The sequence below is a fragment of the Ruegeria conchae genome, assembly GCF_000192475.1.
GTDB lineage: Bacteria > Pseudomonadota > Alphaproteobacteria > Rhodobacterales > Rhodobacteraceae > Ruegeria > Ruegeria conchae.
In genome coordinates this window covers 57,672-115,342 of record NZ_AEYW01000003.1, presented here as the reverse complement: position 1 = coordinate 115,342, position 57,671 = coordinate 57,672, and the positions used below count along the sequence as shown (strand labels likewise).

Here is a 57,671-nt window from a genome sequence, read left to right as displayed (position 1 = left end):
GGAATTTCCAGCGAGGCGGAAACAAAGCCAACGATGCAGTACGATTCCCTTGATCACCTTCTGAAATCCGGCGGTGAGGCCCTGAACAATGGCCCCATAGCGCTGATCTTCGCCGAAGATGAAGTCGAATTGGAAAGCACGCTTCATCACCACCTTAAACTGGGGTTCAAATCGGTGATCGCGTTCCTGCCAAGGGAATTTGCGATCGACGATGATCTGAGCGAGAGGGTCTACAGGGTTGTGATGACATGCGCGCCCAGAACAGTCGTTTTTGACGCCGTCAACCGGATCATCCAAGCCACGCAAGGCGTCTGGATATACTACTGCTACAACGCCGAATACCTGTTCTATCCGTTCTGCGAGACCCGCTCGGTTGGCGAATTGCTCGCCTTCCATTCAGAAGAGCGGCGTCAGGCGATGTTGACCCACGTGATCGATCTGTATGCGAACGATCTAACGGCCTTTCCCAACGGCGTGGCCCCCGATCAAGCAATGCTGGACAAGACCGGATACTACGCCCACACGCGGCATGATGCATCTGGCAAGCCGCTAGAGCGGCAGCTGGATATGTCTGGCGGCCTGCGCTGGCGGTTCGAAGATCATATCCCCTATGAACGGCGCCGCATCGATCGGATTTCGCTGTTTAAAGCAAAACCCGATCTGAAACTTCTGCCGGATCACACGTTCAACGAGGCGGAATACAACACCTACGCCTGCCCTTGGCACAACAACCTGACCGCCGCGATCTGCTCCTTCCGTGCGGCCAAAGCACTAAAAACGAACGCCGGATCGACGTTCGATATCTCTGATTTCCGCTGGAACCATTCAACTCCGTTCGAGTGGGATTCGCGCCAGTTGCTGGATCTGGGCCTGATTGAATCGGGCCAGTGGTTCTAGATCCTAACGCTGCAACAGAACCGGGAACCAGTCCTCGCGTAGCCTTTGCCCCGGCACCATGTCATGCCCCGGAAATGGCGGCGATGTCCGCCCCGGACGTTCAACATAGCGCGCATCATCACCAACCAACCGCAGCGAGAAGGCCCTGCGCCGACTGTCGGAAGTATTGCCACGGGCCCCGTGGAGCGTGCGATAGTTAAAGGCCACGGCGTCGCCTGGCTCCATCTCGAATTCGACAACCTTCATCCCTTCTGCATCCGGGTCGGGGATCGGCATGTACTGCCCCTCATCAGGGAAGAACCCTTCTTCCGAGACCCAGCGAGTAGGCAGCACTTCTTTTTCCCAGCGGTGCGATCCGGCGACGCAACGCAAGGTCGCTTGTTTCACCGGGTCCAACGGTGACCAGAAGCTTATATTTTGTTGGCCATCGACAAAATAGTAGGGCCCATCCTGATGCCACGGAGTCGCCATTGAGGTCCCGGGCTCCTTCACCAGTACATGGTCGTGGAACATCTGCACGGATTGCGATTGCATAAGGTCGGCTGCAACTTCGGCAGCAGGGGATGTTTCGATCACTTCACGAAACTGCGGGATACGAGACCAGTTGCAATAGTCGTCGAAAAAACGGCCGGTCTCACCGTCTTTCTTGTTCTCTGACGCATAGGGACCCGGTTCATCCATATTTGCCGCAACCCCAGCCCGCAGGGTTTCAATGTGATCGGCGAACAGGCCTTTGACCAACACAACACCGTCCGTCTGGAAGTCGTCAATCATGGCTTGGGAAACAAGAGGGTGAGTCATCGCGGTCTCCTTGGATTTGTCGCCCGATCTGCGCATGAATGAGCCCTCTATTCAAATCATATCTTTCGATTTAGGTATTAACCTAATGTTATACCTTACACTCCGCCAATACGAATATGTCTGCGCCATTGGTCGACATGGCAGCCTGTCTGCGGCAGCACAGCGCCTGAACGTCTCGCAACCCGCCTTGTCCAATGCGCTGACCCGGGTCGAATCACATTTGGGATATCCACTCTTTGCCCGAAGGCGGGGTGCCGCGATGGCATTAACCCCGCAAGGCCGCAAGTTTATCGAAGAAGCCGAAGCCGTGTTGAACCGAGCAGCCCTATTAGAACAGTCAAAACAGCCGCTAACCGGCGAGAACCGATTGCGCCTGGGATGCTTCGTCGATCTGGCTCCCTTTCTTCTGGCCCAATCTCTGCACCGTCTGCGAGAGGCCTTGCCCGATGTCGTCCTGACACACGGGGTTGAAACGTTCGAAGGTCTGATTTCCGGCCTGATCGATGGCAGATATGATTTTGCGCTTACGTATGATCTGGGCATGGACGCCGGTTTTTTGTGCAAGAAGCTGTTCGACAGCACGCCACATGCACTGCTTTCACCCGATCATACACTGGCGAGGGCCGAGCAGGTGACCCTAACCGAGCTCGCGGCACATCCATTGATTCTGTCCAAAGAGGGTCTGTCCGCGCAGCATGTGCTCGCGCTCTTCAGACGCAAAGGTCTGAATCCCACAATCTCGCACCGGGCGGAATCACTCGAGCTTTCGCGTAGTCTGGCTGCTCATGGGGAAGGTATCGGGATAAGTTATACGAGCCCTAAAAGCGGCTTCAGCTATGATCAGGTCCGCCTGGTAAGCCTGCCGATCACCGATCCGGACGCAACCGAATCCGTCGTTTTGGCGCGGCATGGCACGGGGCCTACAGATCCACTGATCACGCAGGCCGAACATGCATTGGTCACTCTGTTACGAAAGGATTAGCTGTTATTTCTTCCGCAAGCGGATCACCACATCGACCGATGCGATTTCGACGCCTTCAGGAGCTTCCGGCAATTGCTGAATCACCAATTGCTCTGACGGCGCATCGCTTAGGCGGCTTTCGTTTTCCCAATAGAAATGTGGATGGTCGTGCGTATTGGTGTCGAAATAGCTTTTGGATCCGTCCACAGTGATTTCCTGCAGAACCCCGGCATCGCAGAACGCGCGTAATGTGTTGTATACGGTCGCCAGCGAAACCGCGTCACCTTTGGCTTTTGCGGATTCAAACAGGCTTTCTGCGGTCACATGACGATGCAACCCGTCACCCACAAGCAATTCGGCCAAAGCAACCCTTTGGCGCGTGGGGCGCAAACCTGCGTCAACCAACCAATTTGCAGCGATGTCACGGCTCTGAGGTGTCATGAATCCGATACCTGTGTTTTGCTGCCCTTAATATAAGTGCGCCCGACCTGCAATTTCAAATGAAATTCATTCGCAAGAAGTATACGTGTCACGACATGATATGGCGTGCTGGTCTTGCAGGACCTTGCAAACGGGTGCTAGACGAGACCAGATATAACGAACAGACCCAGGCAGGAGAGGCGGCAGAATGGCCCAATTCCCAAGCAGTTTTGACAAGGACGATCTGCTGAAATGCGCCCGCGGCGAGCTTTTTGGCCCTGGCAACGCGCAGTTGCCCGCCCCGCCGATGCTGATGATGGACCGGATCACCGATATCTCGGGCGATGGTGGTGCGCATGGCAAAGGCCATGTACTGGCCGAATTTGATATTACACCCGACCTTTGGTTCTTTGACTGCCATTTCCCCGGCAACCCGATCATGCCCGGCTGTCTGGGCTTGGACGGTCTGTGGCAACTGACCGGCTTCAACCTAGGTTGGCGCGGCTGGCAAGGCCGTGGCATGGCCGTTGGCGTCGGCGAGGTCAAGCTTACCGGGATGGTGCGCCCGGACCGGAAGATGCTGACCTATAAAATTGATTTCAAAAAAGCGATACAAACGCGCCGTCTGACAATGGGTGTGGCAGATGGCATCGTCGAAGCCGATGGCGAATTGATATACGACGTCAAGGACATGAAGGTCGTTCTGTCAGACGCCTGAGCCTGACCGGCCGAAACAAGGAGTACGCACATGCGTCGAGTAGTCGTCACCGGTTTGGGGGTTGTGTCCTCGATCGGGAACAACGCTGAAGAGGTGCTTGCCTCGCTGAAAGCAGGCAAATCCGGCATTGAGGCCAACGAACAGATGGTCGAACACGGCTTTCGTAGCCAGATCGCCGGTTCGCTGAAAATCGATGTAGCCGATCACGTGGACAAGCGCACGCTGCGGTTCATGGGACCGGGCGCAGCTTATGCCCATATCGCGATGAGCCAGGCCATCGCTGATGCCGGGCTGACCGAAGATCAGGTCGTCAATCCGCGCACCGGTCTGGTCGCGGGTTCGGGCGGACCTTCGACCAGCGCGATGCTGACCTCACACCAAACCGTGCTGAAAACCGGCGCGACCAAACGGATCGGCCCGTTTGCAGTGCCTAAATGCATGTGCTCGACGATTTCAGCGAACCTTGCGACCGCGTTCAAGATCAAGGGCATCAATTACTCGATCACTTCGGCCTGTTCGACGTCGCTGCATTGCATCGGCAACGCTGCGGAACAAATCATGCTGGGCAAGCAGGACGTGATGTTCGCAGGTGGCGGCGAAGAACTGGACTGGACCCTGTCCTGCCTGTTCGACGCGATGGGTGCGATGTCGTCCAAATATAACGACACGCCCGACAAAGCCTCGCGCGCATTCGATCAGAACCGCGACGGGTTCGTAATTTCCGGTGGTGGCGGCATCGTAGTTCTTGAGGAGCTCGAACATGCGCTGGCCCGTGGCGCCAAGATTTATGCCGAAGTCACGGGTTATGCCGCGACATCTGATGGGCACGACATGGTGGCACCCTCTGGCGAAGGCGGCGAACGCGCGATGCGTCTGGCGCTGTCGACCGTGCCCGAAGGCCGCAAGGTCGGCTATATCAACGCCCACGGCACCTCGACCCCGGTTGGCGATGTAGGCGAAGTCGAAGCCGTACGCCGTATCTTTGGGGAAGGCAGCGTACCTCCGATTTCATCAACCAAATCGATGACCGGCCACGCGCAGGGCGCGGCTGGCGCGCTTGAGGCAATCTTCTGCCTGCTGATGCTGGAACATGATTTCATTACTCCGTCGATCAATGTCGACACACTTGCCGAAGGCATCCTGCCCGGTGAAATTGCAACTCAAGTAGTTGAAAACGCAGGCCTGGACAGCGTGATGACCAACAGCTTCGGCTTTGGCGGCACCAACGGATCCATGGTTCTGTCGAAGTATAACGGGTGAACAAGATGTCGGATATTCTCAAGGGTAAACGCGGCCTGATCATGGGCGTGGCAAATGACCGCTCGATTGCATGGGGCATCGCCAAAGCCATGCACGAGGCGGGTGCTGAACTGGCTTTCACCTATCAGGGCGAGGCGTTCGGCAAGCGGCTGGAACCTCTGGCCCAGAGCCTTGGCAGCGACTTCATGGTCGATGCGGATGTCACCGATGACGCTTCACTAGACCGCGCGTTTGGTGAGTTGGGAAAGCGCTGGCCGACCATCGATTTTGTCGTCCACGCTATCGCCTATTCGGACAAGAACGAACTGACGGGCCGTTTCCTGAACACCACACGCGCGAACTTCAAGCATTCAATGGATGTGTCGGCCTATTCGTTTATCGAGGTCGCACGCCGCGCTTATCCGCTGATGAAGGACAATGGCGGCACGCTTCTGACTCTAACCTATCAGGGCTCGAACAAGGTAGTGCCGAATTACAACGTCATGGGCGTCGCCAAAGCGGCGCTGGAATCTGCGACCCGTTATCTGGCAAACGATCTGGGCCCCGACGGCATCCGCGTCAACGCCATCTCACCCGGCCCTATGAAAACACTGGCCGGTGCCGCCATCGGCGGAGCGCGCAAGACCTACAAGTTCTGCGACCAGAACGCCCCCATGCGTTCGAACGCGACGCTTGAAGCGGTTGGCGGCACTGCCGTTTATCTGGCTTCTGATGCGGGAAGCTACACCTCGGGTGAGATCATCCGTGTCGATGGTGGGTATCATATTCTGGGTATGCCTCAGCCCGAGGCCATGTGACCATATCTTTCCCTGCGGGTGCCAAGATTTGACCATCTTTGCCCCGCAGGGATTACGATATGAGCAAACTTGAACAAATCCTTGCGAGTAACGCGCGCTCGCCAGCGTTGAAACGCAAGTCAGGAAGCGGACGTGCACGTCTGTTGCTGCTGATCCTCACATCGCTGCTGATTGCCTTTGTGTTTCTGACCCAACCGCCTGTACGCAATGCGGTTGAGCCTATGTTGTCACATATCCCCGGCCTTTGATCTGAACGGGATCAGTTGATCGAAACGATCTCGATGTCAAAGACCAGATCTTGCCCCGCCAATGGATGATTTGCATCCAGAGTCACTGTCGCCTCATCTACTTCGACAACAGTCACTGGCAGTGCCTGACCGTCAGGGGTTTGCATCTGCAATTGCGTGCCGGATTCCAGCGGAATGTCATCCGGGATGCCTTCACGCGGTATCTGTTGCCGCATACCCGGATTGATCGGACCATAGGCTTCAACGCAATCAATCTCGACACGCTTTTTCTCGCCAATCTCCATCCCCGGCAGGGCAGCATCCAGACCGGGGATGATCTGCCCGGAACCAACCGCAAACTCAAGCGGATCGCGCCCCTCGGAGCTGTCGAAGACTTTGCCGTCCAACAGAGTTCCGGTGTAGTGGATGCGAACGGTGTCGCCATCTTTTATTGCGGTCATGGTGGCCTCGGCCTGAAAGGAATGAACGGCGCAGCCTAAAGGCTGACACGGCATTGTAAACCCTGCCCTCTTTAACCCCGGAACCGGTTGTGGTTACCTGCGCCCGATCAGGGGAGGATCGGATGGCTATCACCACTTGTGTATTCGACGCGTATGGCACTCTGTTTGACGTGGCTGCTGCTGCCCGGCAGGCCGCTGCAGAACCGGGGTTCGAGGCGCTGGCGGATAAATGGCCCGAATTGGCCAATCATTGGCGTCTGAAGCAACTGCAGTACACTTGGCTGCGTGCTGTCGCTGATACGCATTGTGACTTTTGGGACGTCACGCAAGATGGGCTGGATTGGGCGTTGGAAGCGGTTAGCCTGCAAGGGGATAACACCCTTCGGCAGCGCCTGCTGGATTTGTATTGGGAGTTGCAGGCCTTTCCCGAAGTCCCCGAGATGCTGAAGGCGCTAAAAGAGGGCGGGATGCAGACGGCCATCCTGTCCAACGGTTCACCTCCTATGTTGGATGGTGCGGTTCAATCTGCTGGGATCGGAGATGTGCTTGATGACGTGTTGTCGGTTGAAAGCGTCGGGGTCTTCAAACCCCATACCAGCGTCTATGACCTCGTGCAAAACCGGTTTGGCTGCGCGCGTAACGAAGTGCTATTCGTCAGTTCAAACGGCTGGGACGCCGCTGGGGCAAGCGGTTATGGATTTGTTACCGCTTGGGTGAATCGCGCAGGGGAACCGATGGACCGCCTGCCCTGGAAACCTGCCCATGTGCTGTCTGACCTGACAACGATCCCGCAATTGGCGGGGCTTTGATGGCGTATTTCACCACGTCGGACGGCAAACGCCTGTACTATGAAGATACAGGTACGGGCCAACCTCTGCTCTGCCTGGCCGGCTTGACACGGAACTGCCGCGACTTTTCGTTTCTAGCGCCACATCTGAGCGATCTTCGTATGATTGCGATGGATTATCGCGGGCGCGGCAAGTCTGATTTTGATGCGAACTACATGAATTACAACATCCTGCGCGAGGCGCAGGATGCAGTTGAACTGCTGGATCACCTGGGCTTGGGTAAGGTGGCACTATTGGGCACCTCGCGCGGGGGGCTGATCGCCATGGCGCTGGCCACCAGCCATCCTGACCGTCTGGCAGGTGTGATCCTAAACGACGTTGGTCCGGTGATCGAACTCGATGGTATTGCCAAGATCATGGGCTATGTCGGCAACCGCCCAACCTCAAAAACCTACGACGATGCGGCTCACGCCCTTGGGGTCATGATGGAACCGCAATTCCCAGGTGTCTCTTTGGACATCTGGAGGCAGCAGGTTGAGAACCAATACACCCAGACTGATTCCGGACTGGACCTGCGCTATGACCCTACCCTGAGAAACGCTCTGATCGAACAGGCGGCAAACACGCCCGCTCCTGACCTCTGGCCTATGTTCGACGCGTTGCACGATATCCCGACTGGCGTTATCCGGGGTGCGAATTCCGACCTGCTAAGAACTGCCACAGTACAAGAAATGCGCGCGCGCCACCCTAAACTGATCTCAACCGAAGTACCGGACCGTGGTCATGTTCCGTTCCTGAACGAACTGCAATCCCTCGACCTAATCCACCAAATATTGGATGCCACATGAGCAACATTGACATGATCGAAGCCGCAGCCGACAGGCTGAAAGGGCACGTGCGCGAGACCCCGCTTCTGTCATCACCTTTTCTGGATGAAATCGCGGGTCGCCGCGTATTGGTAAAACCCGAATGCCTGCAACACACCGGTAGTTTCAAGTTTCGCGGCGCGTGGTCCGCAATCTCTGCGCTGGATGATGCGGCGCGCAACCGCGGCGTGATCGCCTATTCTTCGGGCAATCACGCGCAGGGCGTTGCCTATGCAGCAGCTCAACACGGGATATCTTCAGTCATCGTCATGCCGTCGGATGCGCCGAAGCTGAAGATTGAAAACACCCGCGCGCTGGGGGGTGAAGTGATCCTCTACGACCGTGCAACCGAAAGCCGCGAAGACATCGGTGAAGCGTTGGCTACTGAGCGCGGTTTGACGCTGATCCGACCCTATGATGAGCCGCAAGTGATTGCAGGGCAAGGTACGACGGGATTGGAGTTGGCGCGTCAGGCGCTCGAGCTTGACGTGACCGAAGGCGATGTCCTCGTATGTTGCGGCGGAGGTGGGTTGACCTCTGGCATTGCACTGGCTCTGGAACATCATGCACCCGGCCTACGCGCGCGCCCATGTGAGCCCGAGGGGTTTGACGATGTTAAACGCTCTCTGCAGGTCGGCGCGATCCAGAGCAACAATGCCTCATCCGGCAACATCTGCGACGCAATCCTGACACCGCAACCGGGGTTAATTACCTTTCCGATTCTTCAACGGCTTTGCGGCCCCGGACTTGCAGTATCTGAACAAGAGGCACTGCACGCCGTGGCCCTCGCCTTTTTGCGCCTCAAGATAGTGTTGGAGCCAGGTGGAGCGGTGTCTTTGGCGTCAGCGCTGTTTCGGAAAGATCAAATTGAGGGGGATACCGTGATCGTCGTGGCCTCGGGCGGGAATGTAGATCCACAGATATTTGAACAAGCGTTGGAATTCCTTACCTGACAATCGGAAGCGATCGGTGCAAAATCTGATCGAGTTTGTTTTATTAGGCACCCTGAGCAGACGGGGACCGATTACATGCGTATCGCTAACCTGAAAGACGTAAGTCTACACTATCGAATTGACGGAGATGTCGACGGAGCCCCCATTGTATTTGCCAATTCACTGGGTACCGACATGCGCCTTTGGGACCCGATTATACCTTTTCTACCCAAAGGGTTACGGATCATCAGATTCGATAAACGCGGACACGGATTATCGTCCCAACCGGCCGCCCCATACTCAATGGGGAGCTTGATACGAGATGCTGAACAACTGCTGGATCATCTCGAGGTAAAAGACTGCGTGTTTGTCGGCCTGTCCATTGGCGGGATGATAGCGCAGGGATTGGCGGTAAAACGCATGGATCAGGTCCGCGCACTGGTGCTGTCCAATACCGCTGCCAAGATTGGGACGCCGAAAATCTGGCATGACCGTATGGCAGCCGTCCGGGCCGGTGGAATCGAAGCCCTTGCCGACGCCACAATGGAGCGTTGGTTCTCGAAACACTTCCAGTCCGGCCCCGAGATGCCCCTGTGGCGAAACATGATGGTTCGGCAACCAGTTGAGGGCTATCTGGGGTGTTGTGCCGCAATTTCGGGCACAGATTTCTATACGCCCACCAGCGGACTGCAGCTGCCCACATTGGGAATTGCCGGCAGCGAGGACGGTTCGACTCCGCCCGATCTGGTACGTGAAACGGTTGATCTGATACCTGGCTCGCGCTTTGCACTGATCCGACGGGCGGGTCATCTGCCATGTGTCGAACGCCCAAGGGAATATGCCGAATTGCTTGGCGATTTCCTGATCGAGATCGACCATATCTGAAGGAGAAACAGTTGGCGGACTTCTTACTAGTCCACGGGTCATGCCACGGCGCCTGGTGCTGGCGTGACCTGATTCCGGAACTGACCACATTCGGGCATTCTGCCCGCGCTATCGATATGCCAAGCCATGGTTCGGACCCAACTCCAATTCAGGATGTGACCCTCGAGTCCTGCCGGGATTCAATTTTGAAAGCCTCAACACCACAATCGATCATCGTGGCACACTCCTGGGGCGGTTATCCCGTCAGCGCGGCTGCCGAGGCTGATCCGGACGCCATGCGGGGTGTAATTTATCTCAGCGCATATGTCCCGCAATCCGGGCTTTCCATGATTGAAATGCGTAAACGCGCGCCTCGCCAGTTGATAGGTGATGCCGTCGAAAAGTCTTCTGATGGTCTATCGTATACGGTTGTGCCGGATCGGGTTCATGATCTGTTTTATCATGACTGCCCGCATGAGGTTGTGGCCTACGCGTTTGGTCGCTTATGCCCCCAAGCTATCGCGCCGCAAGCGACACCATTAGATACAGGCAAAAACTTCGCCAGCGTCCCAAAAGGATACATCCGAACGACTGATGACCGTACAGTGCCGACCGAGTATCAAGCCGAAATGGCTGGATGCGCAGACGCCGGTATGCGCCTGACCATCGACAGTTCTCATTCACCGTTCTTCTCGCACCCTGAGCATCTGGCCGGATTGATGCACCAGATCTCGGAACGAATGTGACCGGGGCCCGATGACAAGCGATCGCAATCACCGCGAAGGCGGGGTGCAAAACTGGCCCAGCTATTCGTTCGGCTCTTGTGGAATGCGAGGCGGAAAGATTGATAACAGCCTGCTGCATTTATGAACGCGCGCGCCGCATTGGCATAACAACGACATATACGTGACGGAAACCACCTTGCAGGTTGGGCCAGGACGCGCCACCGTGAGCTCAAACGGGAACGGGGAAAAACATGCAATCCATCAAAGCAGCCGTGTGCCGGGCGTTCGGCGAACCGCTGATCATCGAAGACATTCTGATCGCGCCACCTGGAATGGGTGAGGTAGAAGTTACGCTTGAGGCCGTGGCAATCTGCCATTCGGATATCTCATTCGCCAGCGGGGCATGGGGCGGTCACCTACCTGCCGTCTACGGGCATGAGGCCGCTGGGATAATCTCGGCAGTCGGAGACGGTGCGGGCGATTTTAGGGTTGGTGATCCGGTGGTCGTGACACTGATCCGTGCGTGCGGGTCATGCCCCTCGTGCGCTGGGGGAAAACCCACCATTTGCGAAACGCCCTATGACACGATCAAAGGACCGCTACGAACCGCAGACGGGGGCGCATTGGAACAAGCGATGGCATGCGGTGCATTCGCCGAGAAGGTCGTGGTCAGCCATCGTCAGATCGTCAGAATTCCCGAAACTTTACCAAAGGATCTCGCCAGCCTGCTCTCGTGCGGCGTGATCACCGGGGTCGGTGCAGCCGTAAACGCCGCTGAATTGCGCCCCGGGCAGGATGTTGTAGTGATTGGTGCCGGTGGGGTTGGCCTAAATGCGATTCAAGGCGCACGTATCGCCGGCGCGCGCCGTATCGTTGCCGTCGACATGACCGAAGAAAAGCTTGAGATCGCTAAAGAGTTCGGAGCGACGCATGGCGTTCTGGGCAGCCTCAAGGAACCTTGGAAAGCCGCGTATAAAGCGCTTGGCGGGCGTGGAGCAGACGCGGTTCTGATCACCGTTGGTGCAATCCCGGCCTATGACCAGGCCCCGCGCTATCTGGGCCGCGGTGGCAAAGCGATCATGATCGGGATGCCGCATTCCGGTGACATGTCCAGCTATGAACCCGTCGTTTTGGCAGCGCTTGGGCAAGGCATGGTTGGATCAAAAATGGGGGACGTTGTGATCCAGCGCGATATTCCGTGGATGATTGATCTCTATGAACAGGGGCGGCTGAAACTGGACGAGTTGATCTCGGGTCGCTGGTCCCTTTCACAGATCAACGAAGCCATCGAGGATACCAAGACCGGTGCTGCCAAGCGCAATGTGATCATGTTCGACCACGACTGAATCCCTGAAAGGAGCGCCTAATGAAACTGCAGGATCTCGATGTCATCGTTACCGCCCCTCCGGCCCCAGGCTGGGGTGGGCGCTATTGGATTCTGGTCAAAGTCTCGACCGATACGGGTGTGGTGGGATGGGGAGAATGCTATGCATCCTCGGTCGGACCGGATGCTATGACTCATGTCATCCGCGATGTGTTCGAACGGCACATGCAAGGGGAGAATCCCGAGAATATCGAATTGATGTTCCGCCGTGCCTACTCCAGCGGATTTACGCAGCGCCCGGATCTGACTGTCATGGGCGCGTTTTCGGGCTTGGAGATCGCATGCTGGGACATTCTTGGCAAAGATCGGGATCGACCGGTCTATGCACTTCTGGGCGGCAGGATGAACGACCGTATCCGGGCCTATACCTATCTCTACCCGCTTCCTCAGCACGATCTGGCTGGCTTCTGGACCTCGCCGGAACAGGCCGGTGAAAGTGCGGCGGAAATGGTTCGACGCGGCTACACAGCTATCAAATTCGATCCGGCGGGGCCCTATACGATCCGCGGCGGGCATATGCCTGCTATGTCGGATATCTCAATGTCAGTTGCATTCTGTAAGGCCATCCGCGAGGCCGTCGGAGACAAGGCCGACTTGCTATTCGGCACCCACGGTCAGTTCAACACCGCCGGAGCAATTCGCCTGGGGCAAGCGCTGGAACCCTATTCTCCGTTGTGGTTTGAGGAGCCCACTCCTCCGGACATGATCGAAGATATGGCTCGCGTGGCGCGCAATGTCCGCATACCTGTCGCGACGGGTGAGCGGATGACGACCAAGGCCGAATTCGGCGCGGTATTGCGCGCAGGCGCCGCCGAAATACTGCAACCCGCACTTGGCCGTGCAGGCGGCATCTGGGAGATGAAGAAGGTCGCCGCCATGGCCGAGGTTTTTAACGCGCAGATGGCGCCGCATCTATATGCGGGCCCGATTGAGTGGGCTGCCAACATTCATCTGGCGGCATCGATTCCAAACCTGTTGCTTCTGGAAAGTATCGAAACGCCGTTTCACGACCAACTGATCAAAGGAAGCTTTCGAGTCAACGAGGGCTTTGTCACTCCTCCCACAAAGCCCGGGCTTGGTATTGACGTTGACGAGGATCTTGCGCGCGCGCACCCCTACATAGGTGATGGTCTGCACTTAGAGATGCAGGAAGCGCCCTGCGACTATGTAAATGGAAATGCATTTCAGGGCGGCGCTCCTTTGGTCGAGGGGTGACAATCGGACGGCAAGTAAGGCATATTGATCCGACCCAGAAGTAGATCTTAGGTTGTTGCGTGAGACCTCAGGATAACGACACTCAAATTTTGTCGGGGGAAACCCCCGCAGATATGAAAGAAAGTGCGGCACGAGCAGCGGTATTCCTCAAGGCCCTGGCACATGAAGGTCGCCTGATGATCCTGTGCCATCTGGGAGACGGCGAGCGTTCTGTAGGAGAGTTGGAGGATTTGCTGGTGCTTCGGCAGGCAGCGGTCAGCCAGATGCTTGCACGCTTACGCGACGAAGGACTGGTGAAAACCCGACGCGATGGCAAAACGATCTATTACGCACTGAATGATGGCAAAGCTGCGCAGATGATCGAACTTCTCTATAGCCTGTTTTGTGAGCCAGATGCCTAGGCCGATCAGTTCGAGACATATCCTGCGATCACCTGCAGCAGCTTGAAGGCTGTGGCAGCATCATTTTCGACCACGGCCAGGAATTCTTCTTCACCAATTCGCAGACAGGACAGGTCCGTTTCTGCCACCATGCTCAAGGCCCGTGGCTCTTTACGGATCAATCCGAGCTCACCAACCAAAGCACCCGCGCCAACGGTTATGATAAGTTGGTCGTCCTCGCCCGAACGCGGCAGATAAAGACCCGCTTCGCCCTCGAGGACGACATAGGCCCCATCGGTTGGCTGGTCGTCCTTTAGGAACACCACCTGGCCGGCCTTGGCCTCGAACCAGCGCGCACCAAAGGCCAGCAGGCGGAGCTGACGGCGGTCAAGACCCGAGAACAACGGTGTTTGTTCAAGCGCTCGCAATTTGCGACTCAGGTCGGCAGATGCAGCGCTGTCACCCTCGACGTCGGTTGGGCCTTCGCCAGTCACGACCCGACCCTGACGAATTTCGACATGCATGTCGAAAACATCTGGATTTTCGAACGTATCATTCAAGTAGATTACCGTAGTTTCGGGCAAAAGTTCACGCAGATTTTTGTAAACCGCGACCTGCGTTTCCATGTCATAGCTGGCCAACGCAGTTTCCAGGATCAAAATATCGGGCTTTTTGATTGTTGCGCGCGTAAAGGCCAAGGGTTCAGCAAACACCGCCGGCAAGTTCTGACCACCAAGTGAAACCGGCACATCATAGATCAGTTCAACCACCAACGGACGCGCGCCATTTTCAGCCAACGCATCGACGATCAGTTTGCGTGCCTCATCGGTTCGCGCACCACCGATCTGGCTGACCTTACCGAATAACGCATTTTCCATGACAGTCAGGCCAGGCGCAAAGGCGTTCTCATTCAAAGGCACAAAAACATCGTGCAGAGGTTCCAGCAATTTTTCCGAGTGGCTGTGGCGAAGCTCGAGGATGCGATTTTTTAGCTCGTCCGAAAACGCAGGACCGATCTGTTCCGCCGAGATCACAAACGGCACCGACAACAAGCTGGCCAATTGCTCGTCGTCCAAGCCCTGTGTGCCTTCATTGCGGGTTTGCTCAACCAATTCGACCGCAGCCTCGTAGGTTTGAGCCTCAAGCCCGAGTTTGCGGAACAATGGGTGGTCGGTTCCATCCAATCCGAAGATCTGGCGCAGCATTTCAATCACGTCACGGGTCAGACTGACCAGAGTTTCATCCAGCCCCAGTTCACGCAATTGACCCAGAAACACGGTTTGGCGCGCCAAAAGTTGTTGATTGACTGGCACGCAGGGCGTCGCGAACAAGAGGTTTTCAGCAACCGGTAATGCGGGGTTATAAGTGGACCGGTCAAAAACCAAAGCTTGCTCGGCCAGACCAGCCTCGCGCACTGCCTGTTGCACCAATGGCCGCAGCTCGATCAGTTTGGCCGCCAACTGCGGATGTTCATTGGGATCAAATGCCTGTTCTGCCCCGCGCTGAAACAGAGCGGCACCTGAACCCATGCCGTCTATCAACTGCAGCCACCATTCACGCAACTGATCGGTATCGTCAAAACCGGCCAATCCCGGATCAAACCATTTGGTATCTATTGGATCTGCGCTGTTACCCGCGCGCAGCGTTTCCGCAAAATTCGGATCATCAGATGAGGTGGACAATGGGCGGGGGCGCATCGGCATAATCACGTTCTCGCCCAACGTACCCTGAAACATCACCGGCCGAGAGGTAGCCAGACCGATCCGCGCTGCCACAACACTTTGATGCAGGCCTGCCATATTGATGCCGCCGATTTCGATCCGTCCAGAGGTCGGTGCAATCTCTCGGATCAGCAATTCGGTCAGTGCATCACGATCTTCTTCGCTGGTTGCCGAGATACCAATGGTCTTGCCGGCCGGAAAAGTCAGGTTCAGATCGTCAAGCACCTGATTGCCATCAATATCGCGAACCGAGACCCGGTCCAGCACGATATCACCATTCAAATGGGGGCGTTCAGAAGGCTCGCCTTCGAACAGCGCCTCGTCAATCATGCCTTCCGGTGCGAATCGCTCGATCACAACATCCCAACGCAGCGACATGTCCTGCGTTTGGTTGTAGTAAGTCAGCAGTTCCTTCCAGGGAGAGCTCAGGTCTTTGTAGGCGGCCAGCGCGGCCACCAATGCGCCCAAAGAAACCGATCCCTGCAATACCAGCAGGCCTCCGACGAGATAAAACATGAAGGGAGTCAGCTGCGAGATGAAGTTGTTGATGAACTTCATAAAAAACTTTTTCTGATAGATCTCAAAGCGGATGGCGAACAACCGCCCCAACTGGTCCGAGATCATCGCACGACGATACCGCCAGCCCCCATTGGCACGCAAAGTCGATGCACCGGCGGCATTCTCACCGATCTGGGCGGCCAGTACGCGGACCTCCTGGATGCGCTTCTTGTTCAGCAAATTGATTTGACGCTGCAGTTTGGGGATCAACCAGGCCTGTAAAGGAATCAAGGCGACGGCAGCCAGACCGAACCAGACGCTTTGCAGAAACAAAAAGGACAGAATCGTGATCATCTGACCCGCCTGCAGCACAGGCTGACTGATCGCATCCCCCATCAAGCCCCCCATGGGTTCGCTTTCAGCGGTGACCATCGACACCATTTCGCCCTGGCTCACACGCTCAAAATAGGGCTGCGGAAATCTAAGCGCGCGATTGATCAACTGATACCGAAATCGACGCAGCATCCGTTCGCTCAAAACACCCTTCATGGTGTTGATGCGCATTTTCATTAGGCCATGCGCCAGCACCGCAGCCAGAAAGGCAAAGCAGAGAATCGTCAGGAATGCAGTTTGTGTCAGGCTATATCCCCAAACGTCGACGATCTGACTGGTCGCGCCGATTGCATCATTGATGATGCGTTTGGGGAGCTCCAAGGTGAGATAGAGTAATGGAAATAGCGTCGCCGTCACGGCCAGTAGAATCAGCTGATCGCGTTTGGAGTATTTCCAGATGAACCGAAAGATCGTTCGCTCGATTGAACCCGCCCCTACTAATGACCCACCGCTCAAATCACTGATTTTGGTGTGAATACAACGGCACGAATTTACCGCAATCGTATCCTCAGACGCAAATGAAAATCCGATTTGCGCTTATTTCGCGTTGTGTGAACAAGTTCATTTGCGCGGCAGGCCATTACCCCCTAATCTTCTGATTCAGGACGATATCGGGAGGATTCATTTGCCTGCCAACTTTGGCGCTGTGTTTCTGTTGCTCTGCCTGCTTCAGATCAAGCACATGTTCGCCGATTATTATTTACAGACGCCCAAAATGCTTTCCGGGCGTGGCACGTATTTCCACATGGGACGCGCGCAACATGCAGCTGTGCATGTTGTGGGATCGGTTATTATCTTTGCGCTCTTTCGTGCGCCGATAGAATTTATTCTGATCATTGCTGCATTGGAATGGATCGTGCATTTCCACATAGATTTCGCAAAAGCCAATTACTCAGATCGCAAACAGCTACAACCCAATCAGGCAGCTTTCTGGCGCGCTGCTGGTCTGGATCAATTGCTTCATAACCTGACCTATATCGGGATGGCCTGGGCTTGGGTGGTCTTCGCAGCCTGAAGCTTAAGGCACGATCGGTTGATTTCTTTTGATTGTACGCAACACCACATTGGTCTGCGCACTGGCAACGGCTGGCAGTCGAAACAGGAAGTCCTCCAGAAACGTATTGTAAGCCGCCAGATCTCGGCAAAGGACACGCAAGTGGTAGTCCGCCTGCCCCGTAGTTGCATAGCATTCCTGGATTTCGGGGCTTAGTTCCACCGCTCGGATGAAGTCGACGATTTTGTCCGGATCGTGTCGCGTCAGATGCACATGTACGATTGCTTCGAACGTCAATCCCATCGCCGGCGGATTCACCAAGGCACCATAGCGTTCGATTATCCCTGCGTCTTCAAGAGCGCGCACTCTGCGCCAAAGCGCCGAGGCCGACATCCCCACTGTGTCGGCTAAATCTGCATTCGAAATTCGACTGTCATTCTGCAGCAGCGTCAGAATTCGGCGGTCTCGGTCATCTAGAGTAATCATATTGGATGTTCTAATCTGTATTTTGATCTATTGTGAGTTTTTTTCCAAAATATCGTATCTCGGCACACAAAATGGAACGGTTAACCATTCGAACTGGGTTAAAATTTCCTCAACCAAAGGCATAATCCCATGGACCCGATGCAATGAGCCACCTCGACCGAAATATTCGCACCTATCAACTCGACGATCGCTATTCCCTAACTCAAGGCCGGGTCTTTTTGACGGGCACTCAGGCCCTCGCGCGGATCATGATGGATCAGGCGCGGCGCGATCGGCAGGCAGGTTTGAATACATCAGGTTTTGTCTCTGGCTATCGCGGATCGCCACTGGGCGGGTTGGACCTAGAGCTGTGGCGCGCCAAAGAGCGATTAATAGCTGACAGAATCACCTTCATGCCCGCTGTGAACGAGGACCTGGGCGCAACAGCCGTACTGGGCGCTCAGCAGGCCACGTTGGACCCACATTGCGAAGTCGAGGGCATCTTTTCGATGTGGTACGGCAAAGGCCCTGGCGTCGACCGCTCAGGCGATGCGCTAAAACATGGCAATGCTTATGGTTCCGCCCCGAAAGGCGGCGTGCTTGTGGTGGCGGGCGACGACCACGGTTGCGTCAGTTCGTCGATGCCGCACCAATCGGACGTGGCCTTCATGGCGTGGTTTATGCCCACATTGAACCCGGCCTCGGTCGAGGAATATCTGGAATTCGGCGAATACGGATTCGCTCTTTCCCGCTTTTCGGGCACGTGGGTCGGGTTCAAGGCGATCTCGGAAACAGTCGAAAGCGCGCGTTCGGTCGATCTGCGCCCGGACCGCAGTTTCACCCTACCCCGGATCGATCTGCCAGAACGCGGCTTGCATGTGCGGACAGCCGACCTGCCCTCGCCTGAAATCGAGACCCGCATACAACACAAGCTGCGTGCCGTCCGGGCATTTGCCGAAGAAAACCCCATCGACCGGCGCATCTATGACATCGACAACGCCAAGTTCGGATTTGTGACCACCGGCAAAGGTCACCTTGATTTGATGGAGGCGCTGCGTCTACTCGGCCTTGATGAAGCCGCTTGCCGCCGCTTGGGGATCGACATCTACAAAGTCGGCATGGTCTGGCCGCTGGCCCGCCGCAACGCGTTGCGCTTTGTGAAAGGCAAGGCCGAGGTTCTGGTTGTCGAAGAAAAACGCGGCATCATCGAAAGTCAGTTTAAAGAGTACTTCTATGACTGGCCCGGCGATAAACCCCATAAGATGGTGGGGAAGTATGACAGTCACGGCGAGCCGCTGATCCCGTGGACCGGGGAACTTAGCCCATTGATGCTGGCCCCCATAGTGGCCGCCCGCCTTGACACGTTCTTTCCAGAAGAAAACCTGCCCGCCAAGGCACGGGCTTTAACCGAGACACCTCCGCCCGAAATCAATGTCTCGGGCGCGACGCGGACGCCTTACTTCTGCTCGGGATGTCCTCATAACACTTCGACCAAAGTTCCCGACGGGTCCACCGCTGCTAGCGGGATCGGCTGCCATGTCATGGCCTCGTGGATGGATCGCGAGACGGTCGGCTATGCCCAGATGGGAGGAGAAGGCGTGCCTCACGTGGTGGCCTCACAATTCAATGGCGGCAAGCATATCTTTCAGAATCTGGGCGAAGGGACGTGGTACCATTCAGGTTCTCTCGCGATCCGTCAGGCGGTCGCGGCCGGAACGAATATCACGTATAAAATCCTCTACAATGATGCGGTCGCAATGACCGGAGGGCAGCCGGTGGACGGGCCCGTCAGCGTTGCAGGCATCGCGCAAACCTGCCGCGCCGAGGGGGTCGAGCGGATCGCACTGGTCTCGGATGACATCACCAAGTTCGGCCGTGCTGAATTCCCTGCGGGAACTACATTTCATGACCGGGCAGAAATGGACAGCCTGCAACGCGAGCTGCGCGACATACCCGGTGTCACCGTTCTGATCTACGAACAGACTTGCGCGACCGAAAAGCGACGCCGCCGCAAGCGCGGCATGATGGAAGACCCACAGAAATTTGTTTGGATCAATGATCTCGTCTGCGAAGGCTGTGGCGATTGTTCGGTGGCATCGAACTGCCTTAGTGTCGAACCGCGTGAAACGCCGCTGGGCCGCAAGCGCAAGATTAATCTGAGCTCCTGCAACAAGGATTTCTCGTGCCTGAACGGGTTCTGCCCCAGTTTCGTGACCATTGAGGGCGCAACTCGGCGCAAGCAGAGCGTCGATCTGGATCTTGATGCGCTTGAGGCGGGACTGCCCCTGCCCTCAGCCGCATCTCTGGGGTCCCCCTTTGATCTGTTGGTGACAGGCGTCGGAGGCACCGGGGTGGTTACGGTCGGAGCCTTGATCACCATGGCGGCGCATCTAGAAGGTAAGGGGGCTTCGGTTCTGGATTTCACCGGATTTGCGCAGAAATTCGGAACCGTACTGAGCTACATCCGCCTCGGTAAAGAACCTGATACGCTCAACCAGGTGCGCATTGATCAGGGCGCTGCAGATGCTGTGATCGGATGCGATGTGGTTGTAAGCTCGGCCCCCAAAGCATCGGCTCACTATGCGCCGGGGACGCGCGTCGTTCTGAACCGGGCCGAGATGCCTACCGGAGATCTTGTGCTGCATCGTGATGCCCAACTACGGGTTGACGCGCGGGAGCAGGCGATTGCAGACGTAGTGGGTGCGGAAAATTTAACCAGCCTTGACGCAAACGCGATGGCCGAGGCGCTGTTAGGCGGTACGGTCTTCGCCAATGTCATTATGTTGGGCTATGCTTGGCAAAAGGCGCTGGTACCTGTGTCACACACCGCGCTGTCGCAGGCAATTCTTCTAAACGGTGTCGCGGTCAAAAAGAACCGGCTGGCTTTTGCCCTTGGACGGTGTTTGGCAGTTGATCCGGAACGCGTTCAGGGATTGGCTCAACCGACCGAGACAGAGGACACACTGGACCAGTTGATCGAGCGGCGGGTTGCCTTTCTTACTGACTATCAGGACGCCGAATATGCCAACCGCTACGCACAGCGGATCAAGGCGCTCCGATCGTCAAAGTCTGATATCTCGGACCGCCTTGTTGAGACGATTGCTCGAAATCTGTTCCGTTTCATGGCCTATAAGGACGAATTTGAGGTCGCCCGACTGCAGACATCCCCGGACTTTTCCGCGGAACTCTCACAGCAGTTCGAAGGAGATTACAAAACCAAATACCATTTTGCCCCGCCGCTGCTGAGTTGGCGCAAGGATGAGCGCAGGCGACCGGTCAAGATTGCGTTGGGCGCATGGATGCACCCGGTTCTGCGTGGTCTTTCACGGTTGCGCGGATTGCGCGGATCACCTCTGAACCCGTTCGGATATCACGCCGAAGCGCGGCTGCACCGTAATATCCTAAATTGGTTTGAAGAGCTTCTGAACATGTATCAGACCAATCCGACAGCACGATCAGAAGCGGAGTGGTTGCGCGCGTTCTCGGCGGCGGACCAGATACGAGGGTTCGGACCGGTACGCGAAGAGAGCTTCGAAACAGCGCGCGCGGAGGTGTCTTAACCGAGAACCGAAAAGCTGCTTTCGGTATTGATGGGCCGTTTGCGGGAATAAAATCCGGTGTCGATAGTCCGGCCTAAATAGGGCAAATCGAACTGCAACGGATTGGCATCATGATCTGCGCCGCCTTCGACATAGCCGATCAAAGCGGTCATCATCTTGCCCGCGATCGGAGCATTTTTGTATTGGTTCCCGCTGGTGCCGCAGGCCATGTAGAACCCCGGAAGGCTGGATTTATCATAGATCGGAATCCAATCTGTCGATGCATCGTACAAATCCACGACGCCCCGGGTGCGCGAGGGTATCCCCAGGCTGGGAACGCGTTGCGCGTAACGCATGGCTTGTGTTGTCCACTGGTCTGTAAAGTCTTGGTTATAATTCACGTCATCTTCGCACCACTGATGCGGATCGCACGCCGGGTCTTCCGAGCCGATCAGAATGTGGTTGCCATGCTCAGGGCGGCAATAAAGGGCGATGTCGCTATCTGAGACAATTGTTCCTTGTGTCTCAAAATCAAACCCTTCGGGTGCCGGTACATGCACGACTTCCTGCCGCAGCGGGCGGGTCTGGATGGTCATGTCACCCAGAACCCCAGCCATTTCGTTAACAATTGCCGACCCGGGCCCAGCGACGTTTACAACCACTTTGGCATGGATCTCTTCACCCGAGGTAAGTTTGACGCCCGCAACGCGGCCCTCGCTGGTCAGTATTTCACGCACCTCAGCGCCGGTGCGAACGTCAGCACCATGCAACTTCGCCGCATCCATCAGGTTTTGGGCCGACAACGCCGGATCTGTCACATATCCCGCGTTCGGCCAGAAAACCGCGCCTTGAACATGTGCCCCGTTCGATTGCCCAAACTCTGGATCATCCATGCGCCGCGCCGGAGCGAAGCTGTCTAACGCGTAAATCGGCAGATGTTCCGTGATCTTCTCCGGTGTCCATTCTTCAAAAGGACAATCCAGTTCGGTACTGTACTTCTTATGGTTTTCAAGAAATCCATTGGCCTCCGTCTTCATGACCATACAGCCGGTTTCACGGAACTGTGCCAGATTGGCATCATCTGACAATCCCAGATAATCTGCCCAATCACGCCAATAATGGTATCCCTCCCAGGCGAAGGCCGTACCATCAAAAGTCGAATAATGCATCCGAACGATGGCGCATGAACCGGCGGTCGATCCATGCCCAACTTGCGTATTGCGGTCCAGTGACAGAGTTTTCCAACCCGCCTTAGCCATCTCGAAGGCGATGGCAGCCCCAATTACGCCGGTTCCGATAATGATTGCATCAGGTTGGCTCATGTCCTGTCCTCTCCCAAAGGCGTTTCGCATAGTCGCTGAATTCGGATACTTCTTCGGGTCGCGGCTCAACCCCAGTGAAGACGTAAAGATAGTGTGGTACCATCGATAGCCTGGTCGCCATCGGCTCGTTCAACTGCGCCAGATCATATCCGATCTGCATATAGTACAGTACGCGTGCACGAGTCTCGGCTTCGGTCTCATCATAGTTGAAACGGATGAACATCGTGCGCAATGCTGCCAGACGTCTCGCGTCGGATTGATCCAACATGCGTCGCACCTTTCCCGATCGTCGTGCCCAATCTCGAACGGCAAAATCAAGCGCCGTATCAAAAAGCTCTGAGTTCACGACACAACGCTGAACATTGCAAACAGCCGCCGTTATCGTCTCTGCAGGCAGTTCGGATTGTGCGATCAATGCTGCCGTGTTGGTTGCCTGCCATCGCGCCAGCAACGCATCCAACAACTCCTGCCGAGACTTGAAGTACCAGTAGAACGAGGAGCGCGAGACCGCCATACGTTCCGCCAGGTTCATGACCTTCACCTGCTCGACCCCATCCGAGATCAAGACGTCCATGGCGACGTTCAACCAGTCATCACGTGTGACCTTGATATTGCCGGTCAAGGGTTCAGCTTCCGGATCGTCCCGGTGGAGGATTGGTTTTGTGCTCATTCAACTCTCCGGCGGTGCACCGCCTGCTTTCGTGCGACGTGCGATGAATTCATGCAACGCGCCAAGGCGGCTCACATCCTGGGCCGGGGCTTCGAAATTCGCTAGAATTTCTTTCCAAACGCCTGTCGCCCGGTGATTTGCGTCGACCGAACCACGCTCGGTCCAAGTCCCGAAATTGGCGTAGTCATGAATATGTGGCTCGTAAAATGCAGTGTTGTAGCGTTCCATCGTCTGGCTGGTCGCGAAGAAATGCCCGCTGGGTTCAACTTCGCTCAGCGCGGAATCGAAACCTATCTCTGAATTACCTGCCTGCGCTCCGGCGCAAAGTTCGGCCACCATGTTCAGGACTTCTGCATCACAGATCATCTTTTCGAAGGACACCGTCAGGCCACTTTCAAGCCAACCGGCTGAGTGAATGATCACTGTCGCTCCGGACATTAGGCAGCCCCAAAGACCGAACTGGTTCTCGTTGGCTGCCTGTACGTCATTGATGTTCGAAGCCGACCCTGCCGCCGATCGCCAAGGCAGGCCTAAGTATCGTGCGAGTTGCCCCGCGGCCAACGACGCCTGAAAATGCGAAGGCGTTCCAAACGCAGGCGCACCGGATTTCATATCAACGTTGCTGGTGAAGGTCCCATAGCACACTGGCGCGCCGGGGTTTGCTAGCTGCGTCAGGGTCAAAGCCGCGAGCGCCTCGGCATGCGACAGGGTGATGGCCCCCGCAACAGTGATTGGCGCCATCGCGCCCATCAGAGTAAATGGGGTGATGATCGACATCTGCCCGTGGCGCGCAAAATCGATCAGCCCCTGCGCCATCGGAATATCCAGCGTCCGCGGGCTATTGGTGTTGATAATCGTGTAACAATGCGGATTGCCCCGAAACTCATCATCGCTTAGCCCGCGCGCCATGGACAGCATCTCAAAACAGTCCATCACCTGAGGCGTTCCGCGCGAGAAGAAGAAGGGGAATTTGTCCGTCAATTCCATTTGCGCTTGGGTGGTGAAATAGTGCCTGACGTTGGTGGGCACGTCCTGCGGTTCGACCTGAGGCGAGATCATCTGGAAGACATCAAAATGATGCGTGAGCTTGAGGAACTCCAGATAGTCTTGCCCGTTCGCAGGCCTGCGCCCGCGCTCCAGGTCAGTCGCATTCGGAGCACCAGCCCCGGGTTGGAACACCAAAGAACCGAGCTCCAGCGTGAAATCCCTGCGCCGCGCCCCGGCGCGGCAGGCAATGGATTTCGGGGCCGACGCCATCGCAGCCTCGACCATGTCGCGCCCGATGAAGACCATCTCATTATCTTCATTCACACGCGCACCACCCTGCGCATAAATCCTGCGCGCCTCGGGCAGCAGGACCTTCACACCCAATCCTTCCAGCGTGCGCAAGGCCGTCTCGTGCATGTCAGCAATCTGATCCGCCGGAAATACCTCCATCTGCGGAAACGGATTGCGCAGCTGACGATAATTCACGTCACGACTGGGTTGCGGGGCTGCCTCGGCCCCACGCCCTCGGCGACGGCGTCTTCCGGCCTCTGCTTCCATGATCAACCTCGCATCGCTTTGCCCTGCGGGTCGTACGGCGACGGCTCAACCACGCGGGCTGGGCGTTCAACGCCGACCACATGCACCGACAGCTCTGTCCCTGGATTAGCCTTGTCGCGATCTACCAGAGCCATGGCCAGGGACTTGCCGGTGTAGTGCCCAAAGCCTCCCGACGTCACAAAACCCACACGTTCGCCGCCTGCCCAAATGGGTTCATACCCGCTGGCATCCGCGTCCAACGCGTCGACCTCAAGCGTCACCTGTACCTGCGCTGGTCCGTTGCCATCGCGCTCGGCCAGCGCCGCATCTTTGCCGACAAAATCCTTGTCCCAGTCGATCCAGCGATCCATCCCGGTCATGCCGGGTGTATAGAGCTGGGTGAATTCTGCAGACCAGATACCAAAGCTCTTCTCAAGCCGCGTCGACAGCATCGCGTTGAAACCGCATTCGCGGATTTCCTCATCGGCCCCGGCCTCCAACAGCATACGGCGTAGCTTGATATGGTCGCCATAGCGGCAGTTGATCTCGTACCCCTTCTCGCCCGTCACTGACATCCGGGCAACGCGGGCGCGGACCAGTCCAATATCGAAGTCGCCACAGCCCATGAATTTCAAGCCCGAGATTTCCTGTTCTGCCAGTTTCGCGACCACGGTCTCTGACCTCGGCCCAACCACGGCAAATCCACAGTATTCTTCACCCAGATCGCGGACCGTGACGCCATCCATCATGTGATCATCGAACCAACGCATATGCCAGGCACGCAGATAGTAGCTGCCCATGATCCACCAGGTGCCATCGCCCCAGTTGAGCACAGTCAGATCACCCTTGAGCCGTCCGTTCTCGCCCAGCATTGGAGCCAGTTTAGCCCGACCCGGCGCGGGGAGTTTTGAGGCCATGACTTTGTCGAGCCACGCCTCGGCATTCGGACCTGAGACCTCAAACCGCGAGAAACCCGAGATATCAAGCAGGCCCACACCTTCGCGGATGGCCTTGCACTCCTCAGCCACGATGTCATGCGCGTTGGACCGCTTGAGCGTCGGCGTCTCCTCGAACCCGTTCGGCGCGAAATAAAGCGGCACTTCAAGGTCCCAGCTAACACCCCATTTACAGCCTGCCTCGGTCATCGCGTCATGGGCCGGAGCCATTTTCAGCGGGCGGCCTGCGGGCAGTTGCTCGTTCGGGTAGGTCATCACGAACCGGCGCGAATAGAACTGTCCCGTTGTCTCGCGGATATAACGTTTGTTCTGAGCGAAATCGCCATAACGTGCCACGTCCATCGGCCAAGCGTCGGCTTCGGGCTCGCCATGGATCATCCACTCGGCCAGCGTCTTGCCGACGCCACCACCCTGCAGGAACCCGGCCATCACCGCACAGGCTGACCAATAACCGCGCTTGCCCGGGACCGGACCGACCAACGGGTTGCCATCAGGCGAGAAGGTAAACGCGCCATTCACCCATGTCTTGATGCCGACATTCTGGATCGACGGATAGCGTTCAAAGCCCAGCGTCAATTCGTTCTCGATCCGGTCAAGCTGTTCCTGAAACAGCTCTTCGCCGTAATTCCAAGGCGCACCGTCCATGGCCCAGTGTTCATGATCGACTTCGTAGATGCCAACCAGAACACCCTTCTGGTCCTGCCGCATATAGGTAAAACCTTCGAGGTCGACAGTCATCGGCATCTCAAAATCAGCCTCGGCGACCTCAGGCACTGTATCAGTGATCAGATAGTGGTGTTTGAGTGGCGACACCGGCAGTTCCACCCCTGCCATACGGCCCACCTGCTTGGCCCAGAGACCTGCGGCATTGACCACATGCTCACACGTGATGGTGCCCTTGTCGGTCACAACTTCCCAACCATCCGCGGTCTGCGTCAGGCGTTCGACCTTGGTTTCCTCATAGTACTCGGCTCCGCGCTTTTTAGCCGCCGTGGCATAGGCCTGAACTGTTCCAGTGGTGTCGATATAGCCTTCGCGGTCCGCCCACATTGCGCCTAGCACGCCGTCGGTTGACATGATCGGGCAGCGTTTCTGCGCCTCCTCCGGCGACAGCAACTCACAATCGTCAATGCCGATGGACTGGAAGATGCGGTAGTTGGCCTGCAGCCACTCCCAACGTTCGGGCGTGCCTGCCAGCGTCAGGCCACCGGTCATGTGTAGGCCGATATTCTGGCCCGATTCCTTTTCAATCTCGCTGAGCAAATCGATAGTATAGGCCTGAAGCGACGCCATGTTGGGATCGGCGTTCAGCGCATGGATGCCACCCGCCGCATGCCAGGACGAGCCCGAGGCCAGGCGCCGACGCTCCAACATCACCACATCCGACCAGCCGAACTTGGCAAGGTGATACAGAACCGAAGCGCCCACAACGCCGCCGCCAATTACCACTACGCGATACTGCGATTTCATCCCAACCTCCCTGGATGACTCGCTGGGGACGCTAGACGCACTGTTCACTTCTGTCTAGACATTTCTGTACAGTTCTGTGCCTTGTATAAAAACGCGCGTTAAATCCGGGCACTTGGTCGCGCGCGGATGGAATCAAACCAAGCTTGTGTGGCTGTGTTGTCGTCAGGAATGCGCATCTTGATGACACGTGCAAAATCGACAAATACAAATGTGGTGATGTCAGCGAGCGTGAACGCGCCCCCTGATACGAAATCATTTTCGCGCAGACGGGCCTCTAGTAAATCAAAAAACGCGCCCACCCGTGCAGTTCCGCGCTGCGCTAGTTCGGGAATCTGCGCATAGTTCGCGGGGCCTGTAATGGCGCGGTCTTTGAACGAGGGATGGGTATTGCGCAACGTCTCGGCAATCGGCGCACCGCATTGCTGCTCGGCAATGGCGTTCCACATCAGAACTTTGCCCTTTTCATCCTCTGTTCGACCCATCAACGCAGGCTCAGGAAAACGCGCTTCGAGATAGGCTGCAATGCCGAGATTTTCGGTGAGCACAGAACCTTCATCCGTGATCAGCACCGGGATCGTCGCGCCGGGGTTCACCGCCCGAAAGGCATCACTCAGTTGCTCGCCACTTGCGATCGAGATTTCGCGCGTCTCAATATTCAACCCTTTCTCTGCAATAAACATCCGGGCACGGCGTGGGCTGGGCGCGGTCGAGCAATCATAGAACAGCATTTGACGATCCCCTCTGAGGCTTCACACCCCAAACGTTAGACCGCCCCAGTGCTACAGCGCGAGTCCGATCACAAATTGACCCCACGGCAGATCAGCGTTGATAGATGAAGCAGCGACCCTCAACCGCACCACTAGGCAGCGGCAGCTCGGTCAGATCCTCGAAATACATACGATCACTCGAGACCATCAGCCCACCTCGCGCCAATAGCGGCTCGATCAAAGGTGAGACGAGACGGGCAAATGTATCGTTCTTTTGCCGGTTATGTCCTCCTAGATCGGCGTGGATCAGACTGGCCGACGCGCCAAACTGCGCGACTGATGCGGGTAGCGTTTCACGCACGTCACCCAAAATTACGCGATCATCGGGCGGGGTTGAATCGGGGTGCGAGGCGACCGCACGTTCAAAAACATAAACTGGGCGGTCCTTTATATGCTGAACCATGTGATGATAAGTGCGCCCATTTCCCAGCCCAAGCTCAAATACCGGGCCTTCATGCCCGGTGGTCTGCGCGATTGCATAATCCAAACAAGCACGCTGCGAGACCATGCGATCAATGAACAAATCTAGACGACTTTGAGCTTCCGGCACAACGATTACCCCTATTTGTAAACACGGCACCTTACGTGTGCCTTTCGATCAGGTAGTGACAAATTCTCAAGGGAATGTGTAGGCGCACCGCCAAGAATTCACGATTCCGCGACGTTTCAGGTGCAGAAGGTGTTTGACTACCTCGCCCGAACCGCGCGAAACTACGAAAAAAGACAGGGAGTTCACAAAGCCGATGTTAGCTAGCGGCCAGACGGGTGGAAAACCCGCATGAGTGCGTTGTTGTCCGTTCGGAATCTCAGCATCGGCTTCGGCAAGGGTCCTTCCGTGGTTCAAGATGTCAGCTTTGATGTCGAGCCTGGACAGACACTTGCATTGGTTGGTGAATCTGGATCGGGCAAGACGATTTCGTGTCGCGCTGCTCTGCGCATCCTGCCCCGTACTGCTCAAATCCGTAGCGGTACGATTACCCTGAACGATTCCAGAGGCACGGCGGAGTTAACTCAACTCAGTGAACGTCAAATGCGTGACATTCGAGGCAATCGGGTGTCGATGATCTTTCAGGAGCCGATGCGCTCGCTCTCTCCGCTTCACAAAATTGGAAACCAGGTCAGCGAAGTTCTTTGGCTGCACCGCGGCGCATCTGAATCTGAGGCACGCAAAGAAGTACTGACGCAATTTGAACGGGTGGGCTTTCCCGACCCGGCCCGCGCCTATGACAGCTATCCGTTTGAATTGTCCGGTGGCATGCGACAGCGGGCCATGATCGCGATGGCGATGGTTTCCAAACCTGAATTGCTCATCGCGGACGAACCAACCACTGCGCTGGATGTAACAACTCAGGCGCAGGTTCTTGGGCTCATCAAAGAACTGCAGCGTGAAACCGGTATGGCGCTAATTCTGGTCACGCATGATTTGGGTGTCGTCGCCAACATGGCCGAGCAGGTTGTTGTCATGCACAAAGGTCGTGTGATGGAGGCCGGTCCAGCCGCCCTGATCCTGAACGACCCGGCCCATCCCTACACCCAGCAACTGTTCGATGCAGCACCAGAAATACCTGACCAGGATGCGGTGGGCATGCCGATGCCCGATGAAGACCTGATATTGCAGATGACCGGGGTTTCGAAGACCTACACGATGCGGTCCAGCAAAGGCTGGAGAGCCGACAAGCTGATCCACGCTTGCCGCGGTGTCGATATGAAGCTGGCGCGCGGCAAAACACTTGCAATCGTAGGCGAAAGCGGATCGGGCAAAACCACCGCAGCGCGTATCGCTCTGGGTGCCGAACTGCCGGACCCTGGCGGAGAAGTGCTGTTCCGGACAAACAAGGAAGCCGAGCCGCTCACAGTTCACAACATGACGCGTGCTGAGCGTACTGCCTTCCAGCGCAAGGCGCAGATGGTGTTTCAGGACCCCTACAGTTCACTTAGCCCCCGAATGCGCATTCAGGATGCGATGACCGAACCGTTGGAAATTCACCGCCTCGGGACAGTGGCCGAACAGCGCGACAAAGCAGCCGAAATGTTACAGAGGGTCGGACTGAACGCGGACATGCTCAAACGTTATCCGCACGCGTTTTCAGGCGGGCAGCGGCAACGTCTGTCTATCGCCCGCGCGATGATGTTGGACCCGGCTTTGATCGTTTGTGACGAGCCTACTTCGGCCTTAGATGTATCTGTGCAGGATCAAATTTTGACCCTGCTCGAAAACCTGCAAGACAGTCTGAACCTGTCTTACCTGTTCATCTCGCATGATCTCGCCGTTGTCGCGCGCATCGCTGATGAAGTTGCCGTAATGCGTCGGGGGCTGGTGGTTGAACAAGCCCCACCTGAAACTCTCTTCTATAATCCACGTCATCCTTACACAAAGGCATTGATCGCCGCCCAGCCCGAACCGGATATCAATCGTCCGATAGACCTGAAACTGGTTGCTTTGGGCGCGGGTTCGCCCGACAGTTGGGATGACGCCTTTCGATTTTCCGACACCGTGATACCCTCGCTGGTAGAGTTGGAGCCCGGCCATAAGGTACGTTGCCATGTTTAAGACCACTCATCGTTTGTTTCTGGCGACCGCGCTGGTCGTTGCAGCAGGTCTGCCCGCCACGGCAGAAATCCCGGCCAATCTTCAGGAAATCCCCTACTGGGAAGCCGAAGTTGAAGGTGGAAAGCTGCCACCTGTCGCCGACCGCATTCCGCAAGACCCGCTAATCGTTGATCTGGCCGCAAAGGGGCGCGATTTCGGAACGCCCGGCGGAACGTTGCGAACCATGGTTACCCGGTCCAAGGACATTCGCCAGATGGTGGTCTATGGCTATGCGCGGCTTGTCGGCTTTGACCATGAATACAACATCGTGCCTGATCTGCTGGCCTCTTTCGAAAACGAAGACAATAGCAAGTTTACCTTGAATTTACGCCCTGGCCACAAATGGTCGGACGGCACTCCGTTTACGTCTGAGGATTTCCGATATTGGTGGGAAGACGTCGCCAATAACGAGTTGCTCAGCCCATCAGGCCCACCTGATTTTTTGCTGGTTGAAGGTAAGGCTCCCACTGTCACTTTCCCTGACGAAACGACCGTCGTGTTCGAGTGGGCAAATCCGAACCCGGATTTTCTGCAATCTCTTGCACAGGCACGCCCACCGTTTATCTACCGCCCATCAGAATTTCTCAGAAAATACCACGAGAAGTTTGCCGATCCTGAAGAACTGGCTTTTCAGGTCGAAGACGCACGGGTCAAAAGCTGGGCGGCGCTGCATAACAAGTTGGATAACCTGTACAAATATGACAATCACGAATTGCCCACATTGCAGCCCTGGCTCAATGCAAGCTCGGGCAAGAAAATCCGGCACAGCTTCATCCGCAACCCCTACTATCACAGGGTTGATTCAAAAGGAGTGCAGCTCCCTTATATCGATGTGGTCGAGATGGAGATTGTTGCCCCAGGTCTTGTCGCGGCCAAGACCAACGCGGGTGAAAGTGACCTACAAGGGCGTGGGCTGGCATTCCGCGACGCATCGATCTTGAAAAAAGGCGAAGCGCAAGGAGACTACAAAACGCTCTTATGGAAGACCGGGGTCGCCTCCCAAATCGCCATCTATCCCAACCTGAACTTCGAAGACGAAGCCTGGCGCAACGTATTGCGTGATGTGCGCGTCCGCCGGGCCCTTTCCCTCGCAATAGACCGCAAAACGATCAATCAAGCGCTCTATTTTAAGCTAGCCCATCCCGGCGCGATGTCGGTTTTGCCTGCGTCGCCATTCTATGACGAAGCAAATGCAAAGGCTTGGGCAGACTACGACGTCGATATGGCGAATGCGCTGTTGGATGAGGCTGGATTGACCGAGCGTGACAAGGACGGTATTCGCCTTCTACCGGACGGGCGTCCGATGGAGTTGATCATTGAAACTGCCGGCGAACGGCAGGAAGTAGAAAATGCCCTCCAAATCGTTACGGATACCTGGCGCGAGATCGGTGTCGAACTTGTCATGCGCCCTTTGGATCGGGACATTCTGCGCAATCGGGTCTTCTCGGGCAACACGATGGCCTCAGTCTGGTTTGGCTGGGATGACGGCATCCCGCAATTGCACACCTCACCTGCCTATCTGGCGCCTACTGATCAGGTCTTTCTGGCCTGGCCCAAGTGGGGGCAGCATTACCAGACAGCTGGAGGATCAGGCGAGCCACCAGACATGCCCGAAGCCGAACTTCTCATGAAACTCGCGCATGACTGGGAAATCGCCACAACTGATGAAGAGCGCGCGGCAGTCTGGACTGAGATGCTGAAAATTCACGCGGATCAGCTGTTTGCCATTGGTATTCTTAACGGCGCACCGCAGCCCATCGTTGTGTCAAACCGGCTGAAGAACGTGCCCGAACAGGCCATGTGGGCCTGGGAGCCCGGTGCGCATTTCGGCATTCATCGTCCCGACGAGTTTTTCTTCGCCGACTGATCAGGAGCAGCTAAATGGTCATGCTGCGCTATGCGGTGTATCGCTTTTTCACGATGCTGCTGACGCTGTTGGTGGTGTCGGTACTGATCTTCGTGATCATCAACCTTCCCCCAGGCGACTATCTCAGCAACCAGATCGCTGAGTTGCAGGCCTCGGGCCAGTCTGCGGGCGTGGCCAAGGCCGAGTTTCTGCGCAAAGAGTATTCTCTGGATCGTTCGTTGCCGGAACAATATCTGATCTGGATAGGCTTCTGGCCCGGCCCGCACGGGTTCGAGGGTCTCTTGCAGGGCAATTATGGCTGGTCATTCGAATTTGACCGCCCCGTGCGCGAGATCGTGGGTGATACGCTCTGGTTGACTGTCGTGGTTAATCTGGCTGCCATTCTATTCGTCTATGCTGTGGCCCTGCCGCTGGGTGTTCTTGCGGCGGCCAAATCAAGAACATGGATCGATTATACCTCTGCTTTTGTTGGGTATCTGGGCCTTGCGACTCCAAACTTCCTGCTGGCACTGATCCTGTTCTATTACGGCCATCGCTACTTTAACCTGCCAATTGGCGGCCTGATGGACCCTTCCTTTGAGGGTCAACCGATGAGCTGGGACAAGCTGAAATCCATCCTTGTTCACCTGATCGTTCCGACCTTCGTCATCGGCACCTCGGGCGCTTCGGCTATGATGCAGCGCCTGCGTGCCAACATGCTGGATGAGCTGGGCAAGCCTTATGTTGAAACCGCTATCGCCAAGGGGATGGCCCCGTCGCGGATGTTGACGAAATACCCGCTGCGGGTGGCCTTCAACCCCTTTGTTGCCGATATTGGCAACCTACTGCCTTCGATGGTTTCAGGTTCGGTTCTGGTCTCGGTTGTTCTGGGACTGCAAACCATCGGGCCAACATTGCTAACCGCGCTTAAAACACAGGATCAGTTCCTGTCTGCTTTCATTCTGATGTTCGTGGCCTTGCTGACGCTAATTGGTACCATGATCTCGGACATCCTGCTGGTCATGCTTGACCCGCGCATTCGGTATGAGGGGCGAGAAGCATGAGTGAACGCCCCGATGGTCGCTATGTCGACGAAGCTCCGTTTGATCCGCAAGCCTCGCTCCAGCAGCTTGAGCGTGCAGATCTCGATGCCCCCAATTGGGTCTTGGTCTGGCGCAAGTTCAGAACACACAAGCTGGGTCTAATTTCAGGTATATTCCTGCTGCTGTGTTATCTGATGCTACCCTTCGCGGGATTCATCGCCCCCTATGGACCGAACGACAGAAACGGTGAGCACCTCTATGCCCCACCCCAGTCTGTCAACTGGTTCCACGAGGGCGAATTCATAGGTCCTTATGTCTATCCCATTGTTGCAGAAGCGGACCTTGAAACCTTCCAATGGAAGTTCGTACCCGACACTGAAGACCCGCGCCCGATCCAGTTCTTCTGTGAGGGCTCCGAGTACAAACTGGCAGGCCTGATAAAATCCGACACCCACCTGTTTTGTGCACCTGAAGGCGCGACGCTGTTCCTATGGGGCTCGGACCGCTTGGGACGTGACGTCTTCAGTCGAATTCTTTACGGCGCACAATTGTCGCTGACCGTAGGCCTGATCGGCATCTCAGTGTCTTTCTTCCTCGGCATCCTGTTCGGATCAATGGCAGGGTATTTTGGTGGGCGCATCGACTGGGTCATAAACCGTGTGATCGAAATTTTGCGTTCCCTTCCGGAACTCCCGCTTTGGCTGGCTTTGTCTGCAGCCGTGCCTTCGAATTGGAGTCCTGTTGCAGTCTTCTTCATCATCTCGATCATTCTCGGCATACTCGACTGGCCCGGCCTTGCCCGATCCGTACGCGCCAAATTCCTTTCGTTACGGGAAGAGGAATATGTTCGCGCCGCCGAGATGATGGGCGCAAGCTCGGGTCGCGTGATCCGCAAGCACCTGCTTCCGAACTTCATGTCGCACCTGATTGCCTCAGCCACACTGTCGATACCAGCGATGATCCTCGGTGAAACCGCGCTCAGCTTCCTTGGTCTTGGCCTGCGCGCACCGGCAGTCAGCTGGGGGGTCATGCTAAATGACGCGCAGAACCTTGCTTCGATCGAGATCTACCCGTGGACGGCGATTCCGATGCTACCAATCATCGTAGTCGTGTTGGCCTTCAACTTCCTTGGCGACGGACTGCGCGACAGTCTGGACCCCTACCAGCAATGAGCCTGCTATCCGCCCTCCCTTCAACTGACACATATCGGGTCAACGGGGCGGGCGCGTTGCCCAGCGCTTTTGCAGTCTCGGAACTGGCAACGGCCAGTTTTGCTGCTGTTGGTCAGGAAATGTCACGCCTTGTGACTGCGCTCAACCTGTCGCCAGAACCGCCGGGTGTTTCCGTGGACCATCGGTTGGCTTCTTTATGGTATGGCTACTCATTCAAACCTGACGGATGGGACATACCCAACCTTTGGGACGCGATCGCAGGAGACTATCAGGCCTCAGACGGTTGGATCAGACTGCACACCAATCTGCCGCATCACCGCACTGCTGCATTGAATGTACTAGAGGTCAACCCTGATCGGTCATCGGTTGAACGCGCGATCCGAGTCAGAGCCATTTCGGAACTCGAATCCGCAATTGTCGCCGAGGGTGGGGTTGCTGCCGCGATGCGCAGTCGTGCAGAATGGCATGACCATCCGCAGGGACGTGTACTCGCACGTGAACCATTGATCGGCTGGCAAGGCCCACGGAATATCAAGCTACGCGACCGGCCACAGGCGACCGTCGAGCGCCCCCTTGCAGGGCTACGCGTGCTCGACCTCACACGAATACTGGCAGGGCCGGTTTCTACAAGAACACTTGCGGGTTTTGGGGCCGAAGTCCTTAGGATCGACCCTCCTGGCTGGGATGAGCCTGGCGTCATTCCCGACATCTCACTGGGCAAGCATTGCGCCTATCTGAATCTGAAATCACCCGCGGGAATTGGACAACTTCAGGAACTTCTCAGACAAGCTGACGTATTTGTTCATGGGTATCGCCCCGGTGCCCTCGACGCGCTTGGATTGGCTAAATCCAAGCGTGATCAGCTTGCCCCCAACAGGGTCGAGGTCACATTGGACGCCTATGGCTGGCAAGGTCCATGGGCCACACGCCGGGGTTTTGACAGTCTGGTCCAGATGAGCGCCGGGATCGCGCACGCAGGAATGGAATGGGCCGGGGCCGGCGATCCAACCCCGCTACCTGTGCAAGCACTCGATCACGCGACTGGATACTTGATGGCTGCTGCTATTCTTTCGGCTCTGGCCGAGGCTGCATCCGGTCAAGCCGTCATGGATGCTCGGCTTTCGCTTGCGCGAACTGCAGAACTACTCGCCACTCTCGCCAAAAGCGATACTGAAGTGGTTATCACCGGTGCATTACCTGCAGACTATTCGGATGTGCAAGAACATTCCGGATGGGGAGCAGGTCACCGTTTGAAACCAGCACTGACTGTAGGCACTTCCAAGATGCGATGGTCCCTACCCGCCTCAAAGCTTGGATCATCAGAACCTGTCTGGCCCTCGCTCGCCACGTAGACCAACCGCCGCGCGGAGCACGGCCCCGCCCAACGCTTTGTATGGCGTCTCATTCGAGACGCCGCTCAAAGAGGCGGGAGCCGCCTTAGCGATCGTCGCCGCCGGGCCCGATATCATCCAGATAATCCTCGTCAATCGCAGCCTGAACAGCGCCTGTAACCGCTTCGCGCTGTTTTGGCGTTAAGTCTTCTGTCTCTTTGCCGTCTGCCAATCTAACGGTGACCTCGCGATGCGCGAACCGAATACCTTCGCGGGCAAACAGTTCACGGATATCTTGATATACTTTCTTGCGCACCAGCCACTGATCGCCTGGTTTGGTCATGAACTTGACCCGGATAATCATCGCCGAATCCTGCATCTCGATCACACCCTGAGATTTCAGAGGCTGGATAAAGTTTTCTCCGATCACCGGATCACTCAGCAATTCCTGACCCAATTTTTTGATCAGCTTCCGTACTTTTTCGACATCCGTGTCATACGTCACACGCAACGGCAGCTTCATGATCACCCAATCGCGCGAGTAATTGGTCAGCACCTTGATCTCACCAAAGGGAATCGTGTTGAGCGCGCCCAGATGGTGTCGCAACTGGAAGGACCGAACCGAGATCTTTTCAACCGTTCCCTTCACATCGCCGATATCGATATATTCACCTTTACGGAATGCATCATCCATCAGAAAGAACGCACCCGAAAAGATATCGCGCACCAGCGTTTGCGACCCAAATCCTACGGCCAATCCTACAACACCAGCACCCGCAAACAGCGGGCTGACATTGATCCCAAGTTCCATCAATACAATCAGCGCGATGGTGACAACGACCACAGCCAGGATCGCACCGCGAAACAGGGGAAGCAATGTCGCAAGCCGGCTCTGTCCACCTTCGCCCCCTTCATCGCCAAGCTCGGCATCAGCGGCACCATCATCAACCTCTTCTGCAATCTTGCTGTCGATCCAGACCCGGAAAAAATGAAACAGAATGTAGCCGATGAACAAGATCACCATCACATCAAGCGCTCGCTCGATGGGCAGATCATCGCTCCAGTTGGCTTGCGGATTCCAGATCACGACCAGCGCGTATAGCCCCACCACAAAGGCCAGAATACCGGCCACCCTTCGGGCAAGATCTTCGTAGGTCAATATGGCGTGTTTGCGCTTTTCAGCCTCGGGTGTGACAAGCGCTGCAGCCTCACCTACCTCGGCCTCATCTGCTTCGGTATTCAGTTCCGCGATCTGACGATTGCGATCAAAGTAGCGTTCCAGCAAATAGTTCATCGCACCATATGCAACGACCACTGACATGAATATTGCATAGCTGCTGGCTACGATCGGGACGGAATCCTCGATCTCCAAAACCAGATCAACTGCTAGCTTGAACCAGCTGAACACGATGTAGAGCATCAATACCGGCGCCCAGGCGAACGAGATAAATCGTAATATCCACGAAACTTGTTCGGGCATACGCCCGCCACGGATCGCATGAGAAATCGCGCGGGCATTGAACAGTATCATCAAGAGATTGCCCAGCGCACCGGCCAGAGTCAGGCTGCCATAAACCAAGGCATAAACATTGTAGTTCAGTCCAAAATCCGCAACCCAAGTCGAGAAAAGCACGACCGAGATATCAAACGTCGCGATTGCCGACGCCCACCGGTATAGCCGCTTGGCGTCCCGATCGGAAAACGGGGGCAAACGGTACTGGTTGAGAAACGGTGACAAGATCATCCGCCACAAGTCCGCAACCGTGCGCGACAGGAAGAATGCAGTAAAAATCGCGGTGACAGTGAATTGAATGGATATATCCTCGGCTTCGCCAAAGAACAGATAACCCACGATCAGCGCCATCAGCATCGCAAAGATCGTACCACCGATACCCATTACGAAGCGGTAAACCAAGAAAGGCATTTTTTCGCGATAGCCAACGGGGTTTTCCTTGATGCGGGCAACAACCCAGCGCTTGGCGATACGCTTTCCGTAAATCTCGGTCGATAACCAGCGTCCCAGCAGAAGAAAAACAATGTTCCAGGCCAAGACCTCGAAATAGGTCTGAATACGGCCATCCGGGCTGGTTTGTCTCAGAACGTACTGCACCTCAAAAACCGAATACGGAAGCGCTTCTAAACGCGAGCGCACAGATTCCCGAAATTTCGAGAACCGCTCCTGAGCCTTCATCAGTTGAGACCCTTCCGCCATCGGGTCAGCAACCTCGGGATCAGATGTTGCCCCGCCATTATTGGCTGACGAAACCACCTGTCCCGCGCTGTCGATTACGATGACACTTGCACCAGCTTCAGAAGCCGCGCGGATCGCAGCTGCCAGATCGCCCTCTTCTGCCGAACTTGATGTGCTGGTTTCTTCGGACGATCCAATTGGATATCCCGGGATAAGCGAGGTTTGCGCCTCTGCTTCGGGTACGCACGCAAGGATTGCGGCCCAAAGCACCAGAAACAGCCCGGCCAGAATATTCGTTTTCATAGTGTCTCGCACCCAAATCACAGTTGCCGGCAAGACTACAGAAGCTTGGTCTGCTGTTCAAATCATCCGCGCACGCATAGGCATCTTTGCGAATGGCAAGTGGCCTCGGCGCAAACGTCTGGATAAGGTATTTTCAAGCAACCAAAAATTGAATATGACGGCCTGAGCCCTAGGATCGTACGCAATCTTGTTCATTGCGGGCAATCGCCAACAAAGGGGCCGCGTCACATTGACGACAAGGCAACGAATATGCTGTTGCCAATTCGCAATGTTTGGCGCATTTGCAGGGAAAAATTCCCACCTTTTGCGCGCAGGCGCGAATGAAATAGGATACTCAGGTGCAAACGCGCGGAGTTGCATCGGAACCGAAACAGGCGAAGGCATGAGCCGAGGTAACAAAAACGAACATCACGGCCGCGCGCCTCGTATCCTGCTATACAGTCACGACACGTTCGGTCTGGGCCATTTGCGCCGGTCTCGAGCTTTGGCGGCAGCGATTACACAGGCCGATCAACGCGCTTCGGCTTTGATCTTGACCGGCTCTCCGGTAGCGGGTCGTTTTACTTTTCCACGGCGGGTCGACCATGTTCGCTTGCCTGGCGTCACCAAACGCGCGGACGGTTCTTACGCCTCACAAACCATTGGCATGGGGATTGATGATGTAACTGAGCTGCGTGCAAGCCTTATCCAAACAGCTGTTACGCAATTTGACCCAGAGGTTCTGATCGTCGACAAAGAACCGACCGGGTTTCGCGGTGAATTGTTGCCGACGCTGGAATATCTTGAGAGCTCGGGTTCGACCAAGCTGGTTCTGGGTCTGCGCGATGTTCTGGACGAACCCGATGTACTGGCCGCCGAATGGGAACGCAAAGAAGCGATCTCGGCAACCGAGCGTTTCTACGATGAGATCTGGGTATATGGCTTGCGCTCGATCTATGACCCGACACAAGGTCTACCCCTCAGTCCGGCAGCGCAACAACGCATGCACTGGACCGGATATCTAAGGCGTGATCTGGGGCCTGTCGGTGAGCCGCCCGAGCAACCTTATATCCTGATTACGCCCGGCGGTGGCGGCGATGGCAAAGCGATGGTCAACCTCGTGCTGTCCGCCTATGAGAAAGACCCGGACCTTTCTCCGCGTGCCGTGCTGGTCTATGGGCCATTCCTGTCAGGTGAATTGCGCGAGGATTTTGAAACCCGCGTCGCCGCACTTGATGGCCGGGTCACAGCTGTAGGCTTCGAATCTCAGATCGAAACTCTGTTCGCCGGAGCAGCCGGTGTAGTCTGCATGGGCGGCTACAATACCTTCTGCGAAGTACTGTCCTTCGACAAACGCGCGGTCATCGTCCCGCGCACAACACCCCGTCTGGAACAATGGATACGCGCCTCTCGCGCGGAAGATCTGGGACTCGTGCGAATGCTCGATGAAAATCGTGACGGTCTGACGGCCGACGCGATGATCCACGCGATCCGTAATCTTCCCCTTCAGCCCTTGCCGTCGCAAGCCATAAGCGCCGGTTTGCTGGACGGTCTGAACTACGTCACCCATCGCATCACCGCACTACTAGCCGCAGAACAAGAGCGCGCGACAGGATGATCAAAACACACCCCAGGCTTGCGGTGCTAGTCAAAGGCTGGCCGCGCCTGTCCGAGACGTTCATTGCCCAAGAGCTCGTTGCCTTGCAGGAGGCTGGCCACAACTTCGATATCTGGTCTTTGCGCCATCCGACCGACGCCAAGCGGCACCCGCTGCATGATCGTTTCAATGGGCAAGTACGCTATCTGCCAGAATACCTTTATGACGAACCTGAACGGCTCGCCGCTGCACGCGCTGTTGCTTCGGGTTTGCCCGGATACCCAGAGGCCTATCGGGTCTGGCGGCAAGACCTGCGCCGAGACCAAACCCATAACCGCATTCGCCGGTTCGGACAGGCCTGCGTGCTAGCTGCCGAGTTACCTGAGGAAACGCAAGCGCTGTACGCGCATTTCATGCACACGCCATCGTCGGTCGCCCGCTACGCTGCGATCATGCGCGGCCTGCCGTGGAGTTTTTCAGCGCACGCCAAAGATATTTGGACCTCGCCAGACTGGGAAAAGAAGGAAAAACTACATCTGGCGAGCTATGGAGCCACTTTTGGGGCAACCTGTACCGCCATCGGTGCAGCGCATCTGCGCGAATTGGCTGATGATCCTGCGCGCGTTGAGTTGATTTACCACGGTCTGGACCTGTCTCGTTTTCCGACCCCTCCTAAGCGTGGTCAGCGGGCGGCCGACGCACCCTTTCATATGCTTTCAGTCGGGCGGTTGGTCGAGAAAAAGGGCTTTGATCGCCTTATCGACGCGTTTGCTCTGCTCCCTCAAACTTTGGACTGGCACTGGACCCATATCGGTGGCGGGACACTGGCCAATAAACTGAGTGCACAGGCTGATGCCGCAGAGCTGTCAGATCGGATCACCTGGATGGGTGCATGCGACCAGCCTGAGGTCGTTGCCGAGATGCGCCGCTCTGACCTGTTTGTGCTGCCCAGCCGGATTGCTGAAGATGGTGACCGGGATGGCTTGCCGAACGTGCTGATGGAGGCGGCGTCACAGCGCCTTCCGATTTTGTCGACGCCGATATCCGCGATCCCAGAGTTCATCGAAACTGGCGTCCATGGGATTCTATCGCAGGACGACCCGGCCTCCTTGGCCTCCGCCATTTCCAAGATTGCCCGGAACCCGGCCAAAACCGCGCGAATGGCAGAGGCAGCGTATGACCGTTTGATCGCCGACTTTCGTATGGATCCGGGCATACGTCGCCTGTCCGAGCGGTTAAACGCATTGTGCACGGATGGTCGGTGATGGCTCGGGTGGCTTTTTATGCGCCGATGAAATCCCCCGATAGCCCCAAGCCTTCGGGCGACCGCGAAATGGCACGCAACCTGATCACCGCAATCCGCGCCCAAAACAACATTGTTGAACTCGCATCAGACCTGCGGATTTACGACAAGAAGGGTGAGCGCCCACTTCAGGATCAGTTGCGAGACAAAGCGATGGTCGAAGCTACGCGGCTGATCACGGAACTGCCATCGGACACAGAACTTTGGGTGACATATCACAACTACTACAAAGCGCCGGACCTGTTGGGCCCCGTAGTATGCCGCGCACGGGGTATCCCATATGTACAACTGGAAAGCACCCGAGCCACCAGTCGGCTCTCGGGTCCATGGGCCGGGTTTGCCCAGTCGGCGCACGACGCCTGTGATGCCGCGCAGATAATATTTTATCACACAGCCAACGATCTGATCACGCTAAAGCGCGAGAAATTCGGCACACAAATATTGGTAGAATTGCCCCCGTTTCTGCCAGTTGCTGAATTGCCTTCCCCATCCGCCCGCGATGGCCCGATGCTGACGGTGGGTATGATGCGTCCAGGGGACAAATTGGCCTCGTACACGATTTTGGCCGAGACGCTGGAACATCTCACAGGCGATTGGGTGCTGGACATCGCTGGCGATGGCCCTGCCCGCCCCAAAGTCGAAGCGCTGATGGCGCAGTTCGGGTCCCGTGTCAGGTTTCTGGGTCAGCTTGATCGAGACACATTGCAAGAGCACTACCGTCAAGCATCGATGTTTGTCTGGCCCGGCGTCAACGAAGCCTATGGCATGGTCTATCTTGAGGCTCAGGCCAGCGGTGTCCCGGTCGTGGCACAAGATCGCCCCGGCGTGCGTGATGTACTGATGCCCTCTGATCATCCCAATGTAAGTTCGGGCACCAAAGGGCTGGCCGCTCGTATACAGTTGCTCTTGGATGATCCCGACCTTCGGCGAACCGAGGGTGATCGCGCCCGCGCCTACATCGCGCAACGCCATCTGATCCCGTCGGCGACGGATCGGTTCTGGACTGCCGTGCGCCCCTTGTTGGAGAAAGAAGAATGACCCGCCTCGCCCTATTGCGCCACGGACATACCGAATGGAATCGCGCTGGTCGCATTCAGGGTCGCAGCGACATTCCCCTGGATATTGAGGCCCGTGCCGAGCTTGCAGGATATTGTCTGCCATCGCCGTGGGACACTGCATCGATCTGGTCCAGCCCGCTAAGTCGCGCGGCTGAAACCGCTGTACTTGTATCTGGCAAAGCCCCCAAAACATCCAAAGCCTTGACCGAGATGAACTGGGGAGATTGGGAAGGGCAACGCGGCGTGGAACTGATCGCGATTCCCGACAGCGGCTACCGTCATATTGAAGAGTGGGGTTGGGATTACCGACCGCCCAACGGTGAAAGCCCGGCAGAACTTTGGGCAAGAATCGCACCTTGGATGGATGGCCTGACGGGCGACAATCTTGCCGTCTGCCATATCGGCATCATGCGGGTGATTTTGGCCAAGGCCTGGGGCTGGAACTTTGCGGGCCCCGCCCCGTTCAAAATTAAACGCAACAGGTTATTTGTCATCGAGTTGAACCCGATGCGGGCCCAGCCCGAACCCGTCCGTCTGCTTGGGCGTGAGGCTTGAAAATGAAGGTGATGATCGTCGTTACCCACCTGTTGGGCACCGGGCATCTGAGCCGGGCACTGACATTGGCGCGCGCATTCGCTGATCAGAACCATGAGGTTCTTGTCGTTTCCGGAGGTATGCCCGCACCGCAGCTGGATACGACCGGGATGTCTCTGCTGGGTTTGCCGCCGCTGAGGTCGGATGGCACCGATTTTACCCGATTGCTAGATCAGGATGGTACTGTTGCAGACGCCGCCTATTTCGAAGCACGCGCAACCGGACTGGTTCAGGCAGTACGCAGCTTCGGGCCGCAGGTTCTGATCACCGAGCTATATCCGTTTGGACGCCGTTCGCTCGCAGCAGAATTCCAAGCGGCAATAAAAGCCGCGCGGGGGATCTCTCGCCCCCCTGTTACACTGAGTTCGATCCGCGATATTCTTGCGCCGCCATCAAAGCCTGCAAAAGCGATCCGAACGGACGAAGTTATTGCAGAGTATTATGACGGCGTTCTAGTCCATGCCGATCCCCGGATCACACCTCTTGACGTCAGTTGGCCTGTTTCATCGCAACTGGCGGCACGGCTGCACTACACGGGTTTCGTCGCACCGAGCGCACCGCCAAGCCATCCGGAGGGTACAGGTCGGGACGAGATCATCGTAAGTGCCGGTGGCGGATCAGTTGGCCAACCGATCTTTCAGGCGGCCATTGAGGCCGCCCGAAAGATGCCCAACAGGCGCTGGCGCCTGTTGGTGGGTGGACAGGACGCCAAAGCGCGCATCGCCGAGCTTTCGCAGTTGGCCGAGGGGGCAACGGTTGTTCTGGAACCCGTTCGCCCCGATTTTCGTCAAATGCTTCCGCTTGTTGCGGCCTCGGTTAGTATGTGCGGCTACAATACAGCCATGGACCTGCTGCAATGCGGTGCCCCTGCTGTGTTGATCCCATTTGACGACGGCAAAGAGGTCGAGCAGGGATTGCGTGCGCGGGCACTTTCGCAATTGGATGGGGTTGAGGTGCTGAACAGTTCTGAACTATCCGGACCCTCACTTGCAAACGCTCTGGATCGTGTCATGTCGGGTGTTGCTCGTCCTCCAATGTCTGAAGGGTTTGATGGCGCCCGCCGATCGGTGGAAATTGCGACAGACTTGTATGAGGCCCGCCGATGAGCCCTGATTGGCAACCCTTGATGATTGAGTTGCAGCGCTGGGAACAAGCGGATTTGACGCTACCCTTGTGGTGGCGCGATGACGACGCGATCACGGTGACGCCACAGCTCGAAAAACTCACATTGATATCCGTTCAGCTGGGATTACCTGTCCATCTGGCTGTGATCCCGCAACCAGCTGAGGTGTCATTGGCGGAATATGTAAGTGATCAGGCTGCCTTGATTCCGGTTGTGCATGGCTGGGCGCATCAGAACCACGCACCCATAGGTGAAAAGAAAGCCGAGTTCCGTTTGCACCAGCCAATCGAAGCCATTGTTTCTGACGCAAGGGCCGGACTGACTCGGCTACGGAACCTGTTCGGTGATCAGTTACGTCCGATGTTTGTACCGCCTTGGAACCGGATTGATCCTAAAGTTACAGCTCATCTCCGAGGGCTGGGTTTTCGGATAGTATCAACCTCAACACCTCGGAAAACACCACTCGCCGCTCCTGGTCTCGAGCAGGTAAATACGCATCTCGATCCTATCGACTGGCGCGGAACTCGCGGCTTGGCTGACCCGGAAGAGCTGATTTCGCAAGTGGTCACACTGCTACAAGATCGACGCGCAGGACTGGCAGACAATGCTGAAGCATTTGGGGTGTTGACGCATCATCTGGTCCATGATCAGGACATCTGGACGTTTACGAAAGACCTGTTGCACAGGCTGCTTGATGGGCCTGGTGTTCCTTGGATTGCACCATGCAACAAAACGCTGGGAGAACCCGAATGAGTCGACTGGATTCCATGCTGCGACGCCTGACCGCACAACGCGACGGGTTGAACTGGGCTGCGGCACAGATCGAAGCCATGGATGGAGACGTTCTGGATTTGGGATTGGGGAATGGGCGTACCTACGACCATTTACGCGAGATCCTGCCTTCGCGCCGAATTTGGGTGATGGATCGCGTGTTGCAATGCCACCCCAACAGCACGCCTCCTGCAGAAGATTTTCTGCAAGGCGAAGCGGAACCGATGTTACTGAAATTGGCGGAAGCTGGCCATACTATCGCACTAGCGCACTATGATTTTGGTCGCGGGATCAAGTCAGACGATGTTGCCGAAGCAGCCCGCCTGAGCCCTCTGGTCAAACAGGTGATGTGCCCCGGCGGCTTGCTGATATCAGGACAACCCCTGGTAGGTTTCACCCCGATACAGGGCCCTGAAACCATCGCACCTGATCGCTATCTGTTTTATCGCGCCTGATGCAACTTCATATGCTGCTCCAAGCGATCAACAAGCAATTTGGTCACCAAAATGAGCAAGTTTACTGTACTTTGGGGATGCTGGTAGCGGAAGAGACTGCCAAACTACCTTCTCATGTGATTTCTGAAATTCTTACTTCATTCTGTAAACAAAGAGAAATATCCAGCTTTTCGTCCTATCCTCTCTCATCCCATCTCGCACGGTCTTATGTTTTTTGATCGATCAAATGATGGGACAGAAAAAACGGTGCCTTCTCTTACAGTACGAAAAGTTCAAAGCCTTTAAGAGCCGGGGATGTATGGCGATGGAGGCGGTCTGTATTAGCGCATTGGCAAAGCCGAGGGTAAGTCTTGGATACTTAGGACTGTCGTATACGGGAAAAGAGGAGACCTAGGGTTGGGCTCCGCCTTGTTGGTCAGGCTGTCCGAGGCCGGAGAGCTAGCGCGTGAGTAAAGAAAAGTGGCTCGGTCTGGCAGCAATCCGGATACCGTCAGAAAACGGGAAACGCTGACGTGTCGCGAAGCCGCCCTGCGCACACACGCAAATCTGCTGCCAACGTGGCGTAGCAAACGGCATGGGGAAATTTGGCTTTTGGCGATTGAGAGATATGCCTTTTCTAGCTTGGGGGACCGACAAATTTAGACCATCGGGACATCTAATCTGATGGCGGTGCTACAACCGATTAGTAGGGACGTATTCTCGGGAGAAGATGCAGAAAAATGCAAGCTTCACCAATGATGCTATGCGGTGGTAAGATAAGAGTTCGGAGAGGGATTAAAGCCAAAGGGAAATCTTCACGGCGCCTACGCCGGACTTCCGTCTCCTCATCGGTAGCCCGCCTAAACGCTCCAATTCAGACTATGACATCTCTATGTGGGCGACCTGTGCTCTGATGGCGCTACACAGAGCCACATCCGAAATGCTGGAGTATTCTGAGATTTGGGTCGCCAGCGTAAACACTGGCTGCTCCTGCAAAATTGGTCCGGTCAGACGTGAAATGGGCGGCCAGCGCCGCCCACAATGATTCTCAATTCCGGCTGTATTACCGTCCTTCGAACCTATCAAGCGCCGAAGGATAGTTTCTATCGTCCCGCGAGCCTCCGTTTGTGCTCTTTGACGAACTTGTACCGCCTGAGAAACTCCCTGCATTTGTGGTATCGGCACCGTTGCCCCAGCCGTTATCCCCTTTCTTCGTTTGGGTAGGCGGGTCAGGGTCATCAGGTACGTCCTCGGCGTAAACAGGCACAGAGAAAGCCATGGTCGCCGCTAATAAGCTGATGATAGTAAGTTTGGATTTTGACATAATATTCCCCCAAAAATAGTCGGATAAACACTTGGCCAAAATTGAGGCAAGCAATACCAATTTACTTGAACGAGATTGAACCAAATTTGAATGCATCGTTCACGCTACGTTAACATTCTCTAATGCCCTCAAAACTGGGAAACCCTGAAGCAAAAAGGGCTCAGTGGCAGGTAGCCATTTGATAATGGTGGAAAATGGAGCGCTGGGCATGGAATCACACACATGGGCTTCCTGCCACAATAGGCAAGATCAGACATCAGCCCTTGGACAATGTATAAGCACCAGAAAGAAAGGCGTTCTTTAAATAGACCGGCAGCTTCTCGGGATACTCTTTCACTTCCTTCTTGGCGAAATTGGACAAAGCCACTGGATTGACGAACCTAGTGTGACATCCTTCTGTAAGTTGGATCAGAGTCTCGATTTTGAAAGAGACCGCACCGCCTGCCATACGGCCTTTCTTTGCGCGCGTTTTGATCGCAAATGTTCCAACCTCGTTTTCGCGAGCAAACTCATCAAGCGCGGCCATGAATGAACGCAGATCTGCCTCGGATGTATCATCCTCGAGTTCAATCCTTGTGGTCTTAGGTCGGAGCATCTCCACCTTGCCCTCGTCATCCAGGTCGACAACTGCAAGCCGAACTTCCTGTGCCGATATCTCGCAACCGCAACTCTCATCTGTCATTCCTTTGTGTGACAGTTCCTCACTATCATCTTTCGGACCAGAATATATGCCACCTATACCGATGTGCGCGCGTTATCGCGGTCAACAAGCTTAGTTTTTACGATCCTAAATGCTAGGCATAAGACAAGACGGTAGAAGGCGGTCATGCCGCGCCAGAGAGCCCAAAAAGTCCACCCAAGTCTCTCTGTGAGGTTTTCCGTAGGCACCGAAAGGAATTTCTGAATTGTGAGTTTTGATCTCGCTTAGCTCAACAAATCGGACATTCGCTTGGCTAACGTCGAACGACCGCTGTGCGGACAAAGCGGCCTTTGGTTCTCCGAACAAATCGGACATTTTTGGTTTTAGACTAGGCGGTTGTGTAAAGTGACAGGATTACTTGTCTTCTCTTCCGTAAGCACAATATCTCAATTGGCACCCTCATTGGATGCTGAGGAGGCCGCTACCAATCGAATTTCCATCATATCTTTAGGTCCAGGCGCGGCTTCCAAAAAGGGCGAAAGAGTTCAATCTTGGGGCATCGGTTCATCACGACTTTAAGGCCCGCCGCTTCGGCGAGTTGCGCTGCTTGGTCGTCGTACACACCGATTTGACCCCAAAGAACTTTTGCCCCGATTGCGATAGCCTTCTCGGCAAAGGCATAAAACTCCTCCTTCGGGCGAAAAACGTCTACCATATCAACATGTTTGTCGATCTCTTCCAGCGAGTGGTAGACCTTGAGCCCTCTAATTTCCGAAATTTTCGGGTTAGGATTCACCGGTAGAATATCATAGCCGATTTCACTCAGCTGTCGCAGAACGCCATAGCTGAATTTCGTTTTGTCCGCGCTAGCGCCCACCATTGCAATGGTTTTAACCGACTGCAGGATGTCGGCGAGGTATTTGGGGTCGTAATCGTAGATGCGGTCGATATCTGCTTCGGGCATCGGTTAACCTTCCTTCGGCGTCGCAATGTCAGCCTTGAGTTCGTGGGGTTTGAGAGGGTCGAGAAACGGATTGCGGTACAGCTTGTCATGGCTCTCGACCCCGATCTCAAGCGTGATGTCGGATGTCGGACGTGCCACGCAAAGGATCACATAGCCGTTCGCGATTTGCCGATTATTCAGCGCAACCTGTCGGCGTTGATCGATCGCGCCAGTCTGTAGTTTTGCCGCGCAGGTAATGCAGCCGCCATACTTGCACCCAAAGGGCAAGTCGACGCCCTGTTCTCTCAGCGTTTCCAGAAGTGGACGCCGCGCATCCACACAGTATTGCGCGCCATCTCTGTTCGCGATCGTCACGGTATACATAGTCATAGCCAGATGTCGCTTGTGCAATCACCGCCCGGATACCGGCTCTCGTGACAGCGCGATGGACCATTCGGTTCTTTGCCAAAGTCCACAATGAAATCCTCGTTGATCTTCATACCACCGTTTTCAGGGTCGCAATCGATCATCACCATAACCCCGCCCTTTTCGCGGATCTCGGGATAGAACTGGTTATCCCAAGTCGAGAACAGCGAGGTCGTGACATAAAGCCTTCGTCCGTCGAGAGAGAGCTGGAACATCTGTGGACCACCCGCGACCTCGACATCGTTAACGATCGGAGCTTTACCCAAAAGGCCCCCCATAAACACTTGGCCGGTCAGCTTGGGATTATGCGGGTCGGTGATGTCATACTGGCGCATATCTCCATGTAGCCAATTGTTCAGGTACAAGTATTTGTCGTCCATCGAGATCAGGATCGCCGACATAACCCCCGGCAACGGGATCGGCCATTCGGGGTGCATCTCGTTTTCCACGTCGATGATCTTTTCCCACCGCCACTTTTTAGCATCGTCTTGCCACCAATGGATCACATTGGTCGAAAGAGCTGCGCCACAGAACCCATGCGTGCTGTCGGGGTCATGGTGGAACTTGACTTCCAGTGGCAACAGCCCGTCTTCACCCAAATAGAAGCTTTCGACCGGTTCGCGCTTTTCGAAATCCCAAAAATGCAGCTCGCGCCCATATTTCAGATGGCCCACTTCTTCCAGATCGAAGCCCGGCATGAAGGTATTGGGCGCAGCCCATTCGGAACTGACCATCACGTTGTGGCGTGGTTGGTACCAGAAGTCATAGCCGAACTTGATATCGCCCATCGAGGTTTCCCAGCGACCGACGATGTTGAACTCTTTGTCGAGATGCAGATAGCCTCCAGGAGCCTCACCCTTGGCATTTCCAAGGAAGGAAATGATGATTTCCGAGCCCAAACAATGCACCGTATGCGGGCCCGATAAATCTGCCTTGGCCTTGATTTCAGCACCGTCGATGACCTTATGCAACCGCGGCGCACGCGGGTCAGTGGCTGTATCAACGATGTGAAGGTTGTTAGAGCGTACGCCCGGCAGGATCAGGTATTTGCGGGACATCGAGCCGTCGTCGTGACAGGACGAACAGGCGTTCCACCCCATGTGGTGAAGCTCGTCCCCAATCCCCGGCATTTCCAGCCTATGGATTACTTGAGAATAGGTCGAGCTGTCAGGGTCGACATCCACTGTAGCAAGGTAATCAGGTTTCTGGATCCCTGTCCCGGTGTAGATGGCGATCGTGTAGAGTAGCTTTTCTCGGGGGGCTTTGATGGCTTCTTGCGGACTCTTGAAGCCCGGTCCACAGCATTGTCCATCCATCGTGTGCTCCTCCCTTGATTCCTTAAATTGTATCGTATATCGAAAACTTGATTATCATAAAGTGAGAAAAATGCATCTCGAACGATTAGCGCTGATTTTGGAAATCGTGGGTCAAAAAGGACGTGCGTCCGTAGCGGATATCTGTGCCCAGTCCGATATACCTAAACCGACGGCCTACAGGCTGGTTCAAGACCTTGTTTTGTCCGGCCTCCTTGAATCACCAACCCGCGGTGAGTTCGCGATTGGGATTAGGCTAAAGCGTATCACGTTGAGCGATCACTCTGACCCCGCTCTTTTGCAAGTGATTGCGCCTGCCCTCTCTGGCGCCGCGAACGACTATGGCGCTGCGTTTTTCTTGTCTCGGCTACGGGGCCATTGGGTTGAGATTATTCATGTGGAGACGCCGCAGACGGGCGTGTCTTTTCTTCATCCAGGTATGGGCAAACGACCAATGCACGCGTGCTCTTGCGCCAAGGCAATCGCCGCCGTGTCGCCTGAGCTGCTGTCTCAAGACCGATTGGATGGGCAGCTTAAGCGGTACACAGATCGCACGATTACAGACCCTAAGGATCTGGCCTCGGAACTCGATGTCATTCGAGCCAAAGGGTATGCCATGTGTGTTGAAGAACTCGAGCGCGGGATCAGTTCTGTCGCAACAACGCTGACTAAGACAGGTGTTGGTGCGACGCTTTCAATCGGCGCTACGGCGTCTCTTCGGGTGTTTACACCTTCGAAGCGAGAAAAGATTGGCCATACACTTACCACAATGTCAAACGAACTTGCACGCGCGCTAGGATGGGGTGAAGCAGATAAAGAAAGGATACCCGCTTAGGTTCATGGGTATCGCAGTGCTGTAGGTTAACGCTATCCAGCAGGACAGGTGTGTTTTGCGACCTTCGCCGCTTTTTGGTCAATGAGGGAGACAAATATGGACGATGCAATGTTTGGTGGGTTCTTCGTGATCAACGTAAAACCTGAGTATCGGCAGCCCTTTTTGGACGCCAGCATCTTCCAAGCGCAAAATGTTGTCAGTGAAGAACCCGAAGTTTTCCAGTTTCATATTATGGTGGATGAGACAAACCCAAATCGTTTCTATTTCTACGAAGTGTTCAGAAACGAAGCCGCGGTCCAGGATCATTGGGAATCTGAAACCTTCAATAACTGGTTGAACACTGTCCGAAAGATGCTGGATGGTGAGATCGAACTTGTTGCCAGGATGCGCTCGCTTTTTCCGACGCCAAAAGGTTTCGAGGCGCAAAAAGCAAGCCTGCTACTATGGTAAAATTGACCGACGTTTAAGATTTTCGTCCGTGCGAGAACATTACGGGTTTTGGTGCTGGTCCGCTTTGGACTCCGAGCAGTCTTTCGCTGCGGTGTGCATCAATGTCCGCTTGCAAGAAAACCAGTGCAAAGCTTGTCAGCCGTCACCCAAAATGTCACCCAGAACAAGGGGTCATCGCTACTAGTGATGCCAGAATGCATCCAGTATTCTGATATTGTTAAGGGAATTTGGTAGCGGAGGAGGGACTTGAACCCCCGACACGCGGATTATGATTGAGTCTCAGTACCGCCACGAAAGACCACAAACCGCCACATCCGACCGCATCAACTTATTTGCCTGATTGTTAATCTATTCAACAAACCGCCACATCCCGCCTCGTAGCGATACACCCAACCACACGGGTGTCTGTCACCCATACGCTACCCATGCCAACACGCTGGAATGCACTCTGCTAAAGCACGTTATCTAGGTATCCCACTCTATGCACGGCTTGTCGTACTCATGACGGACCAGGTTCGGGTACTGGCACGAGCTGGCATCTCGTCAGCGGTGACAATAAACAGATTGCTCTCGCTTCCCGAACGCCAAGACGCACTAGACAAGCTTCGTATGGAAGACGCGGCCATACTGCTGATTTCACCTGAACAGTTGCGTATTACGTCAGTAAGGTCTGTCCTGGAGCAGCGGGAAATCGGGTTGCTCGATTGCAACTTGCTTGTTGATCTGTGGTCGTTGGCTTTTACACCACAATATGCATCTGTTGTCTCTCAAGCCATTGCAAATTAAACAGCCATTACCTTTATCAACAGGAACCATTTGCTTCCTATAAAGAGATACGAATTGTCCGACCACGACCCGGCACATGACTACGAGCTTTTCTTACTTCGCATATCGAGTGGGAAGCACCCATTGACTGGACTATCCCTGCCGGAATCCTCGCCATGGAGGGGCCTTGAAATCCTTTCCGCAGTCCGAGAAGTGCTAAGAATCGACCAGCAGCAAAGCGCTTCTGATGACCCTAACGAAGACGTTTTAGATAAGTCTGTCACGAGAAACGAAGCCAATAGCGACTTCACTTTGCATCTTTCGGCGGACCAAATTCGCGTCTTGGAATTAATCGAAACGAAACCGGATGGGATTAGTTTCCAAGAGATTTGCGACGAACTAGATATTTCCAAGGCGAAACTGCAGGGTGACTTAGGAGCAATCACACGAAAAGCGCAAAAAAACCTCGGTTCAGATTATGAGTTTCTAGTGCGCTCAAATGGTCGATATTTCTCAAAGAAACATTCCATAAAACTCAACAATGCCAACGTGGGGAACTCAAAATACAACCAGCGCTTGGAGCGTATTAGGACAAAATACCCAAACGCTTACAAATCTTGGAGTGAGGACGAGGAAAATCGGCTGGTCGCTCTCTGGGAAGACGGTAAGAGTGTTTCGGAGATAGCGAACCTCATGGGCCGCGGTGCAGGTGGAATTCATAGTCGTCTCGAAAAACTAGGGAACGAGGTCATCTCCTTCGAAGAGACCAGCAATCCGACTAGCAAGCCTGACCACTTTGACGACAAAAATGAAGTTGTCGAAGCATTGGAAGCGAGTAACCTGAAGATCAGCGTGCTGTGTGAAGGATGTGACGCAGAGATACCTAAAGCCCGTCTAGAGGCCGTCCCTGGGACCAAGCTTTGTACCTCTTGCGCATCCGCTCAACCCTATAAAAAGAAAAAAGTTGCGGAACCGTGGGGCACCAGAGAAGATTTCAAGAAAGACCGATTGTCGTGGAGGCCGTGGAGACGAAGATAGCGCTCATGTCCTTTAATCGACACCGGCACTAGTGACCCAGGTAAAGTCGATTTGCAGGCCCAAGCCCTTTTGAGGTGAGCGGTTGATAAACCGACTACGGTAGGACTAGACATCTCCTAGTTTGCGAGGGTCGATGCTGGCTACAAATGGATGCCATGGTATGGTTTCAGTGCCAATCGCAAGCTGCGCAATGCTTGGTGCGTTAGGTGTTTTTAAGGATGGCTGGACGATACCATACAGTCTGAACTAGAATGGAATATCATCATCAATATTACTGGAAGCCCCGCTTGATGTGCTGTCAAATGCTGGATGAGAAGCGTCTTCGTGATCGTCTGCGGTAGCTCTTGAAACTTTCCACGCTTTAACATCTGTGTACCAGCGCCCATTATATTCTCGGCTTTCCAAGTCTATGGAAACTATCAAGCTTTCATCTTGCCTAATTTCAAATTGGTCAATTTTTTCTCCCCACGCCATAAAGCAAATCTTCTTCGGATATTGGCCCTCAGTTTCCAAAACATACTCTTGCTTGCGCCAAGTTCCGTTAGCAGAGGTCCCCGATTTTTCCTGTAAGACTTCAATAACTTTTCCGCTAATTTCCATGATAGAAACCTCTGTCCAGAAACCACAATCTGCATTTGATCTCCAGGCATTACATCACGCGATAATGCAGAACACCATAGATTGAAGCTGCTAAAAAATTGGCTAAATGATTTTGGGGCATCCATCGCGGCAATGACTATTGAACTACACCAATGGTACATCAGCTAACGGCAACAATCGCAAAGGCTCGACTAAGATTATAAATTTCTGGCCCAGTTTTGCATGAAGTTTGCGCTGATCGGCATACGTGAAAAATTGAGCCTGTCGTCTTGTTTCTGATCGGTTTCGTTAACGAGCGGGTACTCAACAGGCTCAGGGGCGAGCGCACGGTCGCTTCCCATTAATTACAGACGTGTCGCTCCCGCGACCCCACTCACTGTTGTAGGCGTCCTTGCATCAACACTACTATGAACAGCCTCGCCTTACACCAGTAGTCACCGCCGTTGAAGATATCCAAAGGGCTCAAGGCGAAACCATGAAACTCCTAGGTGATGAGCGCAGCATTAGTCGTTTGGGCGGGAACCGGAAGTTCGCTGCATTCGCAAATGATCGACATGCCGGGGAACAAGCGAACTTTGATCAACAGGCCTGTCTGGAACCTGCCAGCTCCGGCCTCGCAAAAAAGGTCCCGAGTGATGTTCTCGACCGGCTGTTGGTTCCGGATAGGAAGATCTGCAAACCCGAAGAAAAAGAAACTGGCCGCACCTCGCAAACCTGGCATGGCATCGGGACAACATATTTTGTCAAATGGTCGCCGAAGGTTCCGCTTCTTGGGAATAATTATTAACCTGCCAATATGAAAAACTTAATTTCCCGTGGCATATCAAGAGCCCTTGGCCGTGGCGTACCAGAGCCGCTTGAAAAGCCAGAGGTTATTCCGCCGGGAATTAAGAATATTGAAATGCCGCGGGAACAATCCGAAATCTTGTCGCGCTGTCTGTCGATCGATCTGGAGATCGATCCCAAGGAAGCCAGGTTATTCGCCTTTGCAGCCGTGCCGGAAGCCGATGGAGAGGGAATTGTTCATCGGAAAGGTGACCCGAAGGCCGCACTTGAAAAGCTCGACCTGTTTTGCGCTGGTTTCGCACATGTCGTAGGGCACAATATTCTGCGCCATGACTTGCCGCATCTCATGGCGGTTTCGCCGCGCTTCGCAAAGCTCGCGGACGGACCGATTGACACGCTATGGCTCAACCCCTTGGCGTTCCCGCGCAATCCCTACCATCATCTGGTCAAGCACTATCGAGATGGGCGGCTTCAAAGTGGTCACGTCAACGATCCCGAGCTCGACGCGCGTCTTGTGTTCGAGGTTCTTCGCAACCAGATCGACGCCTTCGTATCGCTGAACACGTTGTCGCCAGATACGATGACGGCCTATCACTGGCTATGCTGCCGAGGTCCCGGTAGCGACGGATTTGATCGGTTGTTCAGCGACGTGCGCGGGGCGCCCATACCGACGGAAGCAGAAGCGCACGAGGCCATTCAGACGCTGCTAAAAGACGTGGCCTGCGGCGCACAGGTGGACGCTCTGCTCGAGCGGCTCTCGGACACTTGGCTGGGTTGGCCGATGGCATATGCCCTTGCCTGGATTTCAGTCGCTGGTGGGGATTCTGTCATGCCGCCTTGGGTGCGGGCGCAGTTTCGTGACGCAGCACGGCTCGTCAAAGACCTGAGGGATACGAATTGTTGTGATCCCCAGTGTGCCTATTGCGCAGAGCACAATGATCCCACCCGTGCACTCGAACGTTGGTTCGGCTTTCCCAGTTTCCGCCCGGAGCCAGTCGACGAGGACGGACGCCCGCTTCAAGAAAAGATCGTGGCGACGGCCATGGAAGGCGACAATCTCTTGGGCATCCTTCCGACGGGCACGGGTAAATCCATCTGCTATCAGATTCCCGCACTGTCTCGGTTCGACAAGACCGGGGCCTTGACCGTCGTTATTTCGCCGCTTGTGGCGCTGATGGCGGATCAGGTTCAGGGCTTGGTACGCGCCGGAATTTCCTCGGCGGTTACGATTAACGGGCTATTGTCTTTGCCCGAGCGTCAGGATGCGCTCGACAAGGTGCGGCTTGGGGATGCTGCGATCCTTTTGATTTCGCCCGAACAACTGCGCAGCACTACAGTTCGTTCCGTTCTGTCACAGCGCGAGGTGGGGCTGTGGGTGCTGGACGAAGCGCACTGCGTGTCTAAATGGGGGCACGATTTCCGACCCGACTATCGCTACGTTTCGCGGTTTATCAAGGAATGCTCAGGTGACGAGCCAGCTCCGGTGCTTTGCTTGACCGCAACGGCAAAGCCGGACGTCGTGCAGGACATCCGCAGTCATTTCAAAGAGCGGTTGGGGTCCGAGTTGACGTTAATCGACGGTGGCGCATCGCGGTCGAACCTGAGCTTCCAGGTGCTGCCAACGCAGCGGGCAACCAAGATGACCGATATCCTCGACACGATCGAGGCCCGGCTTCCGCGCGAAGGTGTGTCGGGGGCGGTCGTCTACTGTGCGACCCGAAACGCTACCGAGCGCGTGGCGGAGTTCTTAAAACAACAGGGCATCGCTGCTGAACGGTATCATGCGGGCCTCAGCGCCGATGACAAGCGTGAGATCCAGGAGGACTTCCGCGTCGGAAATCTGCGCGTGATCGCGGCCACCAACGCCTTTGGGATGGGGGTCGACAAGCCGGACATCCGTCTGGTGGTTCACGGGGACGTGCCGGGGTCGCTGGAAAACTACTTGCAAGAGGCCGGTCGCGCCGGGCGGGACCGCGAGCCTGCAAACTGCGTCCTTTTGTTCAATACCGAAGACGTCGATCGTCAGTTCAGCCTCAGCGCGCGTTCTCGACTCGCGCGGCACGAAATCGGCGCGATCCTGAAGGCGCTTCGGCGCCTTGATGCTCGGACTGGAAAAGGCGGTGAAATCGTCGCTACACCTGGTGAGATTGTTCATGAAGAGAAAGAGCGAGATTTCCAGCGGGACAGCAATACCGACGATACGCGGGTGAAGACCGCGGTCGCCTGGTTGGAAGAAGCACACCTTCTGAACCGCGAAGAAAACCGGGTTCAGGTGTTTCCCGCCTCGCTCAAGATAAGAAGCATGCAAGAGGTCCGCGAAATCCTTGCATCTGCCGAGATCACCGAACGGCGGCGCGAGGATCTGGCCGCCATCGTGCAGCATATCATCAACGCTCCGCAGGAAGAGGGCATCACCACGGACGAGCTATGCGGGGTCAGTGGGCTGACGATGCCGGGCGTGCGCAAAGCTTTGGCGGATCTCGAGGCCCTGGGGATTGCAAAGGATGATACAAACATCACGATCTTCGTGCATGTGCGTGTCGAGAATGCCTCGTCGAAACGGTTCCAAGCGGCATCCCGACTGGAAGCTGACATGATTGCGATCCTTAGAGACCAAGCGCCAGACGCGGACATCTATGAGGCTTTGCCCTGCCATCTGGCTTCAGTGGCGCAGGCCCTACGAGAGCGGGGACACGCCTCAGTACGGCCCGATATTGTCGAGGGGTTGCTCCGTGGGATTGCGCAGGATGGCCGCGACATGGATGGCGGAAAAGGCAATATCGGCCTGCGCAAGGTTTCCAAAGGCAGTGTCATGGTGCGAATGCAAAGATCATGGGGAGTAATCGAACAGACCGCTCAGCTTCGCAGGCAGGCCGCAGAAGGTTTGGTTTCATACTTGATCAACCAGGTTCAGGCTGGCCTGCGTGGGAAAGATGTTCCTGTCGAGACCACGCTTGGCGACCTTCTTGCAGCGATCAACAGCGATGCGCTGTTGCGGGCATCTGTCAATGATCCAGCAAAGCTGATGGACCGGGCGCTTCTGTGGCTGCACGAGCAGCAGGTGGTGACACTGGGCAAGGGATTGTCCGTGTTCCGCTCCGCGATGACGTTGCACATCAATCGGAAAGGCGGCGCTTTTACCACCCAACATTTCGCGCCACTCGAAGACCATTACACCGAACAGACCGTCCAGACCCACGT

Annotated in this window: 51 protein-coding genes and 2 pseudogenes (1 of these 53 only partly in view); 35 read left to right on the top strand and 18 right to left on the bottom strand. The window is 55.6% G+C overall.

Going from position 1 to position 57,671, the window contains the following annotated elements; all coding sequences use genetic code 11:
* The first annotated feature begins 33 nt into the window (after nt 1–33).
* Nucleotides 34–897 (top strand): hypothetical protein, encoded by an 864-nt coding sequence (locus G7G_RS0102570; RefSeq protein ID WP_010437992.1) that lies wholly within the window; start codon nt 34–36, stop codon nt 895–897.
* Nucleotides 898–900: 3 nt separating this feature from the next.
* On the opposite strand, the gene G7G_RS0102565 is transcribed toward G7G_RS0102570, so the two are convergent.
* Complete coding sequence (locus G7G_RS0102565; protein ID WP_029621670.1) at nt 901–1,698, bottom strand: phytanoyl-CoA dioxygenase family protein; 798 nt, start codon at nt 1,696–1,698, stop codon at nt 901–903.
* An 85-nt stretch (nt 1,699–1,783) separates the two neighbouring features.
* On the opposite strand from G7G_RS0102565, the gene G7G_RS0102560 reads away from it, so the two are divergent.
* A complete protein-coding gene (locus tag G7G_RS0102560; protein ID WP_029621668.1) occupies nt 1,784–2,680 on the top strand; it encodes a LysR family transcriptional regulator in 897 nt (298 codons plus the stop codon).
* A 3-nt stretch (nt 2,681–2,683) separates the two neighbouring features.
* Here G7G_RS0102560 and irrA read toward each other — a convergent pair whose 3' ends face one another.
* On the bottom strand, nt 2,684–3,100 hold the full coding sequence (irrA, locus tag G7G_RS0102555) for an iron response transcriptional regulator IrrA (protein WP_010437987.1): 417 nt from the start codon (nt 3,098–3,100) through the stop codon (nt 2,684–2,686).
* A gap of 187 nt (nt 3,101–3,287) precedes the next feature.
* Between irrA and fabA the strand changes: the two genes are divergently transcribed.
* From fabA to G7G_RS0102535, 4 genes are read left to right on the top strand one after another with little or no spacing between them, the layout of a single operon-like run.
* On the top strand, nt 3,288–3,797 hold the full coding sequence (gene fabA / locus G7G_RS0102550; RefSeq protein ID WP_010437986.1) for a bifunctional 3-hydroxydecanoyl-ACP dehydratase/trans-2-decenoyl-ACP isomerase: 510 nt from the start codon (nt 3,288–3,290) through the stop codon (nt 3,795–3,797).
* A 30-nt stretch (nt 3,798–3,827) separates the two neighbouring features.
* The gene (gene fabB, locus G7G_RS0102545; protein WP_010437985.1) at nt 3,828–5,057 is read left to right on the top strand and encodes a beta-ketoacyl-ACP synthase I; all 1,230 of its coding nucleotides are present in this window, start codon (nt 3,828–3,830) and stop codon (nt 5,055–5,057) included.
* A 5-nt stretch (nt 5,058–5,062) separates the two neighbouring features.
* On the top strand, nt 5,063–5,854 hold the full coding sequence (locus G7G_RS0102540; protein WP_010437983.1) for an enoyl-ACP reductase FabI: 792 nt from the start codon (nt 5,063–5,065) through the stop codon (nt 5,852–5,854).
* Nucleotides 5,855–5,913: 59 nt separating this feature from the next.
* Nucleotides 5,914–6,102 carry a hypothetical protein gene (locus tag G7G_RS0102535; protein WP_010437982.1) on the top strand — a complete coding sequence of 63 codons (189 nt, stop codon included), beginning with the start codon at nt 5,914–5,916 and terminating at the stop codon, nt 6,100–6,102.
* 11 nt (nt 6,103–6,113) lie between these two features.
* On the opposite strand, the gene G7G_RS0102530 is transcribed toward G7G_RS0102535, so the two are convergent.
* On the bottom strand, nt 6,114–6,542 hold the full coding sequence (locus G7G_RS0102530) for an FKBP-type peptidyl-prolyl cis-trans isomerase (protein WP_029621666.1): 429 nt from the start codon (nt 6,540–6,542) through the stop codon (nt 6,114–6,116).
* Between the two features lie 122 nt (nt 6,543–6,664).
* Between G7G_RS0102530 and G7G_RS0102525 the strand changes: the two genes are divergently transcribed.
* The 8 genes from G7G_RS0102525 (at nt 6,665) to G7G_RS0102490 (ending at nt 13,717) form a co-directional block, all read left to right on the top strand.
* Complete coding sequence (locus G7G_RS0102525; protein ID WP_010437980.1) at nt 6,665–7,351, top strand: haloacid dehalogenase type II; 687 nt, start codon at nt 6,665–6,667, stop codon at nt 7,349–7,351.
* Complete coding sequence (locus G7G_RS0102520; protein ID WP_010437979.1) at nt 7,351–8,178, top strand: alpha/beta fold hydrolase; 828 nt, start codon at nt 7,351–7,353, stop codon at nt 8,176–8,178. The genes G7G_RS0102525 and G7G_RS0102520 overlap by 1 nt, the downstream gene beginning before the upstream one ends.
* Entirely contained in the window at nt 8,175–9,149 is a 975-nt protein-coding gene (locus G7G_RS0102515) for a threonine ammonia-lyase (RefSeq protein ID WP_010437978.1), read from the top strand. Before G7G_RS0102520 ends, G7G_RS0102515 begins: the two co-directional genes overlap by 4 nt.
* A 75-nt stretch (nt 9,150–9,224) precedes the next feature.
* Nucleotides 9,225–10,013: a 3-oxoadipate enol-lactonase gene (gene pcaD / locus G7G_RS0102510; protein ID WP_010437977.1), complete on the top strand. Its 789-nt coding sequence runs from the start codon at nt 9,225–9,227 to the stop codon at nt 10,011–10,013.
* Nucleotides 10,014–10,024: 11 nt separating this feature from the next.
* Complete coding sequence (locus G7G_RS0102505) at nt 10,025–10,738, top strand: alpha/beta fold hydrolase (protein ID WP_010437976.1); 714 nt, start codon at nt 10,025–10,027, stop codon at nt 10,736–10,738.
* A gap of 230 nt (nt 10,739–10,968) precedes the next feature.
* Nucleotides 10,969–12,063, top strand: coding sequence for a Zn-dependent alcohol dehydrogenase (locus tag G7G_RS0102500; protein WP_010437975.1), 1,095 nt, complete (start codon nt 10,969–10,971; stop codon nt 12,061–12,063).
* Between the two features lie 20 nt (nt 12,064–12,083).
* Nucleotides 12,084–13,316 carry a mandelate racemase/muconate lactonizing enzyme family protein gene (locus tag G7G_RS0102495; RefSeq protein ID WP_010437973.1) on the top strand — a complete coding sequence of 411 codons (1,233 nt, stop codon included), beginning with the start codon at nt 12,084–12,086 and terminating at the stop codon, nt 13,314–13,316.
* A 113-nt stretch (nt 13,317–13,429) separates the two neighbouring features.
* Nucleotides 13,430–13,717 (top strand): ArsR/SmtB family transcription factor, encoded by a 288-nt coding sequence (locus G7G_RS0102490; protein WP_010437970.1) that lies wholly within the window; start codon nt 13,430–13,432, stop codon nt 13,715–13,717.
* Nucleotides 13,718–13,722: 5 nt separating this feature from the next.
* Here the strand turns inward: G7G_RS0102490 and G7G_RS0102485 are convergent, their stop codons facing one another.
* On the bottom strand, nt 13,723–16,764 hold the full coding sequence (locus tag G7G_RS0102485) for an ABC transporter transmembrane domain-containing protein (RefSeq protein WP_010437968.1): 3,042 nt from the start codon (nt 16,762–16,764) through the stop codon (nt 13,723–13,725).
* Nucleotides 16,765–16,933: 169 nt separating this feature from the next.
* On the opposite strand from G7G_RS0102485, the gene G7G_RS0102480 reads away from it, so the two are divergent.
* A complete protein-coding gene (locus G7G_RS0102480; RefSeq protein WP_010437966.1) occupies nt 16,934–17,323 on the top strand; it encodes a DUF3307 domain-containing protein in 390 nt (129 codons plus the stop codon).
* A 3-nt stretch (nt 17,324–17,326) separates the two neighbouring features.
* Here G7G_RS0102480 and G7G_RS0102475 read toward each other — a convergent pair whose 3' ends face one another.
* Nucleotides 17,327–17,788, bottom strand: coding sequence for an Lrp/AsnC family transcriptional regulator (locus G7G_RS0102475; protein ID WP_010437964.1), 462 nt, complete (start codon nt 17,786–17,788; stop codon nt 17,327–17,329).
* A gap of 143 nt (nt 17,789–17,931) precedes the next feature.
* On the opposite strand from G7G_RS0102475, the gene G7G_RS0102470 reads away from it, so the two are divergent.
* On the top strand, nt 17,932–21,327 hold the full coding sequence (locus tag G7G_RS0102470; protein ID WP_010437962.1) for an indolepyruvate ferredoxin oxidoreductase family protein: 3,396 nt from the start codon (nt 17,932–17,934) through the stop codon (nt 21,325–21,327).
* On the opposite strand, the gene G7G_RS0102465 is transcribed toward G7G_RS0102470, so the two are convergent.
* The 6 genes from G7G_RS0102465 to G7G_RS0102440 form a co-directional block, all read right to left on the bottom strand.
* A complete protein-coding gene (locus G7G_RS0102465) occupies nt 21,324–22,628 on the bottom strand; it encodes an NAD(P)/FAD-dependent oxidoreductase (RefSeq protein ID WP_010437960.1) in 1,305 nt (434 codons plus the stop codon). The two genes, G7G_RS0102470 and G7G_RS0102465, sit on opposite strands and share 4 nt — an antisense overlap.
* On the bottom strand, nt 22,615–23,298 hold the full coding sequence (locus tag G7G_RS0102460; protein ID WP_010437959.1) for a TetR/AcrR family transcriptional regulator: 684 nt from the start codon (nt 23,296–23,298) through the stop codon (nt 22,615–22,617). The genes G7G_RS0102465 and G7G_RS0102460 overlap by 14 nt, the downstream gene beginning before the upstream one ends.
* On the bottom strand, nt 23,299–24,843 hold the full coding sequence (locus G7G_RS0102455) for a trimethylamine methyltransferase family protein (RefSeq protein ID WP_010437957.1): 1,545 nt from the start codon (nt 24,841–24,843) through the stop codon (nt 23,299–23,301). It lies immediately after the preceding gene.
* A gap of 2 nt (nt 24,844–24,845) precedes the next feature.
* The gene (locus tag G7G_RS0102450; RefSeq protein ID WP_010437955.1) at nt 24,846–27,248 is read right to left on the bottom strand and encodes a GcvT family protein; all 2,403 of its coding nucleotides are present in this window, start codon (nt 27,246–27,248) and stop codon (nt 24,846–24,848) included.
* 98 nt (nt 27,249–27,346) lie between these two features.
* Nucleotides 27,347–27,976, bottom strand: coding sequence for a glutathione S-transferase family protein (locus tag G7G_RS0102445; RefSeq protein WP_010437953.1), 630 nt, complete (start codon nt 27,974–27,976; stop codon nt 27,347–27,349).
* Nucleotides 27,977–28,067: 91 nt separating this feature from the next.
* Nucleotides 28,068–28,565 (bottom strand): class I SAM-dependent methyltransferase, encoded by a 498-nt coding sequence (locus tag G7G_RS0102440; RefSeq protein ID WP_029621662.1) that lies wholly within the window; start codon nt 28,563–28,565, stop codon nt 28,068–28,070.
* Nucleotides 28,566–28,793: 228 nt separating this feature from the next.
* Between G7G_RS0102440 and G7G_RS0102435 the strand changes: the two genes are divergently transcribed.
* The 5 genes from G7G_RS0102435 to G7G_RS0102415 are packed head-to-tail and all read left to right on the top strand — an operon-like array spanning nt 28,794 to nt 36,018.
* Nucleotides 28,794–30,566 carry an ABC transporter ATP-binding protein gene (locus tag G7G_RS0102435; protein WP_010437949.1) on the top strand — a complete coding sequence of 591 codons (1,773 nt, stop codon included), beginning with the start codon at nt 28,794–28,796 and terminating at the stop codon, nt 30,564–30,566.
* Nucleotides 30,559–32,472 carry an ABC transporter substrate-binding protein gene (locus G7G_RS0102430; RefSeq protein WP_010437947.1) on the top strand — a complete coding sequence of 638 codons (1,914 nt, stop codon included), beginning with the start codon at nt 30,559–30,561 and terminating at the stop codon, nt 32,470–32,472. Before G7G_RS0102435 ends, G7G_RS0102430 begins: the two co-directional genes overlap by 8 nt.
* A gap of 14 nt (nt 32,473–32,486) precedes the next feature.
* Nucleotides 32,487–33,515: an ABC transporter permease gene (locus G7G_RS0102425; RefSeq protein WP_010437945.1), complete on the top strand. Its 1,029-nt coding sequence runs from the start codon at nt 32,487–32,489 to the stop codon at nt 33,513–33,515.
* Nucleotides 33,512–34,666 carry an ABC transporter permease gene (locus tag G7G_RS0102420; RefSeq protein ID WP_010437943.1) on the top strand — a complete coding sequence of 385 codons (1,155 nt, stop codon included), beginning with the start codon at nt 33,512–33,514 and terminating at the stop codon, nt 34,664–34,666. The genes G7G_RS0102425 and G7G_RS0102420 overlap by 4 nt, the downstream gene beginning before the upstream one ends.
* Complete coding sequence (locus G7G_RS0102415) at nt 34,663–36,018, top strand: CoA transferase (RefSeq protein WP_010437941.1); 1,356 nt, start codon at nt 34,663–34,665, stop codon at nt 36,016–36,018. The genes G7G_RS0102420 and G7G_RS0102415 overlap by 4 nt, the downstream gene beginning before the upstream one ends.
* A gap of 85 nt (nt 36,019–36,103) precedes the next feature.
* Here the strand turns inward: G7G_RS0102415 and G7G_RS0102410 are convergent, their stop codons facing one another.
* The gene (locus tag G7G_RS0102410; RefSeq protein WP_010437938.1) at nt 36,104–38,491 is read right to left on the bottom strand and encodes a mechanosensitive ion channel domain-containing protein; all 2,388 of its coding nucleotides are present in this window, start codon (nt 38,489–38,491) and stop codon (nt 36,104–36,106) included.
* A 382-nt stretch (nt 38,492–38,873) separates the two neighbouring features.
* Between G7G_RS0102410 and G7G_RS0102405 the strand changes: the two genes are divergently transcribed.
* Genes G7G_RS0102405 through G7G_RS0102375 form a run of 7 tightly spaced genes read left to right on the top strand, consistent with a single transcriptional unit; the run spans nt 38,874 to nt 45,371 of the window.
* Nucleotides 38,874–40,088, top strand: a complete 1,215-nt coding sequence (locus tag G7G_RS0102405; protein WP_029621661.1) for a glycosyltransferase family protein — start codon at nt 38,874–38,876, stop codon at nt 40,086–40,088.
* Entirely contained in the window at nt 40,085–41,332 is a 1,248-nt protein-coding gene (locus G7G_RS0102400) for a glycosyltransferase family 4 protein (protein WP_010437935.1), read from the top strand. Before G7G_RS0102405 ends, G7G_RS0102400 begins: the two co-directional genes overlap by 4 nt.
* Complete coding sequence (locus tag G7G_RS0102395) at nt 41,332–42,408, top strand: glycosyltransferase family 4 protein (RefSeq protein WP_010437934.1); 1,077 nt, start codon at nt 41,332–41,334, stop codon at nt 42,406–42,408. The genes G7G_RS0102400 and G7G_RS0102395 overlap by 1 nt, the downstream gene beginning before the upstream one ends.
* Complete coding sequence (locus G7G_RS0102390; RefSeq protein ID WP_010437932.1) at nt 42,405–42,983, top strand: histidine phosphatase family protein; 579 nt, start codon at nt 42,405–42,407, stop codon at nt 42,981–42,983. The genes G7G_RS0102395 and G7G_RS0102390 overlap by 4 nt, the downstream gene beginning before the upstream one ends.
* Before the next feature lie 2 nt (nt 42,984–42,985).
* Nucleotides 42,986–44,128: a glycosyltransferase family protein gene (locus tag G7G_RS0102385; RefSeq protein ID WP_010437931.1), complete on the top strand. Its 1,143-nt coding sequence runs from the start codon at nt 42,986–42,988 to the stop codon at nt 44,126–44,128.
* A complete protein-coding gene (locus G7G_RS0102380) occupies nt 44,125–44,898 on the top strand; it encodes a polysaccharide deacetylase family protein (RefSeq protein WP_010437928.1) in 774 nt (257 codons plus the stop codon). The genes G7G_RS0102385 and G7G_RS0102380 overlap by 4 nt, the downstream gene beginning before the upstream one ends.
* Complete coding sequence (locus G7G_RS0102375; protein ID WP_010437926.1) at nt 44,895–45,371, top strand: class I SAM-dependent methyltransferase; 477 nt, start codon at nt 44,895–44,897, stop codon at nt 45,369–45,371. The genes G7G_RS0102380 and G7G_RS0102375 overlap by 4 nt, the downstream gene beginning before the upstream one ends.
* A 1,042-nt stretch (nt 45,372–46,413) precedes the next feature.
* On the opposite strand, the gene G7G_RS24190 is transcribed toward G7G_RS0102375, so the two are convergent.
* The 5 genes from G7G_RS24190 to G7G_RS0102355 form a co-directional block, all read right to left on the bottom strand.
* Nucleotides 46,414–46,674 (bottom strand): hypothetical protein, encoded by a 261-nt coding sequence (locus tag G7G_RS24190; protein ID WP_139056590.1) that lies wholly within the window; start codon nt 46,672–46,674, stop codon nt 46,414–46,416.
* 256 nt (nt 46,675–46,930) lie between these two features.
* Nucleotides 46,931–47,356 (bottom strand): DUF3010 family protein, encoded by a 426-nt coding sequence (locus G7G_RS0102370; protein WP_010437920.1) that lies wholly within the window; start codon nt 47,354–47,356, stop codon nt 46,931–46,933.
* Nucleotides 47,357–47,813: 457 nt separating this feature from the next.
* Entirely contained in the window at nt 47,814–48,278 is a 465-nt protein-coding gene (locus tag G7G_RS0102365; RefSeq protein ID WP_010437917.1) for a CoA-binding protein, read from the bottom strand.
* Between the two features lie 3 nt (nt 48,279–48,281).
* Nucleotides 48,282–48,647: a 2Fe-2S iron-sulfur cluster-binding protein gene (locus G7G_RS0102360; protein WP_010437915.1), complete on the bottom strand. Its 366-nt coding sequence runs from the start codon at nt 48,645–48,647 to the stop codon at nt 48,282–48,284.
* A complete protein-coding gene (locus G7G_RS0102355) occupies nt 48,644–49,999 on the bottom strand; it encodes a selenium-binding family protein (RefSeq protein WP_010437913.1) in 1,356 nt (451 codons plus the stop codon). Before G7G_RS0102355 ends, G7G_RS0102360 begins: the two co-directional genes overlap by 4 nt.
* Here G7G_RS0102355 and G7G_RS24890 point away from each other — a divergent pair.
* From G7G_RS24890 to G7G_RS0102335, 5 genes and pseudogenes are all read left to right on the top strand, one after another.
* Nucleotides 49,950–50,204: pseudogene (locus G7G_RS24890) on the top strand (helix-turn-helix domain-containing protein); the annotation flags it as partial. The gene G7G_RS0102355 and the pseudogene G7G_RS24890 sit on opposite strands and share 50 nt — an antisense overlap.
* A 96-nt stretch (nt 50,205–50,300) precedes the next feature.
* Nucleotides 50,301–50,831 carry an IclR family transcriptional regulator domain-containing protein gene (locus tag G7G_RS0102350; RefSeq protein ID WP_238528755.1) on the top strand — a complete coding sequence of 177 codons (531 nt, stop codon included), beginning with the start codon at nt 50,301–50,303 and terminating at the stop codon, nt 50,829–50,831.
* Nucleotides 50,832–50,927: 96 nt separating this feature from the next.
* Nucleotides 50,928–51,281 (top strand): putative quinol monooxygenase, encoded by a 354-nt coding sequence (locus tag G7G_RS22690; RefSeq protein ID WP_010437910.1) that lies wholly within the window; start codon nt 50,928–50,930, stop codon nt 51,279–51,281.
* Nucleotides 51,282–51,770: 489 nt separating this feature from the next.
* A pseudogene (locus G7G_RS24185) lies at nt 51,771–52,034 on the top strand (hypothetical protein); the annotation flags it as partial.
* A 156-nt stretch (nt 52,035–52,190) separates the two neighbouring features.
* Complete coding sequence (locus G7G_RS0102335; RefSeq protein ID WP_010437908.1) at nt 52,191–53,084, top strand: TraR/DksA C4-type zinc finger protein; 894 nt, start codon at nt 52,191–52,193, stop codon at nt 53,082–53,084.
* 246 nt (nt 53,085–53,330) lie between these two features.
* Here the strand turns inward: G7G_RS0102335 and G7G_RS22685 are convergent, their stop codons facing one another.
* On the bottom strand, nt 53,331–53,684 hold the full coding sequence (locus G7G_RS22685) for a DUF3127 domain-containing protein (protein WP_010437907.1): 354 nt from the start codon (nt 53,682–53,684) through the stop codon (nt 53,331–53,333).
* A 475-nt stretch (nt 53,685–54,159) separates the two neighbouring features.
* On the opposite strand from G7G_RS22685, the gene G7G_RS0102320 reads away from it, so the two are divergent.
* Both G7G_RS0102320 and G7G_RS0102315 read left to right on the top strand, forming a co-directional pair.
* On the top strand, nt 54,160–54,471 hold the full coding sequence (locus G7G_RS0102320) for a hypothetical protein (RefSeq protein ID WP_010437903.1): 312 nt from the start codon (nt 54,160–54,162) through the stop codon (nt 54,469–54,471).
* Between the two features lie 114 nt (nt 54,472–54,585).
* Nucleotides 54,586–57,671, top strand: partial view of a RecQ family ATP-dependent DNA helicase gene (locus G7G_RS0102315; protein WP_010437900.1) — the 5' portion only. Its footprint extends 2,059 nt past the window's final position; the window shows 3,086 of its 5,145 coding nt (coding positions 1–3,086); it begins with the start codon at nt 54,586–54,588; the stop codon falls past the right edge of the window.

Excerpts from the sequence above, each read along its gene's own strand:
- G7G_RS0102460 (WP_010437959.1), bottom strand. The coding sequence starts at position 23,298 with ATGAGCACAAAACCAATCCTCCACCGGGACGATCCGGAAGCTGAACCC.
- G7G_RS0102400 (WP_010437935.1), top strand. The coding sequence starts at position 40,085 with ATGATCAAAACACACCCCAGGCTTGCGGTGCTAGTCAAAGGCTGGCCG.
- G7G_RS0102495 (WP_010437973.1), top strand. The coding sequence starts at position 12,084 with ATGAAACTGCAGGATCTCGATGTCATCGTTACCGCCCCTCCGGCCCCA.
- G7G_RS0102425 (WP_010437945.1), top strand. The coding sequence starts at position 32,487 with ATGGTCATGCTGCGCTATGCGGTGTATCGCTTTTTCACGATGCTGCTG.
- G7G_RS0102500 (WP_010437975.1), top strand. The coding sequence starts at position 10,969 with ATGCAATCCATCAAAGCAGCCGTGTGCCGGGCGTTCGGCGAACCGCTG.
- G7G_RS0102385 (WP_010437931.1), top strand. The coding sequence starts at position 42,986 with ATGAAGGTGATGATCGTCGTTACCCACCTGTTGGGCACCGGGCATCTG.
- G7G_RS0102405 (WP_029621661.1), top strand. The coding sequence starts at position 38,874 with ATGAGCCGAGGTAACAAAAACGAACATCACGGCCGCGCGCCTCGTATC.
- G7G_RS0102355 (WP_010437913.1), bottom strand. The coding sequence starts at position 49,999 with ATGGATGGACAATGCTGTGGACCGGGCTTCAAGAGTCCGCAAGAAGCC.
- irrA (WP_010437987.1), bottom strand. The coding sequence starts at position 3,100 with ATGACACCTCAGAGCCGTGACATCGCTGCAAATTGGTTGGTTGACGCA.
- G7G_RS0102380 (WP_010437928.1), top strand. The coding sequence starts at position 44,125 with ATGAGCCCTGATTGGCAACCCTTGATGATTGAGTTGCAGCGCTGGGAA.
- G7G_RS0102475 (WP_010437964.1), bottom strand. The coding sequence starts at position 17,788 with ATGATTACTCTAGATGACCGAGACCGCCGAATTCTGACGCTGCTGCAG.
- G7G_RS0102515 (WP_010437978.1), top strand. The coding sequence starts at position 8,175 with ATGAGCAACATTGACATGATCGAAGCCGCAGCCGACAGGCTGAAAGGG.
- G7G_RS0102525 (WP_010437980.1), top strand. The coding sequence starts at position 6,665 with ATGGCTATCACCACTTGTGTATTCGACGCGTATGGCACTCTGTTTGAC.
- G7G_RS22685 (WP_010437907.1), bottom strand. The coding sequence starts at position 53,684 with ATGGAAATTAGCGGAAAAGTTATTGAAGTCTTACAGGAAAAATCGGGG.
- G7G_RS0102570 (WP_010437992.1), top strand. The coding sequence starts at position 34 with ATGCAGTACGATTCCCTTGATCACCTTCTGAAATCCGGCGGTGAGGCC.
- pcaD (WP_010437977.1), top strand. The coding sequence starts at position 9,225 with ATGCGTATCGCTAACCTGAAAGACGTAAGTCTACACTATCGAATTGAC.
- G7G_RS0102395 (WP_010437934.1), top strand. The coding sequence starts at position 41,332 with ATGGCTCGGGTGGCTTTTTATGCGCCGATGAAATCCCCCGATAGCCCC.
- G7G_RS0102360 (WP_010437915.1), bottom strand. The coding sequence starts at position 48,647 with ATGACTATGTATACCGTGACGATCGCGAACAGAGATGGCGCGCAATAC.
- fabB (WP_010437985.1), top strand. The coding sequence starts at position 3,828 with ATGCGTCGAGTAGTCGTCACCGGTTTGGGGGTTGTGTCCTCGATCGGG.
- G7G_RS0102370 (WP_010437920.1), bottom strand. The coding sequence starts at position 47,356 with ATGACAGATGAGAGTTGCGGTTGCGAGATATCGGCACAGGAAGTTCGG.
- G7G_RS0102520 (WP_010437979.1), top strand. The coding sequence starts at position 7,351 with ATGGCGTATTTCACCACGTCGGACGGCAAACGCCTGTACTATGAAGAT.
- G7G_RS0102390 (WP_010437932.1), top strand. The coding sequence starts at position 42,405 with ATGACCCGCCTCGCCCTATTGCGCCACGGACATACCGAATGGAATCGC.
- G7G_RS0102375 (WP_010437926.1), top strand. The coding sequence starts at position 44,895 with ATGAGTCGACTGGATTCCATGCTGCGACGCCTGACCGCACAACGCGAC.
- G7G_RS0102540 (WP_010437983.1), top strand. The coding sequence starts at position 5,063 with ATGTCGGATATTCTCAAGGGTAAACGCGGCCTGATCATGGGCGTGGCA.
- G7G_RS0102535 (WP_010437982.1), top strand. The coding sequence starts at position 5,914 with ATGAGCAAACTTGAACAAATCCTTGCGAGTAACGCGCGCTCGCCAGCG.
- G7G_RS0102565 (WP_029621670.1), bottom strand. The coding sequence starts at position 1,698 with ATGACTCACCCTCTTGTTTCCCAAGCCATGATTGACGACTTCCAGACG.
- G7G_RS0102530 (WP_029621666.1), bottom strand. The coding sequence starts at position 6,542 with ATGACCGCAATAAAAGATGGCGACACCGTTCGCATCCACTACACCGGA.
- G7G_RS0102420 (WP_010437943.1), top strand. The coding sequence starts at position 33,512 with ATGAGTGAACGCCCCGATGGTCGCTATGTCGACGAAGCTCCGTTTGAT.
- G7G_RS0102490 (WP_010437970.1), top strand. The coding sequence starts at position 13,430 with ATGAAAGAAAGTGCGGCACGAGCAGCGGTATTCCTCAAGGCCCTGGCA.
- G7G_RS0102435 (WP_010437949.1), top strand. The coding sequence starts at position 28,794 with ATGAGTGCGTTGTTGTCCGTTCGGAATCTCAGCATCGGCTTCGGCAAG.
- G7G_RS0102410 (WP_010437938.1), bottom strand. The coding sequence starts at position 38,491 with ATGAAAACGAATATTCTGGCCGGGCTGTTTCTGGTGCTTTGGGCCGCA.
- G7G_RS0102465 (WP_010437960.1), bottom strand. The coding sequence starts at position 22,628 with ATGAGCCAACCTGATGCAATCATTATCGGAACCGGCGTAATTGGGGCT.
- G7G_RS22690 (WP_010437910.1), top strand. The coding sequence starts at position 50,928 with ATGGACGATGCAATGTTTGGTGGGTTCTTCGTGATCAACGTAAAACCT.
- G7G_RS0102365 (WP_010437917.1), bottom strand. The coding sequence starts at position 48,278 with ATGCCCGAAGCAGATATCGACCGCATCTACGATTACGACCCCAAATAC.
- G7G_RS0102320 (WP_010437903.1), top strand. The coding sequence starts at position 54,160 with ATGAAACTCCTAGGTGATGAGCGCAGCATTAGTCGTTTGGGCGGGAAC.
- G7G_RS0102430 (WP_010437947.1), top strand. The coding sequence starts at position 30,559 with ATGTTTAAGACCACTCATCGTTTGTTTCTGGCGACCGCGCTGGTCGTT.
- G7G_RS0102445 (WP_010437953.1), bottom strand. The coding sequence starts at position 27,976 with ATGCTGTTCTATGATTGCTCGACCGCGCCCAGCCCACGCCGTGCCCGG.
- G7G_RS0102415 (WP_010437941.1), top strand. The coding sequence starts at position 34,663 with ATGAGCCTGCTATCCGCCCTCCCTTCAACTGACACATATCGGGTCAAC.
- G7G_RS24190 (WP_139056590.1), bottom strand. The coding sequence starts at position 46,674 with ATGTCAAAATCCAAACTTACTATCATCAGCTTATTAGCGGCGACCATG.
- G7G_RS0102470 (WP_010437962.1), top strand. The coding sequence starts at position 17,932 with ATGAGCCACCTCGACCGAAATATTCGCACCTATCAACTCGACGATCGC.
- G7G_RS0102455 (WP_010437957.1), bottom strand. The coding sequence starts at position 24,843 with ATGGAAGCAGAGGCCGGAAGACGCCGTCGCCGAGGGCGTGGGGCCGAG.
- fabA (WP_010437986.1), top strand. The coding sequence starts at position 3,288 with ATGGCCCAATTCCCAAGCAGTTTTGACAAGGACGATCTGCTGAAATGC.
- G7G_RS0102560 (WP_029621668.1), top strand. The coding sequence starts at position 1,784 with ATGTTATACCTTACACTCCGCCAATACGAATATGTCTGCGCCATTGGT.
- G7G_RS0102450 (WP_010437955.1), bottom strand. The coding sequence starts at position 27,248 with ATGAAATCGCAGTATCGCGTAGTGGTAATTGGCGGCGGCGTTGTGGGC.